Here is a 57671-nt window from a genome sequence, read left to right on the forward strand (position 1 = left end):
CGGCGGCGAGCCGAAGGTGTAGCGCACACCCAGGGTGATCGAGCTGTCCTTGTAGTCGCCGTCGAAGTAGCCGAGCGAGGTCGGGGCCGGACCGGCCGCGCCCACGTTCGTCGAGACCGAGCCCCAGGTGACGTTCTTGGCGGTCAGGTAGCGGCCCGTCAGGTCGAGCGACCAGTTCGGGGTGATGTCCCAGGCCAGGCCCAGCAGGCCTTGATAGGCGAACGCCTGATCGACGTCGTCGATGCTGAGGTTCTGGTAGGGCGCCGCGCCGGCCGGCACGCCGCTCAGTTGGCCGTAGACCTTGTTGTGCACCCAGGCCGTACCGACGCCGACGCCGACGAACGGACGCCAGGACGAGTCGGGCAGGAAGTCATAGATGACGTTAGCCATCAGGGTGGTGGCCTTCAGCTCGCCGTTCGGCTCGCCGCAGGTCGGGCTGGTCGTCGTGCGGAGCGGACCGGCGGTGCAGAGACCCAGCGGCTGCGGACGCGAACCGTCCTCGGAGCGGACGCCCTTGATGTCGCCGCCGCGATAGCCGTATTCGCCTTCGACGCGCCAGTTCGGCGACAGACGGTAACCGAGGCGCGCGAAGCCCGCCCAGTCCTTGTCGGTCGAGAAGGTCCAGTCGTAGGGACGGCCATCGGAGGCGTCCACCGACGAACTCGTTTCAACGCCCTCGGTCGAGTGGTAACCGACGTCGCCGGCCACGTACCATCCGCTCAACGCGCTTTGGGCGGAGGCGCCTGACGCCGCGCAAAGCGCGACGGCTGCGACGCCAGCCAGCAACCCGAATTTCATGTGAGAACCCTCTTTAAATTAGCCAGGACGCCCCCCGCGGGGCGGCTTCCACGACGACAAACGCGTGACCTCGCAAATCGGCTGTGGCGCCAGCGCCACAGTGAGCGAGTTTCGTCGATATCTCGACAGAACCTCCTCTGAAACGATCGGTCCACGGACGTCGTGATCGCCTCGCGCCGGTCTTCGCGCGAGCAGGGAAATGATCGCCCTGTTCGCAATCAGCGTCCAGATCAACCCAGGCGATTATTGGCAGAACGGTGGATGGTGAGCGCTGTTTGATCAGCGGGGAGGCGACCAGCGGCGCAGAATGCGCGTCGCTGGTCGCGGACCGGGCCGCGGATCGCCCCCACGACCCTGCGGCCAGGCCACCCTCTCCTCTTCACCGCTTGGAGGAAGCGGCGAAGGCTGTCGTCGTCCGGGCGCCGATCATCGCGGCCGCGGGCGAAATCTCGTCGGGTCCGTCTCGACGCCGCCGACCGCTTGTGGAGTGCGTGACGACGTCGAGCCGTCCCCCGGCAGCGTTGCGGCAGGGATCGAGGGATCGACGGGCCCGGCCAGAACGCAGGAGACGCTCGTCGCTTCCCTCGCCATGCGATGGAAGCGCTCGAGGGCGACGGCTAGCACCCGCTCCGGGGAATTGTCGCGTCCCAAACCTGGAACATTCCGCAACACGGCGCGCCGCGAAGGGCTGGACAGTACATGCGGTTGCGTTAACTACGACTTCGCGCGGGGGAAACAGTGCGCTCCCGGAAAGCTTTCAGAGCCCGATGTCAGAGCGCGTACGGCAGGGCCCGGATGAAAGCCCGCTCCTCGAATTCCCAATCGTCCTGCTGCTGGCCGCCGGCCATTTCATGGCCTTCGTCGACCGGGCCGTGCCCAGCGTCTACGCCCCCGCCCTCAAGGCCGGCTTCCAGCTGACCGACACCCAGCTGGGCGCGCTGCAAGGCCCCGCCTTCGTGGCGCTCTACACCGTCGCCACCCTGGTCACCGGCCATCGCGGCCACCGCCTGCCGCGCGGACTGCTGCTGGCGGGGTCCGCCGCCCTCTGGACCCTGGCCACCATGGCCATGGCCTTCGCCCAGACCTACGCCGCCCTGTTCGCCTCGCGCCTAGTGCTGGGCCTGGCCCAGGCGGTGTTCGCGCCGACGGCCCTGGCCGTGATCGTGGCCGGTGCCCCCGCCGCCCGGCTGTCGCGCTGGGTGTCGGTGTTCACCTCGGGATCGTCGATGGGACGCAGCGGAGCCCTGCTGGCCGGGGGCCTCGCCCTGGGCGCCTTTTCGGCGGGGATCTTCCAGGCCTTCGGTCACGCGCCGTGGCGCGCGGCCATCCTCCTGCTGACCCTGCCCAATCTGGTGCTGGTCGCCCTGCTGGTCTGGCGCGTGCGCGGCCGCGACGAGGCCGTCCCCCGGGGCCAGGGCCTGGCCCAGACCCTGGCCCATCTGGCCGCGCGGCCGGCGGGCCTTGGCCTGCATTTCCTGGCCGCCGGCGCGGTGATCCTGCTGGTGCAGGCCGCCGCGGCCTGGGCGCCGTCGATCGTCAACCGCGCCTGCGGCCTCACCCCGGCCGCCAGCGCCCTGCTGGCCGGCCTGGTGGTGCTGGTCGCCGCGCCGGCCGGACACCTGGGCGGCGGCTGGCTGCTGGACCAACGACGCAAGGCCGGCGGCGGACCGGCCCTGGTCGTGACCGGCGGCGCCCTGCTCGCCGTGCTCGGCGCCCTGCTGCTGAGCCGCGCCGGCTCGCCGGCGACAGCGGCGGCCGCCCTTTTTCTGATCACGGCCGGCGGCGGGGCTGCGGCCCTGGCGGCCCTGGCCGGCCTGCAGCCGCTGAGCCCGCCGCATCTGCGCCCGGCCATGAACGGCCTCTACCTGGCCTTCGTCACGGTGGCGGGCCTCGGTTTCGGCCCACTGCTGACCGGCCTGCTGAGCGACCGATTGTTCTCCGGACCGCACGGCCTGGCCATGGCCCTGGCGGCGGTGATGACGGCGGCGGGATCACTGGCCGGGCTCGCCGCGTTTCTCGGGGCGGAGCCCTGGCGGCGGCTGGCGCAAGAGACGAGCGAGATGGCGCGCGCCTAGATGTCAGCCTCAGTGACCGACAGCTTTCATTTCTCCAGCGACGAGCACCCGGCCGACGAGGCCTTCGCGCTCTATGCGACCCTCTATTCGCGCGGCTCCGACGTCAGCCGCGGCGAAGGCCCGTTCTTCGCTCAGGTGCGGGCCTGGCGGCTGGACAAGATCCTGCTGTTCGAGCGCCGGCTGTCGGGCGTGGTCCATGCCCGGCGCGAGCGGATCGCCGGCGACGGCTTCGACCACTTCGTCCTGACCCACGTGGTCGAGGGCGAGGTGCGGCTGGACGCGCCGGGGCCGCCCCGGACCCTGGGACCGGGCGAAGGCGTGCTGCTCGACACCCGCCGACCGATGCGCACCGACCACCGCGACGCCGTGATCCTGACCGCCAGCATCGCCCGCGACGTGATCGAGGCGGCGCTCGGCCCGGCCGGACGGCTGCACGGCCAGATCCTGATCCCGCCGGACAACCTGGTCCTGGCCGACTTCCTCTCGTCCCTGGCCCGGCGCGGCGACGGCCTGGCCCCGACCGCCCTGCCCGCCCTGGGCCGGGCCTTCATCGACATCCTGTCGTCGGTCGGCGGCGACGCGGCCCGCGCCGGCCGCGAAGACCAGCGCCGCGACCTGGCCCGCCGCGAGAGCGTGCGCCGCTTCGTCCTGCCCCGCCTGGCCGACAAGACCCTGTCGGTCGACGCCATCAGCGCCGGAGCCGGCATCTCGCGCTCGTCGCTCTACCGCCTGTTCGACAAGCAGGGCGGGGTGGCACGGTTCATCCAGCTGATCCGCCTGGACGCCCTGCGCGCCGTGCTCGACGCCCAGGGCCACGCGGCCCCGGGCGAGGACGAGCTGGCCGAGCGCCTCGGCTTCGGCGGCGTGGCGCAGATGGAGCGATTGTTCGCCGAGGTCTATGGCGCCGGCCTGCAGGCCTATCGCGAGGCCGTCGGCGACAAGCCCCGCAACGACCCCGACCTGGCCAAGCGGCGCTGGGAAGGCTGGCTGAACGAGCTGGACTAGACCTCGAGGGGCCTTACGGCGCCTTTGGCGGCCGCCCGACCAGAACGCCGCGACCGTGCGGGGCGATGTAGACGACGCCGTATTCCAGCAGGTCCCCGGCCACGCCCTGGATGTCGCCGAACTGGTGGGCGTCGTCGTTGATCCGCGTCCAGGACCCGCCCTCGTCGTCCGAGCGCCACAGGCCGCCGCGTCCATCGACCTTGCCGTAGAGATAGACCGCCGGGTAGCCGTCCTTCTCCTTGGGCGCGCCGAAGCTGACCGACCAGGCCGCGTCGACCTTGCGGGCCGGCTTGAACGGCGCGCCGGCGTCGCGCGAATGCAGCAGGCCCGACGGCAGGGCGATCCACAGGTCGCGCATCCGGGTCGGCACGACGGCCAGCTGGGCGCGGTCCCAGTGCTGGGTCGCCGGCAGGCCCGAGGCGATCGGCGTGAAGGTCAGGCCGCCGTCGACGCTGACCAGCACGCGGCCGCCGGCCCGGTCGTGCACGTAGAACACCCGCTCGACCACCTTGTCGGCGACCGGAACCAGGGTCTGGTCGCCGGCGGCGGGCCAGCCAACGGAAGCCGTCCAGGTCTTGCCGCCGTCCAGCGAGGCGTAGCCGACGTCCTTCTCGGGCGCCCACAGCAGGGCAGAGCCCTTGGCCGACACCGCGATCGCGCCCGGCCCGCGCCAGGGCTGGCCTTCGCCGGGGACCTTGTAGGGCTGGGCCGACATCGGCCGCCAGTCGGCGCCGCCGCTGGTGGAGTAGAAGGCGTTGGCCTTGCCGTTGGCGGTGCGGACGATGTAGCCGGGCTTCTGGCCGGCGTAGTCGACGCTCCAGTTGCTCTCGGTGTTGGGGCGGAAAAGGCCGTTGGCGGGCGGACGGGTGACGTCGTCCCAGGCCGCCCCCGCGGTGTCGCCCATGGCCGCCAGCAGGGTCGCCCCGCCGGTGGGCGAGACCAGCTGGGTGACCGCGCCCTCTTCCAGATTGTCGATCCGGGCGTCCAGCGCCACTGGGGCGTCGCCGCCGGCGGCGGTGAAGTTGCGGCTCATCCACAGGCCGCCGCCATGGCCGTAGATCAGCTCGTCGGCGTTGAACGGATTGACCCGCAGCGCCGAGATCCAGCCGCCCATCTTGCGCTCGGGATTGGTCTCGGCCAGCCACGGATAGGCCCCGGCCGAGAAGCCGGCCTGGCGGCTGAGCGCGCTCCACTTGGCCCCGCCGTCGCGCGAGACGAAGACGTCGTCGTTTGGCCACCAGCGGTCCAGGGTCGAGACCACCAGCGCGCCGTCCGGCCCGACATCGATCCCCGAAAAGCCGCCCTGGCGGGCCTCGCCCTTCAGGGGTGAGATGTCGCGCCACTTGCCCGAGGCCGGGTCGCGCTTCTGCACGCTGCCGCCCTTGGCGTGGCTGGGATTGACCGCGAAGGCGCTTCCGTCCCCTTCGGCGAAGGCGACGTAGAGCGTTCCGTCGGGAACGAACACGGCCCGCTGCGGCAGCTGGGCCGGCGCGCCCGCCACCGGCTGGAACGAGGCCCCGCGATCATGGCTGACGAACAGCCCGCCCTTGCCGTCGGCCCCGCCGACATAGAGGTCGCCGCTCTTCGGCTCGAAGATCACCAGATTGATCGCCCGCGCCGGCGAGGCGGCGACCTTGGCGAAGCTGACACCGCTGTCTGTGCTGCGCCAAAGCCCGTCCTGATTGGAGCCGAACCAGATGGTCTTCGGGTCGGTCGGATCGACCATCAGCCGCTCGCCCGCGCCGCGGCCGTCGGCGTTGCCGCCCACCCGGATCGGCAGCTCGGTCTTCTTCCAGGTGAGGCCACGGTCGTCGGAGCGCAACACGGCGCCCTTGCGCCCCCAGTCCTGCAGATAGAGGCCGCAGACCGCGTAGAGCTTGTTGGGATCGGCCGGATCGACCGCCAGGCTCAGCACGCCCATCAGGTCGGTGTCCTCGCGCGGCAGGTGGTCGAGCAGCGGGATCCAGCGCTTGGCCGCGTAGTCGTAGCGATAGGCGCCGCCGACGTCGGTGCGGGCGTAGAGCAGGCCCTTCTCGCGCGGGTGATAGACGAAGCCGTCGACATAGCCGCCCGCGCCATAGGGCACGCTGGCCCAGGCATAGGGCTGGTCGGCCGCGCGGGCCTGGGTCGCCGGACCGCCCACGGCCAGCATCAGGGCCAGGGCCGCGCCGCCCAGGGCCGGTCCCAGGACAGGCTTCATCCGATCGAAGAACATCTGGTTTCCCCCGCTGCGCTCTGGACGATCCTCAGGCCCGAGCCGGGGTCGTCCTTGATATTGTGAGCGCTACCATACCGAAGACGATTAATCCTACAATACGGGATTTCACGGTTATGGGGGATAAGGCGTCAGTCGGATCCCGCCTTGGCGGGGAGGCGCGGAGAGGGGCCGGCTTCAGGCCCGTTCGCGCATGCGCTTGAAGATGTCCGACAGCCGGTTGTCGCCCGGCTGCGTGCTGGCGGCGGCGGAAACCGGCGCGGGCTTTTCGGCGTAGGCCTGCAGGAAGCCGATGTCGCAGGCGACGACGTCTTCGTTGGCGGCGGCCGGCGGGCAGCCGAAAAAGCCTTCCAGCGCGCGGACCATGGCTTCGGCCTCGGCCTGCAGCGAGGGCCGCCCGGGCTCGGGTTCGAACTCGGCCTCGGTCTCCGCCGTCTCGAAGATCTGATACGGCAGATTGATCTGGTTGATCATCGAGAAGAGGCGGTTGACGTCGCCGGACATGTCGTGGCTCCACCGCAAGGCGGTTCGGGGTTCAAGGCCGTCTGGCCCGCCTTTCCTTCCCCGCCATTTCGGCGAGCAGGACGAGGGCGGACGAGTAGTACGTGCGATCCGGCGGCGTCCCCCGAAGCCTCTGGATCGACGGGTCGTTCAGCGCCAGGGCGGCGATGTCGACACCCCCGCTAGATAACGGAAAGTCGGCTTCATGACCGTCGGACATATTGACCCATGCCGGTGGCCGTTTTTGGGCTTGAATGTTGCCGCGCCAGTAGTCCGCGGTCTCCGCGGCCAGCGAATCCTGGCCGCCCCAGGCCAGGTAGAGCGGCGCCCGGATCGCGTCGAAACCGAACAGCGGCGGCTTGTCCGGGGCCGGCGCCAGGCTGCCGTCGGGACGCACCAGCAACCAGTCGGGCGGAACCTTCTTGGGCCCGAACCGGCCATCGCGCGCCAGGATCACGCCGTCGGCGATCAGGGTCCGCCACGGCGCCTCGGCCCCGTCGGCGGACGCGAAGTCCTGGAAGGCCGGCAGGATGAAATAGGACGGATTGACGATCACCCCGGCCGGGCCGCGAAAGCCCTCCAGCCCGGGCAACAGCACCGTGCGCCCGCCGACCTCGACCACCAGCCGCTCGGCGATGGCGTCGCGGAGGGCCTTGGACGCGACCAGATAGTCGTCGTCGCGCCAGCGCCGCCCGGCCCGCAGCAGCGCCCAGGCCGCCAACACGTCGCCGTCGGCGGCGTTGTTCTGGTCGGCGACGGGCGGCTTCGCGCGGGGGTCGTAGCGCCAGGCCAGCAGCGGCGCGTTCTTTTGGGCCAGATTGGTCCGGGTCCAGTTCCAGGCGCGGTCGAAGGTCTCGCGATCGCCGTGGCCCTCGGCCAGCAGCATCGTGTAGCCCTGGCTCTCGCTGTGGCTGACGCCGCCGTTCTCGGGATCAATCGTGCGGCCGTCGGGCTGCACGTAGGCGGCCTTGAAGGCGGCCCAGCCCTCGGCGGGCGGCCGGGCGCAGGCGCCCGAGGCTCCGGTCGCGGCGATCACCACCGCCATCAGCAGCCTAGACCCGGTGCTCGAACACCAGCGGCGAAGCCGAAGGATCGCGGCAGGTGGTGACGCCGCCGGGACTGCCCTGGGCGGCGAGCCAGGCGCCGTAGGCCCCCGCCAGAATCTCGGCCATGAGCGGCGGCCAGGCCCGCCTGTCGTCGTCGTCGAGCGCATTGGGACAGGCCCCATGGGTGATGAGGATATGATCGTCCGCCGCCGCCAGCCGGGTCCAGCCCCAGTCCATCCCGCCGAGCACGACGTTCAGCTGCGTCTCCAGCTCGTCGAGCGTCTCGACCGTCGGCAGGGCGAAGCGGCGGGCCATGCGCTCGCCCGTGGCCCGCAGGAAGCGCCGGGCGGCGGTCGGATCGGCGACGGCGGTCAGCTCCCCGGCCAGGGCCGCCAGGAACGGCGACCACTGCGGGCTGACGCGGCGGCGGTTCAGGTAGTCCAGATCTCTGGCCCGGGCGTCATCTCCGCTCATCGGCCGCCCTCCCCGCCCAGGGTCTGCTTCACGCCGACGCTGACGGCGGTCTCGTTGTAGACGCCGAAGGTGTTGAAATTGACGGCCCCGCCGATGCTGGCGCCGGGCCGGAACTGGTAGTCGGCCGACAACCCGCCCGATACGCCAAAGCCGCTGGCGCTCTCCGCCAGATAGCGCGGGAAGACGTCGCTGTCGGCCAAGGCCAGGGTGTTGAGCTCGGTCTGCAAGGCGACGTCCATCGGGAAATAGGCCGCCCCGGCCTGGTTGTAGGTCTGGTAGCCCGGCGCGATCGCGCCCTTGAACTTCCACGGCCCCTGGCGGCCGGTGACGCTGATCGGCGCGGTCAGGCTGGTGAACGACTTGGGGCTGAAATAGCCGCCGTGGCCCAGGCTGAAGAAGTTCTGGTTGTTGTCGAAACCCTGCTGATTGAGGTTGAAGCCGACCTGAACCTCGGTCTCGCCACGGCGATACGGACGGATGTAGCCGCCCAGATTGACATGGTAGCTGTCGTTGTCGGCCACGTGCTCGCCGTCGTAGTGCCCGTAGCTGGCGTCGCCATAGAGCCCCGAGGCGCCGTCGTCATAGGACAGGCTGACCCCGCCGCCGGTGCGCATGACGCGGCCCCAGCGCTGGCCGGTGACCGGATCGCGGGCGCCGGCATAGGCTACGACGCTGTCGGTGACCGGACGGCGCTCGATCCACAGCTTGCCCTGGCCGTTGGCGCCCAGGCGCGGCGAGAACACCACGCCGCCGGCGACGTCGATGTCGCCAAAGCCGATCGGGGTCGTGCCGATGTCGGCCGACAGCGGCCCAGCCGCCATCGCCAGGTTGACCGCCGCCCCCGAGGCGCTCTGCGGCGGGGCGGCCGCGTATACCGGCGCGAAGGCGCCGACGATGGCGCGAGCGTTGATGATCTGGTTGGCGCCGTAACGCTGCTCGGCCGAACCCGAGGGCGTGCCGCCGTCGATGCTGACCGGCGAGATCGAGGCGGTGAACCGCACCTCGCCCAGCGACGCCGAGGCCGCGGCCCTGGCCGACAGTTCGTGCAGCCGCCCCAAGCCCGCCTCGCCCGAGCGGGCGCGGATCTGGGCCGAGCCGGACACCTCGGCGGCGGTGCGAGCGGTGATCTCGGCGATCTGGCGGTCGATGTCGCCGACCACCGGGTCGCGCGCGGCCGGCGCCACGAACGGATTGCCCGGCGACGGCGCGACGGTGGTCGTGGGACGCGGCGAGGCGGCCTCGCCCGCGCGGCCGTTGCGGCCGGTGAACGGGAAGGCGACGCCGGCGAAGCCGCGTTCGGCGGTTGGCGTCGGCGCGGCCGGGGTCAGCACGCCGGCCAGCTGGTCGCCGCCGGACGCGATGTCGACGCCCGTGAGGGGCGCGGCGGCGGCCGAGGTCATCAGGTCGTAGCGGCCGGCCGCCACCGGCAGCACCGCCGCCCGCGCCGGAACGCCGCCGGCCGTGAACGGATTGGGGCCGAGACCGCCGCCCGGGGTCGCGTTCGAGCCGCCCGGCGCAAGCACGGCGTCGAGACCCGAGCCGAAGGTCGGCCGCCGCTCGCGCAGGGTGCGGGCCATGCGCAGGGCCTCCAGCGCCGCCTTCTCGTCGCCGGCCTGGCGCTCGACCCGGGCCGAGGCGAGATAGAGGTCGGCGTCGCGCGGGCTGGCGGCGATCGCCTGGGCCAGGGTGCGGCGGGCGCTCGCCACGTCGCCCTTGGCGGCCGAGGCTTCGGCCAGGCCGATCAGGGCCTCCTTGTCGCCGGGCTTGGCGCGCAGCAGGACGGCGAAGGCCTGGGCGGCCTCGTCGTACATCCGGCCGTCCTGGTAGACGCGGCCCAGCGGGGCCAGCAGGCGGGTGTTGCGCGGGGCCACCGCGAAGGCGGCCGACAGCACGTCGAAGGCGCTGGCCAGATCCCCGGCCTGGCGCAAGCGGTCGGCCCGCTCGGCCCCGAGGGTGGCGGTCAGGTCGGCGACCGCTCGAACCCCGTCCGGCGAAGCGCCGGAACGAGAGGAGGCCTGGCGGATGATGGCGGCGGCCTCGGCGTCGCGTCCGGCCTTGGCCAGCACCGCGACCATGCCGTCATAGCCGGCCGGCGCCTCGGTGACGCCCTCGACCAGGGTGCGCTGGGCCATGGCCAGGGCGGTCTGGCGGTCGCCCAGGTCGTAGAGCGCCGAGGCCAGGCGGCCCTGCGCCGCGACCGGCAGCGCCGGACGGGCGGCCAGGGCGCGCAACGAGGCGACGCCGCCGCCCTGTTTGGCCTGGTCGATGGCGGCGTCGATCTCGAGCCGGCCGCGCAGGGCCGTCATCTCCGGCGTCATCTTGCCGACGGGCGCGCGGTCGAGCAGGGCCAGGGCCTCGGACGGGCGGCCCTGCTGGTCGGCGAAGACGGCGGCGGCGTGGATCTGCTCGGGCTGGGTTCCGGCGCCGACCGGGGCCATCAGCCCCTCGGCGGCCTGGGCCTCGCCCTGGCCCGCCAGGAAGCGAGCGAAGTCGAGCCGCACCCACGGATCGGACGGCGCGGCGGCCAGGGCGCTCTCGAAGGCGGCGTTGGCGCCCGACAGGTCGCCATTGGCCCACAGCTGGCTGGCGCGCTCGTGGTCGATGCGGCCGCGCAGCACGTTCTGGCCGCTGGCGTCGGGTTGCAGGGCCGGCGAGGCGGCCGCCACCGCGTCGGCCTCGGCCGTGCGGCCCTGGTCGAGCAGCACCTGGACAAGACCCTGCTGGGCCTCGGCCTGGTTGGGCGCGGCCGCCAGCACGGCGCGATAGGCGCTCTCGGCTTCGGCCGCCTTGCCCTGGCGGCGCAGCGCCTCGGCCAGCAGGCCGCGCGCCAGCAGGCGGTCGGGATAGGTCTCGGCGGTCAGCGGCCGCAGCGTCTGCTCGGCCTTGATCACCTGGCCCTGGTCGAGGGCGGCCTGGGCGTCCTGGAGGCCTGCGTAGAAGCGGGCGCTGGTCAGGGCCTCCTTCCAGCGGCCGGCGCTGGCGGGGCTGGACCGGCTGGCCCGTCCCAAGAGATCGGCGGCCTCGCCGAACCGCTGGGCCTGGAGCCGCACGAGGCCAAGCCCGCCCAGGGCGTCGGCGTCGCCCGCGCGGCGGGCCAGGGCAGTCTGGAAGCGCCGTTCGGCCTCGGCGACGTCGCCGCCCTGCAAGGCCTCGAAGCCCTTGGCCCTATCGCCCGCCGAGGGATCGACAGCCGCAGCCGCCGGGGCCTTGGGCGCGGTGCGGGCCGCGGCCAGCTTGCGCGAGATCTCGGCGTCGTTGGGACGGGCCGCCAGATAGTCGCCGAACAGGTCGGCGTTGCGCGGGCTCTCGTCCATCCAGGTCAGGGCCTGGCGCCAGGCGCTGGCGGCCTTGCCGGCGACGGAACCGCCGCCGCCCGCCAGGCGGGCCAGCAGGGCCACGCCCTCGCGGCGGGTGCCCTCGCGATAGGTCAGGGCCTGGCCGAGCGCCAGCTGCACGTTCTGGTCGCCCGGCTTGCGGGCCGACAGCGCCCGCAGACCCGTCTGGGCCTGGGCGACACCGCCCGGCGCGCCGGCCAGGGTCTGATAGTATTCGAGAGCCACCGCGTCGGGCGGGGTCGAGCCGCCGAACGCCTGGCGGTAGGCCGCCGCGGCGGCCGCGTTCTCGCCCCGCTGGGCCAAACCCCGGGCCTTGGCCAGGTCGGCGCCGCCGGCTGAAGCCCCGCCCACAGGCGCCTTGGCCCCGCCGCCCGGCGCATCGAGGGCCGCCAGGCCCCGCTTGGCCGCCGCGTTGTTGGGATCGGCCGCCAGGGCGCGCTTGTAGGCGTCGGCCGCCAGGTCCTTGCGGCCCTTCTGGCTCCAGAAGTCGCCCTGGCGCACCAGGGCGCCGACCGCCGCGCTTCCACTCTGCGCCTGGGCGACGGAGGCCGTCCCGCCCGCCAGCAGGATGGCGGCCAGGGCGGCTTCCACGGACATGCGACGCAGGGACTTCACTTGGCGCTACCTTCGAGACGGCGTCGCGCGATAGCCTTCAGCGCGACGATGAGCGGGAACGACAGGGCCAGGCCGACACCGAAGATCGACAGCGCCAGCAGCAGCGGCCGCTGGCTGAGCCACCACATGCCGTAGACCCACCAGGGCAGGTCGCCGGTGTGGAACACCTTGCCGACCTGGAAGCTGGAGAAGCCCTCCTCGGTGACGATGGCCAGGTCGCCCTGGATGCGGGCGTTCTGGGCCGGGTCGTCGAGGCGGGCCACCACCGCCGGCAGGCGGGTCGGGTCGCTGGCCAGCACGGCCACCACCGCCCGGCCGCGATCGAAGGGCGAGCGGAAGCTGACCAGGCCCTCGAAGCCCTCGCCGGCCACCAGCAGGTCGTCGGCGTGGTCGCGGCCGGCCGAGGCCTCGCCGTCGGCCATCAGGAACAGCCGCTCGATCGGGGCGGCCAGCTTCAGCCGCAGCCGGTCGTCCTCGAAGCGCACCGGCGCGCCGGCGAACAAAGCCCCGAACCGGCGAACCATGTCGGGGCGGCCGATCAGCAGCACGTCGCGGCCCTTCAGCGAGGCCGCGTCGGCGTCGCGCGCGATCGCCACCCGGGTGACCGGCGCGCCGGTGACGTCGCCGAACCGGCCCATCAGCGCCAGATAGGCCTCGATGTCGGCCGCTCCGGGGTTGGCGTCGAGCACGACCGTGGTCTTGTCGAGGTCGGCGTTGCGGGTGAACGGGAAGCCGGCGCTGGCGAAGAAGGCCAGGTTCGGCAGGGCCGCGAAGTGGCGGCCGCCGCTGAGGTCGATCGAGGTGTCCGGATCGATCCCGCTGTGGACGTTGGTCGGCAGCTGGCCCTGGCAGGCCCCGGTCTTGTTGCTCTTGATGTCGAAATAGAACTGCAGCTGGCTGGCGCCGAACAGCAGGTAGGGCGGCAGGTCCAGGCTGTGCTCGTTGCGGGCGAAGCGGTTGAACAGGCCCCGCACCTCAGCGGTGCGGTCCTGGGCGCTGAGCCGGTAGGAGCGCAGGTACTGGCCGTTCAGCGACACGTCGAGGCGCGACTGCTCGCGGTCGAACCACGGCCCCTTCGGATAGCGGTAGCGCACGCGCAGCGGCGCGCCCTGCACCGGCCATAGGAAGAGATCGGGTGCGACGCGGAACGGCACGGACACTGGAGCCGGCGACAGGCCCGGCGCCTGCAGAAGCTGGGCGTCAACCAGCTCGCCCAGGCGGACGGGACGATCCATGCGCAGCCAGCGCGGGGCGTCATAGGCCACGCGCGGGGCGATCAGGGCGGTGTCGACCTGGGCCATGGCGCCGTTCAGCCCGCCCTGCGAGATGCTGAGCGCCAGGGCCGCGCGGCGGATCTCGGAAGTGTCGCGACCGATCACCAGCAGCAGGCGATGGTCGGGGGCCTGGGGGTTGGCGACCACGGCCAGGGTCGGACCGTTCACCCGCGGCAGGGTCAGGCCGCCGATCGTCTGGCCCGACTGGCCGAACACCACGCCCTCGCCCTGCGGCAGGGCGCCGATCAGGGTCGGGAAGGCGAAGCCGCGATAGCTGGCCCGCATGCCGAAATAGGAGGCCGCCGCCCCCGCCCCGCGCAGCACCGCGTCGGAGGGGGTCTCGGCGAACACGAACGGCAGCACCAGCTTGCCGCCGCCCTTGTCGAAGAACGGCCCGGGCAGCATCGCCAGGTCCGGGCTCGCCGGCAGGCGCGAGACCGTCAGCTCCAGGCGCGAGCGCTGATTGCTGAGCGTCATCCACAGCGACGAATGCTGCGGGTCCTCGCAGGCGCGGGTGTAGTGGCCGATGAAGCGGAGGTTCAGATTGTTGTCGCGCAGGAACAGGGCCGGATCGATCGGGATCGACCACTCGGTTCCGGCCGCCCGGTCGGGGGTCAGCATGACCGCGCCGGCCGGCTCGCCGTTCAGGGTCACGGCCAGCTGCGACAGGTCGCCCAGCAGCGACGGCGAATAGGCGCCCGAGACGACGAGACGGGCGGCGGTGACCACCTCGTCGCGGCGCAGGGTGAAGTCGACGCCGGCCTCGCCCTGCACGCCGCGCAGGCGCAGGGACTGGCCAAAGCCCAGGTCCTTGAGGGTCAGCACGCGGGTCGAACCGGCGGGAACCGCAGCGGCGGGCGCGGGATCCTGCGCCCTCGCCTGCCCGCTCCAGCCCAGGCCGCCGGCCAGCAGTAGGCCCGCGACGATCACCGCCGCCCGGCCGCCGTCGGGTCCGCCGCCCGTGCGCGAGCGCGGCGCCAGGGCCGCGGGCTTGGCCGCCCGCCACCAGAACAGGATGCTGGCGCTGGCCCGGACCAGGCCCGCCAGGGCGGCCAGGGGACGCACCGGCGCCCAGTGGGCGTTGGGCACCCAGGCGTCGGCGCGGCCGACGACGTTGCGCACCAGGTCGCGGCGTTCGGCGAAGCCGAGCGGCAGGAACTGCACTCTCAGGACCCCCTTGTCGAACATGATGGACCGCGCCTTGAACGGACGGGCGCGCTCGTCCTGCAGGAACTCGACCGAGTCGAGCTGGCGCTCGTCGCCCCAGAAGCCGTCGGGAATGATCGCCGACAGGCCGCCCATCGAGACCTCCAGGGTCTGGACCTCCAGCACCTCGCCGTTGGTCAGCCGCAGGCGGGCGGGCAGAGAGGCCTCGATGCGGACGTGCTGGCGCACCTGCCGGGTCTCGCGGCCGACGGCGATGGCGGTCAGCAGCACCAGCAGGCTGAACAGGGTCCAGAAGGCGTTGAGCACCAGGGTGCCGACCAGCACGAAGTCCGGCTCGGCCGTCGCCAGCCGCCACATGGCGAAGCAGAGGCCGGCGATCAGCAGGCCGGCGACCACGATGTGCGGCCACATCAGCGACCAGTCGAAATAGCCCTTCTCCAGCCGGCCGCCCTTGTCGGTGACGTTGAACTTGCCGTGCTTGGGCGCGAACAGGGTGACGATCGTCGGACCCAGCAGGTGGAAGGCCAGCAGGGTCTCGTAGATCTCGCCCCAGAACGCCATGCGCTCCTCGCCCTGCATGCGGTTGTTGGTGACGATCGAGTGCACCAGGTGCGGCAGGGCGTAGGCCAGGATCATCGGGGCCGAGGCGCTGATGATGTTGAACCCCAGCAGCAGGAAGACCAGCGGCGAGGTCAGGAACACGATGCGCGGCAGCGGAAACTGGAAATGCAGCATCGCATTCAGGTAACAGAGCCGCTGGGCGATGCTCAAACCCTTGCCGAACAAGGGATTGTCGATCCGGAAGATCTGGGTCATGCCGCGCGCCCAGCGGATGCGCTGGCCGATGTGCAGGGCCAGGCGCTCGGTCGCCAGACCCGCCGACAGCCGGATTTCCAGGAAGGCCGTGTTCCAGCCCCGGCGTTGCAGCTTCAGCGCGGTGTGGGCGTCCTCGGTTACGGTCTCGTGCGCGAAGCCGTGGGTCTCTTCCAGGGCCGCGCGGCGGATGATGGCGCAGGAGCCGCAGAAGAAGGCGGCGTTCCACAGGTCGTTGCCCGGCTGGACCACCCCGTAGAAGAGGTCGCCCTCGCCGGGGATGTCCTTCACCGTCTGGATGTTCCGCTGCACCGGATCGGGCGAATAGAAGTGGTGCGGCGTCTGCAGCAGGGCCAGGCGCGCGTCCTCCTGGAACCAGCCGACGGTCATCTGCAGGAAGGCGCGCGTGGGGATGTGGTCGCAGTCGAAGATGCAGACCAGCTCAGCCTCGGTCTGGCCCAGGGCGTGGTTGAGGTTGCCTGCCTTGGCCCCGAAGTTGTCGGGCCGGGTCATGTAGATCGCGCCGGCCTTCTCGGCGAAGGCCTTGAACTCGGGCCGGCGGCCGTCGTCCAGCAGGTACACCTTGAACCGGTCGCGCGGGTAATCCATGCCCAGCGCCGCCAGCACCGTGTCCTGCACGATCTCCAGGCTCTCGTTGTAGGTCGGGATATAGACATCGACCTTGGGCCAGGACGCCGGCGCGCCGGTGATCGGCCGCACCGGCCGCTGCAGCGGCCAGGCGGTCTGCAGATAGCCCAGCAGCAGGATCAGCCAGGCGTAGATCTCGGCCAGGTACAGGCCCGTGCCGAAGAAGGCCTCGCCGAGATTGCGGAAATGCAGGGTCTCGGTCGTGCGCCACCACAGATAGCGGGTGCTGACGATCACCGAGACGACGCACAGCGCAATGGTCAGGTGCTTGGACTGCGACAGGCGATTGGCCGCGATCACCCCGACGATGGTCGCCAGCGCGAACAGCGCCTGGTCCTTGAAGCTGAGCGGGATGACGATCGCGACGAGCGCCACCGCCAGGACGGCGGCGATCAGCAGCGCGACGCCCACGCGCGAGGCCAGCCGCGCCAGGAGCGACCGTGAAGCCGGCCCCGAAGCAGAAGGCGACGTCACAGCGTCCATCGGCCCAGCCCTCCGGTCGACGGCCCAGGCCCCGCTGCGGTCATCGTCGCTGGATCTCTCGTTCTAACAGTCAAGCTTTCACCAAGTCTTCGCCGCCGATGCTAGCGGCCGGCGCTTACGACCTACAAGCGTGGCTGTATGACTATTCTCGCGCCCGTTCCAGGCGCGCCGCCGCGACCAAAAGCCGCATTACTTCCTCAGAGCCGCCTCTCACGATTCAAAAACCATCATTTTACAAGCACCAAGGCGGCGTTACTGCGTGGAAGCTTGAACGCCGCGCATTGAAATACATTGCACGGCCAGATCGAATTTCATGACGTCGCCGCAGCGCGGTTCGAACCCCGGTCGCCGAGGCCGCCTCGACTCGGCAGCCAGACGCTCGTCCACCCCCTCAAATGTTCCAATGTTGGAACACGACGGTCACCGAGCGCGGTGCTAGCGGTCACGCTTGCAACAATGGCGCGCAAACGCGCCAGACGGGACCGTGATGCCGGATCGCGGTCCTTCGGGGGACTGAGACCACATGAAGAAGACCAACGACCGCCTGTCGCGGACGATGATGACGAGCGCCTCGATCGTGGCGCTGTGCGCGCTCGCGCCCAGCCTCGCCGGCGCCCAGGCCGTGCTGAACGGCGCCCCGGGCCAGGCCCTGACCGCCGGGACGATCACCACGACCAACGGCACGCTGTTCGACGGCGGAACTGGTGGAGGCGTCTCGGTCGCCGCCGGGACCAACGACGATGTCACGATCTCGAACGCCGTGGTGGTCGCCAACACCGGCGGCTGGTCCGGCGTGAACGTGTCGTCCACCGGGACCAGCCCGGGCCAACTGAGCGTCATCCTCGACGGGACCAACAGCCTTCAGGGCATGTCGAGCGCCGTCTGGGCCTACGCCCAGACCCAGGACGTGCTGCTCGACGCCAGCGCCGGCGGCGGAACCTATGTCGGCGCCGGATCCTTCGGAACCGGCCTGAACGCCAGCGCCTCGACCGGTTCGGTCACCATCCTGAATGGCGGCAACGTCATCACCAACACGTCCCAGGGCATCATCGGGTCGGCCTACGGAAGCGGCGACGTCACCATCGTCTCCAAGGGTGGAACGATCACCGGGACCGGAGGCGTCCAGGGCTCGTCGGCCGGCGGCGACGTCACGATCGGCGCTGACGGCGGCGTGACCACGGCGATCACCGCCTCGTCCACCGGCTCGGCCATCAACGCCATGACCTCGGGGACCGGCGAGGTCGCCGTCACCACCGCCGCCGGCGGCAAGCTGGAAGGCGGCGCCAACACCGTCTTCGCCGTGACCAGCGGGGCCGGCGACGTCCAGGTCACCCTCGGCGACACGATCGGCGCGACGACGCGCAGCGCCTATGCGGCGATCTACGCCCAGTCGACCGGCGGCGACGTCGGCGTCGATGCGACCGCAGCCATTCGCGGCGGCGCGGGCGCGATCTCGGCCAACACCTCGGGCGCGGGCGACATCACGATCTCGACCGCGGGCGTGAACAGCACGTCCAGCAACGCCGTCTTCTCCAGCACCACCGGCTCGGGCGACATCGCCTACACCCTGAACGGCCCCAACACGGTCACCGGCGCCACCGGCGTCTACCTGACCACCTCGGGCGTTGGCGCACTCAGCGTCACGGCGACCGACGCCGGCTCGTCGTTCATCGGCACGACCTACAACGGCGCCGACCTGCGCGGCGCGGGCGGCCAGATCGACGTCGACGTGGCCGGCTCGATCCAAGGCGACGGCGTCGGGGTCTATGTCGCCACCGGCGGCGCGGGCGCCATCACCGTCCATGCCGGCTCGGTCAGCGCCCGCACGGGCAACGCCGTCTCGGCCAACAACTCGACCGTCGGCGGCGCGGGCACGGTCAGCGTCGGCACGGCCGATCGCCGGCTGGGCTCGGCGACCAGCACCAACGCCACGGCGATCTTCGCCTCCAGCCAGGGCGACGTGAACGTCTACGCCACCGGCGTGACCGCCGGCACGCGCGGCATCGTCGCCGCCAGCCAGGGCACGGCGCCGAACGGCGACGTCGTGGTCGACGTCAGCGGCGCGATCAACGCCGGCTCCTACGGGATCATCGGCGTCAACTACGGCGAGGCGGTCGGCAACGACCTGACGATCCGCACCGCGGGCGCGATCACCGCCGGGACCGGCACGGCCATCAGCGCCGAGGCCGTCAACGGCGACATCTCGATCACCGCCGACGGCGCGCTGAGGTCGACCGGCAGCAACGGCGTCTGGGCCAAGGCTTACGAGAACGGCGCCATCGGCGTCGTCACCAACGGCGCGGTCGAAGGCGTCTGGGCGATCTACGCCAACGCCACGGCGGCCACGACCGGCGGCGCGATCGACATCACCGCCACCCAGACCGTCACCGGCAAGTACGAGGGCGTCGGCGCCGAAGCCACCGGCGACGGCAAGGTCACCCTCGACCTGGCCGACGTGATCGCCACCGAAGGCCACGGCGTCTTCGCGAGCGCCAAGCGCGACATCTCGATCTCGACCGGCGCGGTCACCGCCACCGGCGGCGGCGCGATCACCCTCGACGCCTTCAACGACGCGACCGGCGTCACCGGCGCGGCGGGCTATGCGATCAACGCCGTCTCCTCGCTCGGCGCGGTGGACGTGACCTCGACCGGAACCCTGACCGGCGGCGCGGCCGGCGGTCTCTATGTCCGCTCGGCGGCCGGCGACGGCGCCGGCGGCGTCACCCTCGACCTCGCCGACGTCACGGCCGGCGCAGGGCGCGCGATCGAGGTCAACTCGGCCAGCGGCCCGGTGACCGTCACCGCCGGCGCCATCACCGCCGCCACCGACGGCGTGCGGGTGCGCGGCTGGGGCGACGGCGCGACGGCCGGCGCCATCACCGTCGGCACGGCGAGCGACCGCATCGGGACGGTCAACGCCGCCGGCGGCACGGGCCTGTTCGCCACCGGCTCGGGCGACGTCAGCATCTACGCCACCAACGTCACCGCCGCCACGCGCGGCGTCCTGGCCTCCAGCCAGGGCTCCAACCCCGACGGCAAGGTGGTGATCGACGTCAACGGCACGGTCGTCGCGGGCGGCAGCTACGGCGTGCTGGGCCTCAACAACGGCGTGCTGGCGGCCAACACCGTGAGCATCACCACCGGCGCGGTCACCTCGACCGGCGGCTCGGCGATCAGCGCCCAGGCCAACGCCGGCGACATCACCGTCGTCGCCAACGGCGCCATCCAGGCCAACGCCTCGCAGGCCACCGGCTCGTGGGACGGCGTCTATGCCGAGGGCTATGACGACAACAACATCTCGATCACGACCCACGGCGCGGTCACCGGCTCGTACAACGGCATCGAGGCCTTCCTGCGCAGCGCCGTCGACCACGGCGCGATCGACATCACCGCCGACGCCGCCATCCGCGGCCAGACCGGCGTCGTCGCCATCTCGACGGGCAAGGGCGGTATCGACCTCGACCTGGCGGCCGTGACCGGCACGAACGGTCCGGGCGTCTTCGCCAGCGGCGCGGGCGCGGTGTCGGTCTCGACCGGCGCGGTCACCGCCACCAATGGCGGCGGCGTCTCGCAGAACGGCCTCAGCGACGTCACCGGCGTCAACCAGACCAGCGGCTACGGCGTCATCGCCCTGTCCAGCGGCGGCGCGATCGACGTCACGACCGCCGGGCTGCTCACCGGCGGCGCGGCCGGCGGGATCTTCGCCCAGACCACCGGCGGAACCGGCGCGATCACCGTGGCCACGGCCGACGTGACCGCCGCGAGCGGTCGCGCGATCGAGATCCAGAGCGCCGGCGGCGCGGTCAGCGTCACCACCGGCGCGATCACCGCCCAGACCGACGGCGTGCGGGTGCGCGGCGGCGCGGCCGCCGTGTCGCTGGGCTCGGCGACCCAGCGCATCGGCGCGGTGACTTCGGGCGGCACGGGCCTGTTCGCCACCGGCTCGGGCGACGTCAGCGTCTACGCCAGCATGATCGACGCCGGCACGCGCGGCGTCGTGGCCTCCAGCCAGGGCGCCAACCCCAACGGCAAGGTGCTGATCGACATCGGCGGCGACATCGACGCCGCCTCGATCTTCGGCATTGTCGGCCGCAACAACGGCGTCCTCAACGTCAACAGCCTGACCATCCGCTCGGCCGGGACCGTCACCTCGACGGGCGGCTCGGCGATCAGCGCCCAGACCGTCGGCGGCGACATCGTCATCGACGCCAATTCGGCGATCGCCAACAACGGGACGGGCGGCTCGACCTGGGACGGCGTCTACGCCGAAAGCGACCAGGCGGCCCTGATCTCGATCCTGACCCGCGGCGCGGTGTCGGGCGGCTACAACGGCGTCGAGGCGATCTCGGGCGTCGGCGGGGCCAACGGCGGCGTGATCGTCGAGACTCGCGGCGACGTGACGGGCGCCCAGGCGGCCATCCGCGCCCAGGTGCGCGGCGCCGGTAACGCCAGCGTCGCCACGGCCGCCGGAACCACGCTGAAGGGCGCGGTCGGCGTTTCGGCCGCGACGGTCGGCGCCGGCGACATCACCATCGCCAACAACGCCGCCATCGTCACGGCGGGCACGGGCATCCTGGCCACGACGGAGGCCGGCGACATCGCCGTGACCACCGGCGTGACCGGGACCATCTCGCCCGGCGCGGCCGTCGGCATCAACGCCAGCACCGCCACCGGCTCGATCACCATCAACCAGGCCGGCTCGCTCGGCGTGGCCGGCGACAACGGCTGGGTCGGCACGGGCATCCGCGCCGAGATCCTCGGCGGCTCGCAGGACCTGGTCATCAACTCCAGCGGCGGCATCTATGTCGCCCCGGGCTCGGGCCAGCAGAGCGCGGGCATCTACGCCGTCAACCACGGCACGGGCGCGGTCGTCGTCACGACCAGCGGGATCATCGACCCCGGCGCCTACGGCGTGGTCGTGGAAGGCGCGGGCGACGTCACCTACACCGCCGCCGGCGGCGTGGCCGAGGGCGACATCGGCGCCTCGGTGGTCTCGACCGGTTCGGGGACGGTGACGGTGACCACCGCCGCCGGGGCCGTCGTGCGCGGCTTCGACGGCGCGGGCTTCGTCGTCTCCTCGGCCGGCGGCGACGTCAGCGTCGTCAACGCCGGCTCGGTCAGCGGCTCGACCCAGGGCCTGGTAGTCTCGACCAGCGGCGCCGGCTCGACCAGCCTGACCACCACCGGGACGGTGAGCGGCGCCTCGGGCGTCGGCATCGCCGCGACCTCGGGCACGGGCGGGCTGGAGCTGAACATCGGCGGCAGCGTGATCTCGGCCAGCGGCCCGGCCATCCAGGCCGTCTCCACCGGCGGCGGCACGATCAACATCGCCTCGGGCGCGGTGATCGCCGGCAAGATCGACAGCGCCAATTCGGCGGTCATCACCCTCGACACCGCCAAGGGCGAGCACTCGACGCTCAACGTGGCGTCGGGCGCGACGATCCAGTCGGTCAGCGGCTCGGTCTACGACGTGGCCCTGCGCGCCACCGGCGGCTCGGTCGTGGTCAACAACAGCGGCACGATCGCCGGCCGGGTCGACTTCTCGGCCCTGACCGGCGCCGACAGCGGCCAACTGGTCAGCGCCGCCGGCACCAACTTCGAGACCGGCGGCGAGTCGATCTTCGCGGCCGGCGACGACGCCTTCGGCAACTCCGGCAAGCTGATCACCCTGGGCGCCCTGACCACCTTCGACTTCCGCGGCGGGACCAACGTCCTGACCAATAGCGGCACGGTCTATGTGGGCTTCAACCCCGTGGCCGTCGGCGGCTCGAGCTTCGTCCTCAAGAGCCTGACGCGGTTCGCCAACAGCGGCGTGCTGGAGATGGCCAACGGCGTCGTCGGCGACAGCATCGTGGCGACCGGGTCCAGCTATGTCGGCTCGGGCGCGGCCCTGCTGTCGATCGACGCCGCCATCAACGCCGGCGGCAAGGCCGACACGCTGACCGTGGGGACGTCTTCGGGCGTCACCAAGGTGCGGGTCGCCGACCGGGCCAGCGGCTTCGGCGCGCTGAACCTGACCGGGACCGCCGTCGTCGTCGGGACCACCCACGCCGGCGACTTCGTGCTCGACAGCGGCTCGTCCTGGTACAACGCCGCCATCTTCGGCGGGGCGATCGACAAGCCGGGCCTGTTCTTCAGCCAGCTGGCCAACGCCTCGACCGGAACCGTGCTGGTCAGCGCGCCCAAGACCCAGGCCTACCAGTTCGCCACCCTGGCGGCCCAGGCCCAGGGCCTGTGGCACGGCGCGGCCGACCGCGGCGCCCGCAACGCCGAGCTGCGCGACGCGCTGGACCCGGCGGCCAAGGCCGACGCGCCGTCCGCCAAGACCGGCTTCTGGTTCAAGGCCGACGCCGCCCGCGCCGAACGCCAGACCGGCCAGTCACTGACCGTGCTGTCGAACAGCTACGCCTACGACGCCTCCTACAAGCAGGACTCCACCAACGCGACGATCGGCTTCGACGCCGTCAACGCCGCGTCGGGCGGCGGCCTGGCCTGGGGCGCGGCGCTGGGCTACGCCCAGGCCAAGGCCCGCTTCGACCAGTACGACACCCTGACCAAGCTGCAGGGCCCGGTGCTGAGCGGCTACGCCAGCTGGCTGTCGGGCGGGACCTTCGTCTCGGCCACGGTCGCGGCCAGCCAGCTGAACGCCAAGCTGGCCGCCTCGCAGCTGGCCGGCTGGACCCAGCAGAAGGCCGACGTGACCTCGCTCGGCGGCGCGGTCGAGGCCGGCCTGCGCAGGCCGTTCTTCGGCGGCGCGGTGATCGAGCCGAGCCTCGGCGTGACCTATGTCGACACCAGCATCGACGACGTCTCGACCGCGGGTACGACCTTCCGCTTCGAGGACGCCAAGAGCGTGCGGGCCAGCCTCGGCGCCCGCATCACCGGCGTCCTGGCCCCCAGCGAGGCCTGGACGACCCGCTACGCGGTCTCGGTGCGGGTGGTCGATGAACTGAAGGGCAAGAACGACGTGACCCTGCTCAGCGCCGGCGCGCCGTTCAAGATCACCGACAAGGCCTTCGACGGCGCCTATGGCGAGTTCGGCTTCAACCTGTCGAGCCGCAGCAAGAGCGGCTGGACCGGCTTCGTGGACGCCAAGCTGCGCGCCAACGACGCCTACAGCGAAGCCGGCGCCTCGCTGGGCCTGCGCCTGCGCTACTGACGACGGAAGCGACGCGGCGTACGGACGCCGCGTCGCTGCCTTCAACGCAAGACCGGGCCGTCCCGAGCGACCCACAGAAAGCGCCGCCGAAACGCGGCGCTTTTTCTTTGCACGCGAGGTTCGGCGCTTCAGGCGCAATGGGTGCGGAGAATAGCGGCTTCATTCTCCGCACGATCCGCGGAGATCAGCACGACCCAAGCGCCGCGATCGAACGCGGCCGCGCGTCAGCGCGCTCGGCGCAAGTCTCTGATTTTAAAGAGAAGGGATGGTGGACGCGACAGGGATTGAACCTGTGACCCCTACGATGTCAACGTAGTGCTCTCCCGCTGAGCTACGCGTCCGCCGAAGCGATCCGAAGCGCCTCGAGGAGGCGTCCCGGCCGGGAAGGTGTGGGGGTATAGCGGCGGCTTGGCCGGGGCGCAAGCCGCCGAGGAAACTTTTTCGGAGAAGTTTCGCGGAAGGCTGTGGAGGCTTACGCCGCCATCATCTTTTCGACTTCGGAGACGAGGTCGCGCAGGTGGACGGGCTTGGACAGCACCTTGGCGCCGGCCGGGGCGCGGTCCTGGGCCGACAGGGCCACGGCGGCGAAACCGGTGATGAACATGATGCGCAGGTCCGGGTCGCGGGCCGCCGCCTGGCGCGCCACCTCGATGCCGTCCATGCCGGGCATGACAATGTCGGTCAGCAGCAGGTCCCACGGGTGGTCGAGGTGGCCGACCGCCTCTTCGCCGTCGGCGCAGGCGGTGACTTCGAAGCCGGCGCGTTCGAGCGCACGGGCAAGGAAGCCGCGCAGCGAGTCGTCGTCTTCGGCGAGGAGGATGCGGGCCATGTCGGTCAGTGTCCGTTGGATCTCGTCTCTGGAAAGCCGAATCTAGGCCCGGGACGGTAAATCGCCGGTGAACCGACGCGGACCGTCCACAGATACGACAGGGCGCGAGGACATTTGACCGCAAGCCCGGGGTTCTCGACTATGTGACGCATGAACGCATGGGACCCGATCACCCCGGACACCGCTTCGCCCCAGGCCGGCGCGACCGCCGATCCGGGGCGCGAGCCGGCGTACGAGGCCGTGCGGGCCGCGCCGGAGGGCCAGAGCGCCCCGACGCCCCTGGTGTTCGCCTCGCCCCATTCGGGAGCCCTGTACCCGCCGGAAATGATGGCCGCCGCCCGCCTGCCCGAGAACGTGCTGCGCGGCTCCGAGGACGCCTTCGTCGACCGGCTGATCGCCAGGGCCCCGACGCAAGGGATCTCGACCATCCGGGCGCGGCTGGCGCGGGCCTATATCGATCTCAACCGCGACCCGTGGGAGATGGACCCGGCGATGTTCGACGGCGACCTGCCGGAGTTCGCCCGCGGCCGCACCGCCCGGGTCGCCGCCGGCCTGGGGGCCATCGCCCGGGTGGCGGACGGGCGGCCGATCTACGCCCGCAAGCTGACCTTCGACGAGGCCAAGGCTCGGGTCGAGCGCGCCCACCGCCCCTATCACGACATGCTGACCCGCCTGCTGGCCCAGGCGCGGGCCGCCCACGGCCTGGCGGTGCTGATCGACTGGCATTCGATGCCGGCGGCGGCGGCGCGCGGTTCGCGGGCCCGAGGCGGCGGCCCTTGCGACATCGTGCTGGGCGACCGCTTCGGCGCGGCCTGCGCGCCCGAGCTGACCAAGCTGGTCGAGCAGGCGCTGGAGGAGATGGGATACAGGGTGGCCCGCAACGCCCCCTATGCCGGCGGCTACACCACCGAACACTACGGCCGCCCCGCCCGGCGCACCCACGCCCTGCAGATCGAGATCAACCGCTCGCTCTATATGAACGAGACGACCCGCGAGCCGACCGAAGACCTGGCGACGCTGACGGCGCATGTCGAGAAGCTGACGGCCCTGCTGGCCGGGGCCGACTGGTCGGGCCTGAAATAGCGCCCTCGCGGCCTGCAAAAACGGCCAATTACGGGTCAAACGCCCGCAAACCGCCGCAAAGGCTTGCAAAATCGCGCCTCGCCGGCTTCAGGCCAAAAAAAAGCCCGGCGGTAAGGCCGGGCTAGTTCATTAGGGAGGAAACGCCCAGGAAGGGCAGAAGCGGCAGCGCCGCCTCACACCTTCTTTATAGGGTGCGCTGCGAAATCGAGCAAGCGGAAAGTTGGACAACGTTGTCGAATTTTCTGCGACATCCGGTAGCAACCCTTTGCACAGCAAGGATCGGAGAACATCGATCTTCAAGCTTGACTATAAAATAGGCATTGCTGCGCTGCACAATTAGTTGCCCAAGAAACGACAACCGCCAGAAACCACCCCAAACCCGGTAGGAATAAGGGTTTGCGGCGTGACACCGGTAACCGCGACATAAGGCGCCGTTTGGGCGGGGTGGATAAACGCAGCGCAGTCGCGTAAAAGCCGCGCGCCTGACGCGCGCAGCGTCTCATCCGATTTTTCTCCGAAAGCCCGCCGTCCTCCCATGTCCATGCGAAATATCGCCATCATCGCGCACGTCGATCATGGCAAGACCACCCTCGTCGACCAGCTGCTGGCCCAGTCTGGCGTGTTCCGCGCCAACGAGGCGACGACCGAACGCGCCATGGACTCCAATGACCAGGAGCGCGAACGCGGCATCACCATCCTGGCCAAGTGCACCAGCGTCCTGTGGAACGGTGAAGCGGGCGAAACCCGCATCAACATCATCGACACCCCCGGACACGCCGACTTCGGCGGCGAGGTCGAACGGATCCTCGGCATGGTGGACGGCTGCGTCCTGCTGATCGACGCCGAAGAAGGCGTCATGCCGCAGACCAAGTTCGTGCTGACCAAGGCGCTGAAGATGGGCCTGAAGCCGATCCTCTGCATCAACAAGGTCGACCGCGCCCACGCCGATCCGGACCGCGTTCACAACGCCGCCTTCGACCTGTTCGCCGCCATCGGCGCCACGGACGAGCAGCTGGACTTCCCGCACATCTACGCCTCGGGCCGCGCCGGCTGGGCCACGCTGGACATGAACGTGCCCAGCGACAACCTCGGCCCGTTGTTCGACCTGATCGTCCGCCACGTGCCGGAACCCAAGCAGATCGCCAAGAAGGACGAGCCGTTCCAGATCCTGAACGTGCTGATCGAAAGCGATCCGTTCCTGGGCCGCCTGCTGACCGGCCGCATCGAGAGCGGCAAGGCCGTCCCCGGCATGGCCATCCACGCCCTCGACCGCAACGGCAAGGAAATCGAGCGCGGCCGCATCACCAAGGTGCTGGCCTTCCGCGGCCTGAAGCGTCAGCCCGTCGATGAAGGCGCGGAAGCGGGCGACATCGTCGCCATCGCCGGCATGTCCAAGGCCACCGTCGCCGACACCCTGTGCGCGATGGAAGTCACCGACGCCCTGCCGGCCCAGCCGATCGATCCGCCGACCATCTCGATGACCGTCTCGGTCAACGACAGCCCGCTGGCCGGTCGCGAAGGCGACAAGGTCCAGTCGCGCGTCATCCGCGACCGTCTGCTGAAGGAAGCCGAGAGCAACGTCGCCATCAAGGTGACCGAGACCAGCGAAGGCGACGCTTATGAAGTGTCGGGTCGCGGCGAACTGCAGCTGGGCGTCCTGATCGAGAACATGCGTCGCGAAGGCTTCGAGGTCTCGATCTCGCGTCCGCGCGTCGTGTTCCAGAACGATCCGGAAACCGGCAAGCGCCTGGAGCCGATGGAAGACGTCATGATCGACGTCGACGACGAGTTCTCGGGCATCGTCATCGAGAAGCTGTCGCTCCGTAAGGCCGAACTGCGCGACATGGGTCCGTCGGGCGCGGGCAAGACCCGCATCCAGCTGACCGCTCCCTCGCGTTCGCTGATCGGTTACCAGGGCGAGTTCCTGACCGACACCCGCGGCTCGGGCGTGCTGAACCGCGTGTTCAGCCACTACGAGGGCTACAAGGGCGCCATCGACCAGCAGCGCAAGGGCGTGCTGATCAGCAACTCGGACGGTGAAACCGCGGCCTACGCGCTGTGGAACCTGGAAGAGCGCGGCACCATGTTCGTCGGCGCCGGCGAGAAGACCTATCTCGGCATGATCATCGGCGAAAACGCTCGTCAGGATGACATGGACGTCAACCCGATGAAGGCCAAGCAGCTGACCAACGTCCGCGCCTCGGGCAAGGACGAGTCGATCCGCCTGACCCCGCCGCGCAAGATGACCCTCGAGCAGGCCATCGCCTACATCGAGGAAGACGAGCTGGTGGAAGTGACCCCGAAGAACATCCGCCTGCGCAAGCAGATCCTGAACCCGTCGTTCCGCAAGAAGCGCGTCAAGGAAGACTAGTCTTCCTGGCCCTTCGGGGACTTGGACATGAAGAGGCCGCCGACCCCAGGGTCGGCGGCCTTTTTGTTTGGCCGAAGACGTCCCCGCGGGCCGCGCGGCAGTCAAGAAAAAGGGCGGCGGACCAAAGTCCGCCGCCCCTGCCAAAACCGAAAGATCCGGCTAGGCCGTTACCAGGAACGCTCGACCGAGAAGAAGCCCTTGCGGCCCTTCAGGTCGTAGCCCCACACCTCGGAATTGCCGACGCGGTAGCTGCTCGAGATCGAGGGCGGCGCCTCGTCGAACACGTTCTGCACGCCGAAGGTCAGGGTCGTCTTGTCGTCGATCTTCTTGCGGAACGAGACGTCGTGATAGGCCATGAACTCGGTGTGGTACTTGCGATAGACGTACTTGTAGTAGACGCCGCCCGAGACGTAGTCGTAGTCCGTGGAGGTCGCGTACTTGCTGGTGCCCACCAGGTCGCCGGCCAGCTCGGCGTCCGAACCCTTGCCGATGAACGAGGTGGTCCAGTTGATGGTCCAGTCGTCGTGGCGGAAGGTCAGGTTCGCGCGACCCGAGAAGTCCGGGCCGTCATAGATATAGGTCGAACCGTTGTAGTCGTCCTCGTCGCTGTCGCCGAACAGCTTGGTCGTGTCCTGCAGCTGCCAGGTGAACTCGCTGTGGAACGACAGCTGGCCCAGGTCGAAGTTGTGACGGTAGTCGACGTTCAGGTCGATCGCCCGGTTCTTCTGCTCGGCCACGTTGACGTAGTTGTTGTGGACGACCAGGGCGCCGGTCGAGTCACGCGACACCAGCGAGCAGAACGAGCTCGTCAGGTTGACGGACTCGTAGCAGCGCTCGGCGATCTTGGCGGCGCCGAACTGGGTGATCTCGTTGTCGATGTCGATTTCCGAGTAGTCGACGGCCACCTGCAGGTTGATGAACTGCGGGGTCCAGATCACGCCGGCGATCTTGGATTCCGAGGTTTCGGCTTTCAGGTTGCCGTTGCCGCCGCCCGTGTAGATCAGGCTGCTGTAGCTGGCGCGGTTCTCGACGATGCCTTGAGCCGCGCAGTTGGCCTGGACGGTGCTGTTGACGCCGCTGGTGCCCCAGTTGATGCAGGGGTCGGCGACCGAGTAGCCGGTCTGGTTGGCCAGGTAGAGCTCGTACAGCGACGGGGCGCGGAACGACGTGCCGTCCGACAGACGCACGCGCCACGACGGGGTGATCTGCCAGTTCAGGCCGATCTTGTAGGTGTCGCTGTCGCCATAGGCGCCGACCTCGGTGTGACGGCCCGACATGGTCAGGTCGACGCGACGCAGGAACGGCAGGTCCTTCACGAGCGGCACTTCGACTTCGATGAAGGCTTCGGTCGTCTGGTCGTGACCGGCGGTGTGGCCGGCCTGGGTCAGACCCCAGTTGTTGCTCTTCAGCGAGGCGACGCCGGGGGTGTCGTCGAAGTCGTCCTTGCGGAAGCTGACGCCGACGGCGGCGCCGACCGTACCGGCCGGCAGGGTGAACAGGTCGCCCGTCGCCGAGGCTTCGGTCATCCACTGCTCATAGACGGTGTGGCCGACGTCGACGCCGAACAGGAACTTCTTTTCGGCCTCAGTGAAGTTGCCCGACAGCACACGCTGGCTGAACCACGGGATGCCGTTGGGCAGGGTGGAGCAGTCGCCGCCGGAGATCGTCACCAGCGCCTGCTGGCACAGGTCGTTGTCGGTCAGCGACGACGACGGCGACGAGGTGGTGGCGGCGATGGCGTCGCTGTTGATCGAGCTGATCGAGTAGGTGCCGTCCGACTTGCCGTACTGGGCGTAGGCGTCCCAGCTCCACGACTTCAGGAAGTCGAGCTTGCCGTCGGCCAGGAAGGCCAGGTCGCCGCGAACACCGCCCAGGGTGTGGTAGTAGTCGACCTTCTGGATCGAGTCATAGGCCACCGAGATGACCGGATAGGCCGTGCCGCCGGCCGTACCGAACGGGTTGTTCGCATTGTCGGTCGCGACGGTCGGGAACAGCTGGCGGGTGCTGTCCTGCTCGGAGTTGCGGCGGTTGTAGAGCACCTCGCCATAGGCTTCGACCCGATCGGAGATGTCGTAGCCGCCCTTGACGTACAGGCTGTAGCGTTCGACCGGGCTGATCACCGTGGCGCGCTTCCAGGCGGCCGAGTCGTAGTTGGTGTAGCGGTAGGTTTCCGGATAGTTGGCGCGGTTGACGCGGGCCAGGTCCGAATAGGCGCTGTTGTTGCCGGCGTAGCTGTAGTCGACGCCGTCGACCTTGTACTGCAGGTAACCCAGCTTGCTCGAATAGATGACGTTGTTGAGCTGGTTATAGCACTTCAGGCCGCCGTTGATCGCGTCGGTGTAGTCGAGGCGGGCGCCGGTGTCCGGATCGTAGTAGTTTTCGCTGGCGCAGCTCAGGTAGTCGCGGTCGCCGCGACGCAGGGCGTTCTGCTTGTAGTAGCTGCCCGTGACGTTGACGTAGCCGCGGCTGAAGGTCTTACCCCACAGCGCTTCAGCCGTGTACTGGTTGCCGCCGCCGCCGCTGCTGAACGGAGCGTTGCCGTACAGCTTGATCTTGCCGCCGTCGAAATCCTTCTTGGTGATGTAGTTCACGACGCCGGCCACGGCGTCCGAGCCGTAGATCGACGAGGCGCCGTCCTTGAGGATTTCCACGCGCTCGATGATGGCGTTCGGGATGGTGTTCAGGTCGGTCGGGCCGACCTGGCCGCGCACGCCCGACGGCGCGATGCGGTGGCCGTCCAGCAGCACCAGGGTGCGGTTGGCGCCCAGGCCGCGCAGCGAAATCGAGTTCACGCCCGGACCGCCGGTGGTGTTGTAGCCGGTCAGTTCGTTCCCGACCTGGAACGAGCCGCTGGCGACGGACGAGCCCTGGATGATGGCCGTGGTGTCGATCAGGCCTTCCAGCGACGATTGCTCGGCTGTGATCACCTGGATCGGCGAGGCGCTGGTGTAGGCGTTCTGCTTCAGGCGCGAGCCGGTGACGACCACCGCCTCGACCTCGTCTTCGGCGGGCGCCGGCGCGGCGGCCTTGGTCTTGTTTTGAGTCTGTGTCTGAGCCCAGGCGCCGACGGGCGCCAGGCCGAGGCCCGCGATCACCGACGAGGCCAACAGCAACTTACGGTCAAGCATTAAAAGTATGCCCCCATGGAGAGTTTGCATGGAAACTTCGCCCCTCGCGAAGCCTCCGCCATGGCAGGTGCTTTAAGATGCCGCGGACGATCGGGAAGCGACAACGCACCCCACGTCTGCGGAATTTCCCCAAAATCCCCGCCAAAGCCGCCGTTCACGGCAATATACAGCCACGAACGAACGAGAGGCGGACACTAGTCCGTCACAGTTCAGCCGCTATCTCTGCAGGGAAAAATATACCTCTTCATAGATATGCTTATCGTGCCGACGGCATCGACATCCGAAATCTATGGAATCCTATAGGTCATCACGGATTGCGGCGGCGACCAACGCACGCAAAGGTCGCGTCGCCACTCGCCGAAAGCGCTCGTCTTTTGGGCGCCGGACCGTCGGCGGGAATCGTCAGCGCGGCGTCACCCGCCAGATGACGTTCCCGACGTCGTCGGCGACCAGCAGCGCGCCCTTGGCGTCGAAGGCCACGCCGACCGGACGGCCCAGGGCCTCGCCCTCGTCGTTGAGGAAGCCGGTCAGCACGTCGCGCGGCGGGCCCGACGGCTTGCCGCCCGCGAAGGGCACGAAGATCACCTTGTAGCCGCTGTGCGGCCGGCGGTTCCACGAGCCGTGCTGGCCGATGAAGGCCCCGCCCCTGAACGGCGCCGGCAGGGCCGAGGCCGCATCGAAGGTCAGGCCCAGCGAGGCGGTGTGCGGCCCCAGCGCGTAGTCGGGAACGATGGCCCGAGCCACCAGGTCCGGCCGCTGCGGCGCGACCCGCTTGTCGACGTGGGCGCCGTAATAGCTGTAGGGCCAGCCATAGAAGCCGCCGTCCTTCACCGAGGTCAGGTAGTCGGGCACCAGATCGCTGCCGATCTCGTCGCGCTCGTTGACCACGGTCCACAGGGCGCCGGTAGAGCCTTCCCAGCCCATGCCGTTGGGATTGCGCAGGCCGCCGGCGAACAGGCGCTTGGCGCCGGTGGCCAGATCGATCTCCCAGATCGCCGCCCGCCCCTCCTCGGCCGCCATGCCGTTCTCGGCGACGTTGCTGTTGGAGCCGACCGTGGCGTAGAGCCGCTTGCCGTCGGGGCTGGCGATCAGGCTCTTGGTCCAGTGGTGATTGCGCGGCCCGGCCGGCAGGTCGGTGACCCGCACGCCCTTGGCCGTGATCGTGGTCTCGCCGCCCTTATAGGGGAAACGCAGCACCGCGTCGGTGTCGGCCACGTAGAAGGCGTCGCCAACGATGGCCATGCCGAACGGCGAGTTCAGTCCCGACAGGAAGGTCGCCCGCAGGTCGGCCACGCCGTCTCCGTCGGTGTCGCGCAGCAGGGTGATGCGGTTGGCGCTCTTGGTCGCCGCCCCCGCCCGCTTCATGACGACCGCCTCGATCTTGGCCTTCAGGCCCTTGCTGTCCTCGGGCTTGGGCGGGGCGTTGGTCTCGGCCACCAGCACGTCGCCGTTAGGCAGGACCTGGATCCAGCGCGGATGGTCCAGCTTGTCGGCGAAGGCCTTGACCGCGAGGCCTTCGGCCGGCTTCGGCGTCGCGCCTTCCGGCCACCCCTTGGCCGGCGCGATGTTCAGCGTCGGCAGCAGGGTCTTCTTCGGAGCCGGCAGCTGGGGATTGGGACCCGTGCCGGCGGCGACGTCGAGCCTGGCCCGCTCGCCGCAGGCCGCCACGCCCAGCAGGGCGAGGGCCGCGGCGGCGGCCAGGCCACGTTTCATGCCAAGGCGCGCCACCCTCAGGCGCGTCGGCGGAAGAAACCCAGCAGCGCCAGCAGCACCACCGCGCCGATCGTCGAGATCACCAGGCTGCCCAGCCATCCAGTCGCCCCCAGACCCACCATGCTCGCCAGGAAGGCGCCGATCAGCGAGCCTACCAGGCCGACCACCAGATTGGTCAGCAGCCCATGATCGCGCTTCATGATCTTCTCGGCCAGCCAGCCGGCGAAGACGCCGATGATGATCGCGCCGATGAAACCCACGCCGTTCATGCCGTCGTTCTCCTGTTCGCCCTTCGGGTGTCAGGAAAATGCGTAGGGTGCGGCAGAGGTTGCCTGCCGCCTGCGGCGCCCCCCCCCTCAGTCGCTCCGCGACAGCTTCCCCATAGGGGGAGCATCTTGGCGCCTCTAGATCCTCCCCCGCTGGGGGAGGTGGCCCGGAGGGCCGGAGGGGGCCGGCACGGCGGAAAGTCTTGGCGCCTCGACCTCGCCAAGCCATGGTCCCCGCCCACACCGCCCGAGCCTCCCATGGTCCATCCCGTCTTCGCCGACCTGCCCGTCACCATCTTCGAGGAGATGAGCGGCCTCGCCCGCGAGTTGGGGGCGATCAATCTGGGCCAGGGCTTTCCGGACGACCAGGGACCGATCGCCCTGCGGCGCAAGGCCGGCGAGGCGCTGATCGAGGGCTCCAACCAGTATCCGCCGATGCGCGGCCTGCCCCAACTGCGCCAGGCGGTGGCTGGCCACTACGCTCGCACCCAGGGCCTTGAGCTCGATCCCGACCGCGAGATCATCGTCACCTCGGGCGCGACCGAGGCCCTGGCGGCGGCCTTCCTGTCCCTGATCTCGCCCGGCGACGAGGTGGTGATGTTTCAGCCGCTCTATGACGCCTATCTGCCGATGGTGCGGCGGGCCGGCGGGGTCCCGCGCCTGGTGCGCCTGACGCCGCCGCACTGGCGGTTCGACCGGGCGATGCTGGAGGCCGTCTTCAGCGACAAGACCAGGCTCGTCGTGCTCAACAGCCCGCTGAACCCGGCCGGCGTCGTGACGCCCGACGAGGACCTGGCCGTGCTCGCCGAGTTCTGCGTGCGCTTCGACGTCACGGCCGTCTGCGACGAGGTCTGGGAGGCCGTGGTCTTCGACGGCCGCGCCCACCGGCCGCTGATGACCTTCCCCGGCATGCGCGAGCGGACGGTGAAGATCGGCTCGGCCGGCAAGATGTTCGGCATGACCGGCTGGAAGGTCGGCTTCCTGTGCGCCGCCCCGCCGCTCGCCAAGGCCCTGGCCGGCGCCCACCAGTTCCTGACCTTCACCACCCCGCCCAACCTGCAGGCCGCCGTCGCCTTCGGGCTGGAGGAACCGGGCGACTGGTTTATGGCCATGCCCGCCGGCCTGCAGCGCTCGCGCGACCGGCTGGCGGCGGGGCTGCGCGAGGCCGGCTTTTCGGTGCTCGACAGCGGCGGGACCTATTTCCTCAATGTCGACCTGACCGCCTCGGGCATCGACGAGCCCGACCGCGCCTTCGCGCTCAGAGCCGTGCGCGAACACGGCGTGGCGGCGATCCCGGTCTCGGCTTTCTACGCGGAAAACCCGGTCACCAACGTCCTGCGCCTGTGCTTCGCCAAGGCCGACGACGTGCTGGACGCGGCCGTGGAGCGGCTGGCGCGGGCGAAGTGAGCTGCCTCTTCGCCCCGCTGGACAACCTCGCATTGGCCTGACCAATATCCCCGCCAATGACGACGCCGGCATTACCAGCGTCGCGAGGACAGGGAGAGGCGGATGCGGCGGATCTTCGGATGGGCCTTGGCGGTCGCGGCCGCGTTCCTGGCGACGTCGGCGGCCTTCGCCGGCCCGACCCTGAACCGCGCCGACCTGCGCGCCGGCCAGGACCTTTCCGGAACCTGGAACTACTCGGTCGACCCCTATCGCGACGGCGTTTCCGGCTTTCATCGCGGCCCGCCCGGCGTCGGCCACCGGCGCTATGACGACAGCGACGTGGACCAGGCGACCCGCGCCGATCCCAAGGCGCTCTACGAATACGACATGCGCCGCTCGCCGACGGCGACCCTGCCCGCCTCGTGGCTGACCCACGCGCCGGAGATGCGCCACTACCAGGGCCTGGTCTGGTACCAGCGGCGGTTCGACAGCGTCGCCCTCAAGCCCGGCCAGCGGGCCTTCCTGCGCTTCGAGGCCGCCAACTACACGGCCAAGGTCTTCCTCAACGGCCAGGCGGTGGGGGAGCACGAGGGCGGCTTCACGCCGTTCTCGTTCGAGGTGACGGGCCTGCTGCGGGCTGGCGAAAACCAGGTGACGGTCGGCGTCGATTCCACCCCCTCGGCCGACGGCGCTCCGCCGCCGGTCACCGACTGGGAGAACTACGGCGGCATCACCCGGCCCGTGCGGCTGGTGATCACCCCGGCCACCTTCGTCGACGAGGCCTGGGTGCGGCTGACCCGCGACGGCAGGACGATCGCCGCCGACGTGAAGCTCGACGGCCCGGCCGCCGCAGGCCAAGCGGTCAGCGTCAGGGTCGCGGGCCTGACCTTGAGCGGCAAGGCCGGCGCCGACGGCGTCGCCAAGCTGTCGGCTCCCGCGCCCAAGACCCTCAAGCGCTGGGCCCCCGGCGCGCCGGCGCTCTACGACGTCCGGGTCGAGGCCGGCGACGACGTGCTGACCGACCGCGTCGGTTTCCGCACCATCGAGGTGCGCGGCGGCGAGATCCTGCTGAACGGCAAGCCGGTGTTCCTGCGCGGCATCTGCCTGCACGAAGAGGAGCTGGGCGAGAACCCGGCCCGCACCATCACCGAGGCCAACGCCCGCGCCCTGCTGGGCGAGGCTCGCGACGGCCTGCACGCCAATTTCGTGCGCCTGGCCCACTATCCGCACTCGGAGGTCACCACCCGCGTCGCCGACGAGATGGGCCTGCTGGTCTGGAGCGAGATCCCGATCTACTGGCTGGTGGCCTTCGACAATCCCCGCACCCTGAAGCTGGCGCGCGACATGCTGGCCGACTCGATCCGCCGCGATCGCAACCGCGCCTCGATCGTGCTGTGGAGCGTGGCCAACGAGACCCCGGTCAGCGACGCCCGCAACGCGTTTTTGGGAACCCTGACCGACGACGTCCGCGCCCTGGACGACACCCGCCTGGTCACCGCCGCCCTGCTGGCCGCCCGCAAGACGGTTGCCAGCCCTGATGGACAGCACGCCGAGCAGTGGATCGACGATCCCCTCGCGGCCAAGCTCGACGTGCTGGCGGTCAACACCTATGCCGGCTGGTACGGCGACGACCCGCTCGACGCGGTCTCGAAGATCACCTGGCGGGCCACCGACAAGCCGATGGTGTTCTCCGAGTTCGGCGCCGACGCCCTCGCCGGGTTCAGCGACCCGGTGCTGATGCGCAAGTTCTCGGAAGACTTCCAGGCCCGCTACTACGTCCAGACCCTGGCCATGGCCGCCAACGCCCCGTCCTTGCGCGGCATGTCGCCCTGGATCCTCAAGGACTTCCGCTCGCCCCGCCGCCAGCACCCGGTCTACCAGCAGGGCTGGAACCGCAAGGGCCTGATCTCGCCCACCGGCCGGCGCAAGGCCGCCTTCAAGGTGCTGGCCGACTACTACGAGACGCTGGCGGGGGACGGGCGCTAGCCCCTACAGCGTCGCCGCCAAGGCCGCCATCTGGTCGGCGGCGATCCCCCAGCCTTCGTGGAAGCCCATCTGCTCGTGGGTCGCCTTGTCTTCCGCGCTCCAGTGGCGGGCCGTGGCGGTGTAACGGGTCTTGCCGTCGCCGAGGTCCTCGAACCGCACGATGCCGACCATGAACGGCTTTTCCGACGGGACCCAGGCGCTGGTGAAGGCGTCGGTGAAGACGATCAGCTCGTTCTCGACCACCTCCAGATAGACGCCGGGATTGGGCATCTCCTCGCCGTTGGGGCCGCTCATGACGAAGTAGCTGTTCCCGCCGCTGCGGACATCCATCTGCGCGTGCGACACGCGCCAGGGCGGCGGGCAGAACCACTTGGGCAGCAGTTCGGGCGTGGTCCAGCACTTGAAGAGCTTGTCGGCCGGGACGTCGATGATCCGGGTCAGGGTCAACTCGTGAGCGGCGGCGGGCGGCGTGAAGGCCATGGCGGGTCTCCGTCTTGCTGGAAGGACTGTTCGGCCCAAGGACGCGGCCGGTCCAGCCGTCCCGACATCGCACGCCGCATTTTTCGATCGCGGTTGACCGGGCCGCGCGCGGCGGTCACTGTGCAGACAATTCAAACAAACGTTTTAGGGAGCGCGTCGTGAGCCTCTTCGACCTTTCCGGCAAGGTGGCGATCATCACCGGATCCTCGCGCGGCATCGGCAAGGCCATCGCCGAGCAGATGGCCCAGCACGGCGCCAAGGTGGTGATCTCGTCGCGCAAGGCCGGCCCCTGCGAGGAGGTCGCCGCCGCTCTCAACGCCCAGCACGGCGAGGGCACGGCCATCGCCGTTCCGGCCAACATCGCCTCGAAAGAGGACCTGCAAAGGCTGGTCGATGAGACCCGCGCCGCCTTCGGCCGCGTCGACATCTGCGTCTGCAACGCCGCCAGCAATCCCTATTACGGCCCCCTGGCCGGCATCGCCGACGACCAGTTCCGCAAGATCCTCGACAACAACATCATCAGCAATCACTGGCTGATCTCGATGGTCGCGCCGGAGATGCGCGAGCGGAAGGACGGGGCGATCATCATCGTCAGCTCGATCGGCGGCCTGCGCGGCAACGCCGTCATCGGGGCCTACAACATCTCGAAAGCCGCCGACTTCCAGCTGGCCCGCAACCTCGCCCACGAGTTCGGCCCCGACAATGTGCGGGTCAACTGCATCGCGCCCGGCCTGATCAAGACCGATTTCGCCAAGGCCCTGTGGGACGATCCCAAGACCCTGGAGCGCTCGACCGCCGGCGTGCCGCTGCGGCGGATCGGCGAGCCCGACGAGATCGCCGGGGCGGCCGTCTACCTGGCCTCGAAGGCGGGAAGTTTCATGACCGGTCAAGCCATGGTGGTGGACGGCGGGGCGACCATCTGAGCCTGGCTCCACCTGCGCGCGATAACGGCGGTCTTTAAGTGCGGCCTAGGGACGCGCCGGCCCGAAATTAACCTCGGGCACGGAAACTTGACGCTAGGACAGAGCGGTTGTTCGAGGACCGCCGCCCCGTGAAGCGCATCCTGCCCCTGCTGCTCGCGCTCGTCGCCCTGGCCGGCGTCGCGCCCGCGCGCGCCGCGACGGCCCCGGCCTCGGAGCAGGCGCGCAAGCTCGAGCAGCTCTATCGCGAGATCGGCGTGCAGCGGGCTGGTCCCGCCCCGCAGGACAACGAGGACGTCGAGCGCGCCGGCCGCCGGGCCCTGCGCCAGCGCGGCGACACCCGCCTCTACGCCCTGTGGCGCGTGCTCTACGCCTACAAGAGCAACCACGTTCAGAAGGCCTTCGACGACTGGGAAGCGACGGTGCGCGCCACCGCCCGGGTCGACGACGATCCCGAGCTGGCGGCGCTGGCCGACCTGATGCAGGCCGCCTACGACCTCGACGCGCGCGGACCGACGGGCATGGACGACGCCCGCTGGGCGCGCTTCCTGGGCGGCTCCGGCCGCGAGATCGGCCTGATGGCCGGCGTTGAGCGCATCCGCACCCTGGCGCGCAGCGGTCGCTGGACCGAGGCCAGCCATTTCGCCGGCCAGCTGTTCGAGGACCTGGGCGAGCGCGGCTCGATCGCCCGGCCGCTGCTGGCCGAGGCCCACCAGGTGCACTCGTACACGCTGTCGGAAATCGGCGACAAGGACGGCGCCCTCGACCACATGGCCGAGGCCGCGCGCCTGGACGAGCGCGACGCCTTCTACATGCGCAAGATCGAGCGGCTGTACGACATCGCCTACACCGCCGCCGAGCTGGGCGAGATCCCGGCGGCCGAGCGCTTCGCCGAGGTGCACCACCGCATGAGCGTGGGGGCCGGCGACCCCGACCTGCTGACCTGGGACCAGAACCTCTGCGCGGTGATCGCCGACGCCCGCGACGACCCCCAAGGCGTGCTGCGCTGCCTGCGCGACGCCGGCGCGGTGCTGGTCGCGCCGCAGGACCGGGTGGCCGTCTCGATGCTGCGCCTGCGGGCCAAGGCCCTGGCCCAGACGGGACGGGCCGAAGCCGCCCGCCGCGACCTGACGCTGCTGGACACCGCTCCCCCCCGCGCCGCCCGCCCCGATCCGGTCGGCCGCATGCTGGTCGAGGCGTTCATCGCCAACGCCGAGGGGCGCGGCAAGGACGCCTTCTCCCTGCTCGACCGCTGGCGCGTGGCCCATTCGCGCGAGACCAACGCCGCCCAGGCCGCCACCGCCTCGCAGATCTCCTCGGCGCTCGAGGCCGAGCTGCAGTCCAAGCGCACCGAGAGCGAGCGCCTGACCGCCGAGGTCGAGCTGACCCGCCGCCTGGCCCAGGCCACCGGCGTGATCGCCGCCCTGATGGCCGCGCTGGTGGTCGGCGGCGTCACCTGGGCGCTCTACATGCGCCGGGCCCAGGCCAATCTGAAGGACGCCCGCGGCCGGGCCGAGGCGGCCAGCGAGGCCAAGTCCTCGTTCCTGGCGGTGATGAGCCACGAGCTGCGCACGCCGCTGAACGGCATGCTGGGCATGGCCCAGGCCTTGCGCGGCGAGACCCTGGGCGCGGGCCAGCGCGAGCAGGTCGACCTGCTGATCGATTCCGGCGAGACCCTGCTGGTGCTGCTCAACGACATTCTCGACCTGTCGAAGATCGAGGCCGGCAAGCTGGAGATCGCCCCCACGGCCGGCGACCTGGCCCAGGCGGTCGGCCGGCTGGTCAACGGCTTCCAGCCGACGGCGCGCGAAAAGGGCCTCAGCCTCACCTTCGACGTGGTCGGCGATCCGCCGCCGTGCCTGATGTTCGACGTCGTGCGGGTGCGCCAGTGCGTGGCCAACCTGGTGTCGAACGCCCTGAAGTTCACCAGCGAGGGCAAGGTCGCCGTGACCCTGTCCTGCGCGCCCGAACCCAACAGCGGCCGCCAGTCGGTGCGGCTGACGGTCAGCGACACCGGCATCGGCATGACGCCCGCGACGCTGAACAAGCTGTTCGGCGCCTTCACCCAGGCCGACGCCTCGACCACCCGCAACTACGGCGGCTCGGGCCTGGGCCTCAACATCACCCGCCGCCTGGCCGAGATGATGGGCGGCTCGGTGACCGTGCGCAGCCGCGAGGGCGAGGGCTCGCTCTTCACCCTGCGCTTCCTGGCCGACGTCGCCGTCGGCGAGGCGGCCGAGGCGCCGGCGGCCGAACCCGCAGCCCTGGAGCTGGACGCCCTGGCCTCGCTGGGCGGACGCCGGGTGCTGGTGGTCGACGACCATCCGGTCAACCGCCGGGTCATCCGCCTGTTCCTGGAGCCGTTCGGCTGCGAACTGGTCGAGGTCGAGAACGGCCAGGAGGCGCTGGACGCCGTCGCCGCCCATCCGTTCGACATCGTGCTGATGGACGTCAACATGCCGGTGATGGACGGGCTGGAAGCCACCCGCCGCCTGCGCGCCGACCCGCGCTGGGTGCGCCTGCCGATCGTCGCCCTGACCGCCGACGTGATGCAGACCCAGATCCGCACCTGCCTGGAGGCCGGCATGGACGCCCACGTCGCCAAGCCGATCGACATGCGCAACCTGCTGTCGGTGCTGGCCCAGGTCGTGGTGGCCGCCCAGGCCCCGGGCGTGACGCGGGCGCGGGCGGCCGAGCGGGTCTAGCGCCCTTCTCCCCTTGCGGGAGAAGGTGGCGGCCGAAGGCCGTCGGATGAGGGGTCTCTCAAAAATCGACGCCCGCACCCAGCCGATCCGTCCGTCGCGGCGGAGAGATCTATCGACCCCTCACCCGACCCGCTTCGCGGGCCACCCTCTCCCGCAAGGGGAGAGGGATTTTCTAGTCGATCTCGAAGGTGTCCGGGCCGGAGGGCTGCGGGGCCGGCTGGGGCTTGGGGGGCGGCGGGGTCACGGCCGCGCGGCCGTCGCTGGCCAGCAGGGCCGAGACGCGCTTGAGCAGGTCGGCGGCGGTGAACGGCTTGACGATGTAGCCGTTGGCCCCGTCGTTGAGCGCCTGCTTGACGGTTTCGATGTCGCCCCGGGCGGTCATCATCATCACCGGGGTGCGCAGGCGGCGCAGGCGGCGGATGACGCGCAGGGCCTCCAGCCCGTTCATCCCCGGCATCTGGATGTCGAGCAGCACCAGGTCCGACTTGGCGTGGCCCAGGGTCTCCAGCCCGACCGCGCCGTTGGGCGCGCCCGAAACGCGATGACCGGCCTGGCTCAGCACCAGGTCGACGAACTCGCGGACCAGCGGATCATCGTCGATCACCAGGATGGAGTGGGGCATCGGCGGGCTTTCGGGGAACGCGTCGGGTACTCGACCAACTATAGCGCGCACGCCCGGCGCCTCGCACCCCCGCGCGCCGATTTCCGGCGGGGCGCGCTCTATTGTCGCGCTCGGCGACGCGGGCGGTTCAACCCATCGGTTCCGCGCGGCGGCTTGGCGAGGGGCGCGGAAACGGGCATGACCGCCTGCCCGGCCCGCAAGGCCGCCGAAGAGACCGTCGATGTCCGTCGCCGCCGACCGCACCGTCCTGCTGGACCGCGCCTTGCTGCCGCGTTTTGGCCTGCTGTGCCTGGGCATCTGGCTGAACGCCGCCGACACCCTGGTCACCGCCACCATCATGCCCAGCGTCGCCCGCGAGGTCGGCGGCCACCAGTATTTCGGCTGGTCGGTGGCGGCCTATCTGATGGGCTCGATCGTCGCCGGCGCCTGCAGCGGCAAGTTCTCGCAAGGCCTGGGCCTGCGCCGGGCCACCGCCTTCGCCGGCGTGGTCTACGCCGCCGGCTGCGCCATGAGCGCCCTGGCCCCCGAGTTCGTCACCTTCGTCGTCGGACGGCTGATCCAGGGACTGGGCGCGGGGGCCGTGGTGGCCCTTTGCTACGTCGCCATCACCGCCCTGTTCCCCGAGAAGCTGTGGCCGCGCGTCTACGGCGCCGTGGCCGGCGTCTGGGGCGGGGCGACCCTCCTGGGACCGCTGCTGGGCGGGGTCTTCGCCGCCGCCGGTTTCTGGCGGGGCGCGTTCTGGGCCTTCGTCATCCAGGGCGTGATTTTCGTCGTCGCCGTGCTGGTCATGCTGCCGGGCGAGAAGCGGGCCGAGAGCCGCACGCGCATCCCCAGCCGCCAGCTCGCCCTGCTGGTCGTCGGGGTCAGCCTGATCGGCGCGGCCGGGGTCGTCGCCTCGCCGGCCACCGCCGGGATCTGCGCGGTGCTGGGCGTCGCGGCCATGGCCGCCATGCTGGCCGTCAACCGCCTCTCGCCCGACCGGCTGCTGCCGCGCTCGGCCGCCGACCTTTCCACCGCCACCGGCCTTGGCCTGCTGGTCATGTTCGCCTGCGAGGCCGCCGCCATCGGTTTCACGGTCTACGGCCCGGCCTTCATCCAGGCCCGCCACGGCGCCTCGCCGCTGGTGGCCGGCTACGTCACCGGCGGCATCGCCGCCGGCTGGACGGTCTGCGCCATGCTGGTCGCGCGCCTGAAGCCCGAGCACGAGCCCCTGGCCATCCGCGCCGGCGCGCTGGTGATCCTCGCCGGCGTCGCGGCCTCGGCCCTGGCGGTGTCACGCGGCGGGCTGTGGAGCACGGGCCTGGCGCTACTGGCCGTCGGCTGCGGTTTTGGCCTCTGCTGGGCGTTCCTGGCCCGGCGCACCATCGCCGGCGCTCCGACGCAGGAGCAGGCCCTGGCCTCGTCGGCCGTGCCCACGGTGCAGCTGATCGGCGGCGCGACCGGCTCGGCCGCCGCCGGGGCCATGGCCAACCTGCTGGGCTTCGGTCACGGCATCGACCCCGCCGCCGCCTTCGCCCACGGTCCGTGGCTGTTCGGGGCCTTCGTGCCGCTGGCGCTGGTCGGCTTCGCGGCGGCCTGGCGACTGGCGCGGGACTGACCCGCCTTCAGCGGTCGCTGGAGCTGCTGAGGGCGATCAGGGCCAGGGCGGGATTCTGGGCGACCGCCAGCATCGACACGGCGGCCAGGGCGCTGTCGTCGCGGCCGTCGGCCTCGGTGGCCGCGCCAGGGATCGGCGTGACGATGGACTCGGGCGGCGCGCCCGGCGCGGGGCCGATCTCCAAGTCGGGACGGTAGCGGAAGATCTCGGCGCGGACGGCGTCGACGCCCAGCGCCAGGGGCGCCAGATCGATCTCGACATCGGCTCCCACCGCGCGGTCCGCGGCGTCCAGGCTCGGCAGGTCGTTGGGACCGAGCCGCAAGCCGAGCTTGCCGGAGCGATGGCGGACGCGCGGGCGCACGGCCTGCAGCACCGACCAGGGAACGGTGCAGCCGAGCTCACGCGCATAGAGGCCGTCCGCGTCGATCCGCAGCTCCACCCAGTCCTCCAGCGGCTTGCGCCTCCAGGCCAGCCAGCCGAAGCCGCCACAGAGCGCCAGGGCGTAGACCACGCCCCAGGCGTCGCCGTACCACCAGGACTGTCCAGCCAGCAGCAGGCCGATGGCGAGGCCGCCGAGCGGCGCGCGACGTTTCCAGCGGGCCTGGAACAGGGTCTTGCGGCTGGCGCGCCATACGCCGAGTTCGGGCTGATCGGGGGCGTCCTCGCGCCGGCCGGCCAGCCAGAATGCGACGGCCGCCAGGCCGCCGGCCACGAACAGCGGCGGTCCGACCTCGGGCGAGCCGCCCCAGACGCCCAGCAGCAGGCCGCACCAGATCGCCGTGGTCGTCATTTCGCGCGCGATCTCGCCGGTGGGCAGGCTCGTCCGCACGCCGTTCGCGACCTTGCGCAACGGCGTCATGTCCGCCGAACCTCTATCGGACGGGACGTCTGGATCATGGGGCGGCGCCTGCTTCATCACCCTAAGGTAGCGTGGCCGTGGCGGCGATCAATCGCGCTCAAGCCTCCGCCAGCGCCGTCGCCTCGACCAGGCGCACGACGTCGCCCATGATCTCGGTGATCCGGAAATCCTTGGGCGTGTAGATTCGCGCCACGCCCATCTGCTTGAGGATCAGGGCGTCGGCCTCGGGGATGATGCCGCCGGCGACGACGGGGATGTGGTCGAGACCCTGCGCCCGCATCAGCCGCACGACTTCCTGCACCAGATCCAGGTGCGAGCCCGACAGGATCGACAGGCCCACGACGTGCGCCCGGCTTTCCTTGGCGCGGCGGACGATCTCCTCGGGCGTCGAGCGGATGCCGTCGTAGACCACCTCCATGCCGCAGGCCCGGGCCCGGGTGGCGATCTGCTCGGCGCCGTTGGAGTGACCGTCCAGGCCCGGCTTGCCGACGAGGTAGGTGAGCGTGCGGCCCAGCACCTGCGACACCCGCTCGACTTCCTTCTTCACCGCCTCGACATCCTCGGCCTCGCCGGTGGAGACGACGATCGCCACACCCGTCGGGCCGCGATATTCGCCAAACACTTCGCGCAGCGCGCCGGCCCATTCACCGGTGGTGACCCCGGCCTTGGCGGCGGTGATCGAGGGCTCCATGATGTTTCGGCCATCAAGCGCGGCGGCCTTCAGATCGGCCAGGGCGGCCAGGGCGGCGGTCGCGTCGCGATCCGCGCGCCAGGCCTGGATGCGGGCGACGACCTCGGCTTCGAGCTTGGGATCGATGGTCTCGATATTTCCCTCGCCGGCCGACAGGGGCGAGGGCTCGCTGTCGGTCCAGCGGTTGACGCCGACCACGGTGAGGTCGCCGGTCTCGACCGCCCGCACCCGCTTGGCGTTGGAGGAAACCAGCTCGGCCTTCATGTAGTCGATGGCGCTAGCGGCGCCGCCCATCTCGTCGATCAGGGCCAACTGCTCCAGCGCCCCCTTCGACAGCTCGGCGACCTTGGCCTCGACCACGTGGGAGCCGGCGAACAGGTCTTCGTATTCCAAGAGGTCGGTCTCGTAGGCCAGGACCTGTTGCAGCCGCAGCGACCACTGCTGGTCCCATGGGCGCGGCAGGCCCAGGGCCTCGTTCCAGGCCGGCAGCTGCAGGGCCCGGCAGCGGGCGTCCTTGCTGAGGGTGACGGCCAGGGCCTCGATGAGAATGCGGTAGACGTTGTTCTCGGGCTGCGGCTCGGTCAGGCCCAGGCTGTTGACCTGCACCCCGTACCGGAAGCGCCGGGCCTTCTTGTCCTGCACGCCGTAGCGCTCCAGCAGGATCTCATCCCACAGCTTGGTGAAGCTGCGCATCTTGCACAGCTCGGTGACGAACCGCACCCCGGCGTTGACGAAGAAGCTGATCCGCGAGGCGACGATCTCGAAGTCTTCCTCGGGCACCTGGCCGCCGGCCCGGACGGTGTCGAGCACGCTGATCGCCGTGGCCAGGGCGAAGGCCAGCTCCTGCTCCGGCGTCGCCCCGGCCTCCTGCAGGTGGTAGCTGCAGACGTTCATCGGGTTCCATTTCGGAACCTCGCGATAGCACCAGGCGATCATGTCGCCGATCAGCCGCAGGCTCGGCCCCGGCGGGAAGATGTAGGTCCCGCGCGACAGGTATTCCTTGATCAGGTCGTTCTGGGTGGTGCCTTGCAGCAGGCCCCGATCCGCCCCCTGCTCGTCGGCCAGGGCGACATACATCGCCAGCAGCCAGGCGGCCGGAGCATTGATGGTCATGGAGGTGTTCATCTTCTCCAGCGGGATCTCGCTGAAGAGGGCGCGCATGTCGCCCAGATGGCTGATGGGCACCCCGACCTTGCCGACTTCGCCGCGCGAGAGGATGTGGTCGGGGTCGTAGCCGGTCTGGGTGGGCAGGTCGAAGGCCACCGACAGGCCGGTCTGGCCGCGCGCTAGGTTCGAGCGATAGAGCGCGTTGGATTTCTCGGCCGTCGAGTGGCCGGCATAGGTGCGGAAGATCCACGGCGGATCGGGCGCGTGCTGATAGGCCTTGTCCGACATCCTGCGCTCCCGGCGATCTTTTATGATTATCGCCGGATGATGCGCCGGTGTTGGGTGCGGTGCAATATGAGGCTTCGCAGGTGCGCAATGCTCCTTCTCCCCTTGCGGGAGAAGGTGTCATCCGAAGGATGACGGATGAGGGGTCTCTCAGACTTTTGACGCCGCACCCAGCCTGTCCGCTGTCGCAGCGGCCAGGCCTATCGACCCCTCACCCGACCCGCTTCGCGGGCCACCCTCTCCCGCAAGGGGAGAGGGATCATTCCTTGGTGAAGCTCTCGGGAACTTCCGGGTTCTGCCCCGCCTTGCCCCACAGCACGATCTCATTGCCCCACGGATCCCGGAAGGCGTGGTTGTAGCCGTTGAACTCGGCCCAGTAGTGGTCGCGCCAGAGCAGGGTCGCACCGAGCTTCTCGGCGGTCCCCAGGATGCGGTCGGCGCTGTCGTCGTCGCCGATCAGGATCCAGATGCGGGGCTTGCGGCCGTCGGTGGACAGGGCGCGGGGCTCGACTCCGGTGGCTTCCGGATGCGGGCGGGCGTTGGCGGCGTCGAAGATACCCAAATGCAGGTTGCCGATCTGGCTGTCGCTGCCGTCGGGGTTCTTGAACTGACCGCCCGGGACCATGCGGTGATAGATCCCCTGCGGCCGGGCGTCGTTCTGCCAGCCGAACACCTCAGCGTAGAATTCGCCGGCCTTGGCGGGATCGTCGCTGGCCAGGTCGACGAAGATCAGGGTGTTGGTCACGGGCGGAAGTCCTTGGTTGCGGTGATGGGGCCGCCCTCGTGCTTCGACAGGCTCAGCATGAGGGCTACTGTTGAAGCGGCATTCCGGACCTCACCCTGAGCTTGTCGAAGGGCGGGGTCCGGTTGCTCAATCGAAGCCGATCGAGAGCGACACCTCGCGCCAGGCGTCGATGTCGGCCTTCAGGCCGTCGATCGCGTAGCCGGCGTAGTGCAGGGCGTCTTCGCCCAGCAGCAGGTGCAGGGGCGGCTCGGGCGCATCGACGATCGCCAGCACCGCCAGGGCGGCCTTCTTCGGGTCGCCGGGCTCGGAGCCGGCGTGGTCGGCCATGATCCGCTCGGCGTCGCGCGCCAGGCCGTCATAGTCGGCGAGCTTGCCGGCCACGATCGTCTTGGAGCCCTTGGCGAAGCTGGTGCGCAGGCCGCCGGGGGCGACGTTCGTGACCTTGATCCCCAGCTCGGCGACCTCCGCCGCCAGGGTCTGGGTCAGGCCTTCCAGGGCCCACTTGCTGGCGCAGTAGACGCCGGTGCCGGCCCAGACCGCCAGGCCCGAGACGGAAGTGATGTTGACGATCCGCCCCGCCCGCCGCGCCCGCATGGCCGGCAGCACGGCCTTGAGCACGGACAGCGGCCCGAAGACGTTGGTTTCGAACTGGGCGCGGACCTCTTCCAGCGAGGCCTCCTCGACCGCGCCGACCAGGCCGTAGCCGGCGTTGTTGACCAGCACGTCGATCTGGCCGGTCAGAGTCTCGGCGGCCTTCACGGCGTTCCCGACGGCGACCGGGTCAGTGACATCCATGACCAGGCCGTGGGCGCGGTCGGGCGCCAGGGCCTCGAAGGCGGCGACGTCGGCTTTCCTGCGCACCGTGCCGGCCACGACGTCGCCGCGCGCCAGCGCCGCCGCGGCGATCTCGCGCCCGAGCCCGCCGGATACGCCGGTGATCAGCCAGGTCTGGGTCATGTTCGCATTTCCTATCGCTCGTCATCCCGGCCGTAGCGCAGCGGAGAGCCGGGACCCAGGGGCGACCGCAGTGCGCGGGCCCCTGGGTCCCGGATAAGCCCTTCGGGCTTTCCGGGATGACGGCCTTAATTGAACTTAGAAGGGCTTATCGCCCTTCACCCACAGGCGGTGCATGGTCCGGAAGTACTTCTGGTCGTCGTACAGGGTGCCGGTGTGCAGGGTGCAGCGGTTGTCCCACATCAGGATGTCGCCGGGCCGCCACTTGTGGGCGTGGACGAAGCGGTCCTGGGTCATGAACTCCACCAGCTCGTCCAGCAGCGCCAGACCCTCGGGGCCAGGCTTGCCGATCACTTCGGTCACCGTGCCGGTCGAGGGCCACAGGGCCTTGCGACCGTCCGAGGGGTGGGTGCGGATCAGCGGGTGCTCGACGTCGGGATTGGCCGCCTCCATCTCGGGCGACAGGATCATCTGCTCGCCGAAGGTGCGGGTGGCCATGAAGTGCTTGTAGCTGTGGTGCAGCTGGAGCGGCAGCAGCTCGGCCTGCTTTTCGGGGCTCAGTGCGTTCCAGGCGGCGCAGCCGTCGGCTAGCAGGGTGTCGCTGCCCTCCTCCGGCGCTTCCACGCAATAGAGCATGGTCAGCATCACCGGCTCGGGCTTGTAGCTGTAGTCGGTGTGCCAGCCGACGCCATCGTTGTGGGCCCCGATCGGCTGGCCGTCGACGACGCGGTTGGAGAGGATGAAGATCTTCGGATAGCCCGGCAGGGTGAAGCGGGTCTGGGTGTGGTCTTCCGGATCGCCGAACCGGCCGATGAAGGCCATCAGGTCGTCCGGCGTCATGGTCTGGTCGCGCACCAGCACCGCCCCGTGGGCGTGGAAGGCGGCGACCACGCCGTCCAGCTCGGCGTCCGAGGCGGTCGGCAGGTCGATGTTCAGGATCTCCGCGCCGAAGTCGTCTTGCGCGCCCTTCTTGAGGGGCTTGGTGGCCAGGGCGGGCGGTGCTTCGGCGAGCATGGGATCGACCTTCGGGTGACTGTATGGCGGCAAGCCTAGGCGGCTGAAAAACCACGGTCTTGCCTCAGAGCGCCCTCTCTCTTTCCCCCGTCTCGTGCGCGTATGGTCAAAAGCCCGCCTCCTGTACGCCCCGGCGACAGCAGCGCCCGTTCGGCGGGCGACGGCGCGGCGCGCCCATGCGGCTGACCAAGTTTTCGTGCGCGCTGGAGCAAGACCGGGGCGGGTAGCGGCGCCAGCCTTGGGTCGTCTTCTTCCTTTCAGCGAGCGCCCGGCCGTGACCCTGTTCAGCGACGCCTTCTTCGACGGGCTGTCCAGCTCCACCCAAGAGGTGGGCGCGGCCGAGACCCTGCCGCCGGCCTGCTACACCGACACCGCGTTCTACGACTTCGAGAAGGCCGCCCTGTTCGACCGCGAGTGGCTGTGCGTGGGCCGGGTGGACCAGGTGCAGGAGCCCGGCGACTTCTTCACCACCGAGATCGTCGGAGAGCCGATCCTGGTCACCCGCAACCGGGCCGGCGAGATCAAGGCGATGTCGTCGGTGTGCCAGCACCGCGCCATGCTGGTGGCCGAGGGCAAGGGCAACGCCCGCGGCTTCGTCTGCCCCTATCACCACTGGGTCTATTCGCTGAACGGCGACCTGGTGAACGCCCCGGCCATGGACCGCACCTGCGGCTTCGACAAGAAGAAGGTCAGCCTGCCGACCTTCAAGGTCGAGATCTGGCTGGGCTTCATCTTCGTCAATTTCGACGCCGAGGCCGCGCCCCTGGCTCCGCGCCTTCAAGCCGTCGAAGCCGCCATCGCCAATTTCGACCTCGAGACCGCCGAAGCGCTCGAACCCATGACCGGCCAGTTCGCCTGGAACTGGAAGGTGATGTTCGAGAACAACAACGACGGCTACCACGCCAGCAAGCTGCATCGCGGCGTGCTGCACGACTTCATCCCCAGCGAGCTGGCCAGCTTCCCCGAAGCGAAACCCGAAGACGCCGGCTTCCTGCGCTACAACGGCACCCTGCACCCCGACGCCAGCTTCAACCCGACCCAGAAGGCGGTGCTGCCGATCTTCCCCAAGCTGTCGGACGAGGACCGGGGCCGGGCGACCTTCGCCAACATCCCGCCGACCCTGTCGCTCGTGATGACCAGCGACATGGTCATCTACCTGATCCTGCGGCCGACGGGTCCGGAGACCATGGCCCAGGACACCGGCATCCTGGTCGCCCCCGGCGCGCGCGACAGCTACGGCTTCAAGGAGCGGCTGGAGATGATCATGACCTCGGCGGGCCAGATCATCGCCCAGGACATGCATGTCGACGAACTGGTCCAGAAGGGCCTGCGCTCGCGCTTCGCCATCCGTGGCCGCTATTCCTGGCAGGAGGGCGCGCAGGTGCAGTTCAACCGCTGGCTCGCCCCACGCTACCAGGCGCAATGGGCGCGGCTGAAAGGCGGCGAGGCGCCCGCCGCTCCGGTGGAGGCCGCCTGAGATGACCTCGCGCCTTCCCGTCGTCTTCTTCGGTCACGGCAGCCCGATGATCGCGCTTGAGACCAACGACACGACCAAGACCTGGCGCGCCATGGCCGCCGAGATCGAAGCCCGCCACGGCAAGCCCAAGGCCATCCTCTGCGTCTCGGCCCACTGGATCACCAAGGGCGTCGGCGTCACGGCCATGAGCAACCCGCGCACCATCCACGACTTCGGCGCCTCGTTCCCGCGTGCCCTGTTCGAGGTGCAGTACCCGGCGCCGGGTTCGCCTGACCTTGCGGCCCGTGTGCGCGACCTGCTGGCCCCTGAGATCCCGGTCGTGCTGGACGAGCGCCAGTGGGGCTTCGACCACGGGACCTGGTCGGTACTGTGCAAGGCCTATCCCGAAGCCGACGTGCCGGTGATCCAGCTGTCGATGGACGGGACCAAGCCGCCAGCCTGGCACTACGAGATGGGCAAGCGCCTGGCCTCGCTGCGGGATGAAGGCGTGCTGATCGTCGGCACCGGCAACATCGTCCACAACCTGCCGGCCATGGACTGGGGCGACCGGCACTGCCCGCCCTATGACTGGTCGCAGCGCTTCAACGAGGCGATCAAGACGGCCATCGCCGACGACCAGCCGCTGACCGCCGTCGAGTTCGAAAAGCTCGGCGAGGACGCCCGCCGTTCGGTGCCGACGCCCGACCACTACTGGCCGCTGCTCTACGTGCTGGGCGCGCGCCTGCCCGGCGATGTCGCCCGCTTTTCCCCCGACCACATCGAGCACGGCTCGCTGAGCATGACCAGCGTCACGCTGGCCGCGGCCTAAACGGAGATCCCGATGCCCTTCATCTGCGAACCCGGCCAGGTCCGTCCCGACGTCGCGCCCGGCGCCCTGCACCACCTCAAGGCCACGCCCGAGACCATCCACTGGGGCTATTTCGATCCGTCGATCAAGCCGGCCCTGCGCATCAAGAGCGGCGACCTGATCCAGGCCGAGGCTGTCACCCATCACGCCGGCGACGCTCCCGACCTGATGATGGACGAGGCGATCACCCGCATCTTCACCGAGGTGCCCGAGGACGACCGCAACCCCGGCGTCCATATCATGACCGGCCCGATCTACATTGAGGACGCCAAGCCCGGCGACGTGCTGGAGGTGCGCTACCTGCGCATGGTCCCGCGCAACAATTACGGCTCCAACCTCGCGGCCAACTGGGGCTATCTCTACAAGGAGTTCGGCGAGAAGGAGCGGGTGACGATCTACGAGCTCGACGCCGACTACAACACCGCCAGCGCCCTCTACGCCTACGACTTCCCGGGCAAGTACCTGACCCCCGGCACGATTACCAACTGCCCCGAATGCGACCGCCAGAGCGCCCTGCCGGGCGTGCGCATCCCGGCCCGTCCGCACCTGGGCACCGCCGGCGTCGCGCCGGCCGTCGACGGCCGCGTCAGCACCATCCCACCCGGCCTGCACGGCGGCAACATCGACAACTGGCGGATCGGGGCCGGGGCGACGATGTATTATCCCGTCCAGGTGGAGGGCGGGCTGTTCTCCATCGGAGATCCCCATGTCAGCCAGGGCGATGGCGAACTTTCAGGCACCGCGATCGAAAGTTCGCTCAACGTCCTGATGCAGATCGTCCTTCGCAAGGATTTCGAGACCCCGGGGCCTTTGCTGGAGACCCCCAAGTGGTGGATCGTCCACGGGTTCGACGAGGATCTCAACGTGGCCATGCGCCAAGCCTCCCTCAACATGCTGAGCCTGCTGTCCGATCACGTCGGCCTGACCAAGAACGACGCCTATTCGCTGATGAGCGTGGCCTCCGATTTCGGCGTCACCCAGGTGGTCGACGGCAAGCAGGGCTGCCACGTGCGCATTCCGCGCGACATCTTCCCGAAGAGAACCTGAGGCCTTGCGCGCCTGGTCGTTCAGCACCGACAGCTACCCCCGCGCCGAGCGGGCCGACGCCTGGCGCGAGGCCATGTCGCGCCTGGGCCTGCCAGTCGAGAGCCTGTCGGAGCTGGAGCCGGCCTCGACCTCGGTGGTCTGCCTGACCAGCCCGCTGGGCATCGAGTTTGCTTTGGTCAACGCCGGGGCCCAGACAATCTCCGGCCGGCTCACCAACCAGCCGGCGGCGGTGTGGATGGCGGTGCTGCTCGACGGCCAGGCGGCGGTGGTCAGCGACGACCTGGGCGAAGACCTGGCGGTCGGCGACATCGCCTTCGGTCCCACTGGCCAGGCGGCCGCCCTGCGGCTGGCCACGCGCTGCCGGCTGATGTTCGTCCGCGCCCCGCGCGTGGCCCTGAACCACCGCCTGGTCGCGCCGCGCGCGCTTCGCGTGGGTCGCCTTCGGGGGGAAGGCGGCGTCAAGCACATCCTGTCGGGCCTGCTGCGCTCGACCGCCGATGCGCTGGAGGACCTGACCGTCGACCAGTTGCGGCCCGTCGAACTGGCCCTGGCCGAGTTCCTGGGCCTGTGCTTGCTGGAGGCCGGCGAAGAGCGCGGCGCGGCCTGGCCGACCGACGCCCGCAGCGCCCACCTGCAGCGCCTGCGCCAGACCATCGAGACCCTGCTGCCCGACCCGAACCTGACCATCCGCCGGGTGGCCGACGAGGAGGGCGTCTCGCCGCGCTACGTGCAGAAGCTGTTCGAGGGCGTGGAGGAGACCTTCAGCCACTATCTGCGCACCCGCCGGCTGGAGCGCTGCCGCAACGACCTGGCCAGCCCGCAGTTCGCCCGGCTGTCGATCTCGGAGATCTGCTTCCGCTGGGGCTTCAACGGCAGCGCCCACTTCAGCCGCGCCTTCCGCGACCAGTACGGCTGCTCGCCCCGGGATTTCCGCCGCAGCGTGCGCGACGAGGAGCGGGTCGCGGCCTGAGGTCCGGCGACGCTCGCACGGCCTATGGCGCCCTGGCGGCCGGCCTTGCTATGCTCTGTCGATGAGAGGTCGGAAGCCTCTTCGCGAAACCCATCCCAGTGGGTTGTCAGGGTGTTCTGGGAGGGGCGCATGGATTCCGAGAACGGCACGACCATCGACGACCTTCCCGACGACCTGACCGCCAAGGCGTCGACACCTCGGGACGCCGCCCTGCCCGAGCTGCTGGCCGATGTCGCCAAGGTCGCCAAGATCGAGGTGGTGCCCCAGATCCTGGAAGTGGTCTGCCGGACCACGGGCATGGGCTTCGCCGCGGTGGCCCGGGTCACCAAGGACCGCTGGATGGCCTGCGCCGTGCGCGACGAGATCGGCTTTGGCCTGCTGCCCGGCGGCGAACTCGAGGTCGCCACCACCATCTGCGACGAGATCCGCGACAACCAGATGGCCGTGGTCATCGACCACGTGGCCGAGGATCCGGTCTGGCGCGACCACCACACGCCGCTGAAATACGGCCTGCAGAGCTACATCTCGACGCCGATCCACCACAACGGCCAGTTCTTCGGCACCTTGTGCGCCATCGATCCCCGCCCGGCCAATCTGCGGGGCACCCAGGCCCTGGCGACCTTCGAGCTGTTCGCCAAGCTGATCGGCAGCCACCTGGACGCCCAGGACCGCCTTGCCGAAAGCCAGGTCGCCCTGGCCACCTCGCAGCGGGCCTCGGAGCTGCGCGACCAGTTCATCGCCGTGCTCGGCCACGACCTGCGCAATCCCCTGGCGGCGATCAACGGCGGAACCCGGCTGCTGCGCAAGGAGCCAACGCGCGAGAAGGCCGAGTTCATCCTCCGCCAGATGGATCAGAGCGTCGCGCGGATGGCGGGGCTGATCGACGACGTCATGGATTTCGCCCGCGTGCGTCTGGGCGGCGGCTTCGGGCTCGAGGCCCGCGCCGTCCCGCCAGAGGCGCTGAACCAGTCGCTGGAACAGCTGGTCGCCGAACTGCGCAGCGCCCAGCCGCATCGGCGGATCGAGTCCGAGATCTCCGTGAGCCAGACGGTCGTCTGCGACCAGGCCCGGATCGCGCAGATGCTGTCCAACCTTTTGGGCAACGCCCTGACCCACGGCGACCCGGCCAAGCCGGTGAGGGTCGAGGCCGTCACCCGCGACGGCCTGTTCGTGCTGGCGGTGGTCAATGGCGGCCCGGCCATCCCGCCGGAGACGATGGCCAAGCTGTTCCAGCCGTTCACGCGCGGGTCGGCCGAGATGCAGCAGGGACTGGGCCTTGGCCTCTACATCGCCTCGGAGATCGCCCGCTCCCACGGCGGCGCCCTGGCGCTGGAGTCCGACGACCAGGAAACCCGCTTCTCGTTCTCTAAGCGGCTTTAGGGAGCGCGCGCCTATGAAGACCTTGCTGGCGATCGTCATGAGCCTGGGCTTGGGTCTTGTCGGCGGTGTCTCCGCCGCCTGCGCCGCGCAGTGGCCGAACGGCGCCAAGGCGGCCGTGGCCCTAACCTATGACGACGCCCTGGTCTCGCAGCTCGACAACGCCGTGCCGGCCCTGGACGCGGCCGGCTTCAAGGGCAGCTTCTTCCTGTCCGGCGTCAAGGCGGCCGACCTTCCGCGCTGGCGAGCCGCCGCCGCCGAAGGCCACGAACTGGCCAACCACACGATCTTCCACGCCTGCCCGGCGGCCAACTTCCCGGCCGATCCGCGCTATGTCGCCGAGGCCTATACGCCCGCCAGCCTGCTCAAGGAGATCGAGCAGCAGAACGTCCTGCTGACCGCCATCGACGGCAAGACCCGCCACGGCTTCGCCACGCCCTGCGGGGCCAGCAAGGCCGGCGGCGTCGACTATCTGGAGGCGCTGCGGGCCTCGGGCCTGGTGACCTACGCCCGGGGCGTGGTGACGACGCCGGAAGACCTGGCCGGCGCCAGGATCGACCCGATGCACGTCCCCTCGCGCGGCTTTCCGGAGAGCGTGACCGGCGCCCAGCTGATCGACTTCGCCAAGAGCGCCGCGGCCGGCGGCGGGGTGGCGGTGTTCCTGTTCCACGGCGTGGGCGGCGACTACCTGCAGGTCTCCAACCCGGCGCACCAGGAACTGCTGGCCTGGCTGAAGGCCCATCCCGACCAGGTGTGGGTGGCGCCGTTGCAGGAAGTCATGGACTGGGCCGCGGCCCACCCGTGAGCCTCTAGGGCCGATCGACATTCACCGGTTTGGGCTCATTTTTCACCGAGCCTCCCCGCGAAGGCGGGGATCCAAGCCGAGGTTGCGGTCGATCCACGGTCACGCCTCATCCTGAAATCCAGCTTGGGTCCCCGCCTTCGCGGGGATGCGCGGATTTGAAGGTCGCGAACAGCCGAATGTCGATCCGCCTCTAAGCCTGCGGGCACTTGGCGCCCGTATCGATCCAGGCCTGCACCAGCTCGCCCAGCTGGGCCTGCGTTCCCGGCGCGGGCTTGCGGCCCTCGCCTGGGGTCCAGCTCCAGCCGACCAGGTGGTCGTGGGCCACGTGCTGCTGCAGCTGGGCCAGGGTCTTGCCGCCGTTGCGGGCGGGATCCTTCAGCTGGGCGCAGATCGCCCCTAGCGACTTGCCCTGCCAGGCCATCTTCGCCGGCGCCACGGCCCATTTCGGATCGCCCGGCATGCTCTTGATGTGCTCGCCGAAGGTCGCGACGTTGGCCGGGCCATGACACGACCGGCACGGCAGGCCGTCCGGCCCATGACCGGCCTCGCCGGCCACCATCGGCGGGTCGTGCGGATGCAAATCATCGCCCTGGGTCGGGACGCGGGTGGCCGGATGGCAGTTCAGGCAGCGCGGGCTCTGGATCACCTTGCCGGCCTCGGCGAAGAGGGCCAGCGAGCGGGCGGCCGGGTCCTTGATCGACTGGAAGTCGGCGGCGGTCTTCAGAACGACGGGGGACGGGGGCGGCGGCTCGCCCTGCGCCAGGGCCCCGACCGCCAAGGCCCCGCCCGCGAGGGCAAGGCCGGCGATCAGCAGCAGGGCGGCGGGGCGGGGCATCGGCATCTCCGTCTCCCCCAACCCTGCAACGGCCGGGATCAGGCGCCGGTTGCCTCGTTCAGGAAGCGCTCGATCCAGACGGCGATGCGGCGGCTGTCGTTGGGCGCGGCCAGCGAGGCCACCGCCGCGTCGGCCTCGGTTTCCGAGAACCGCGTGCCCCGCCGGCTCTCGATCAGCGCCCTGGCGTAGGCGACGTCGAATTCCGGGTGGAACTGCATCGACATGGCCTTGTCGCCATAGGCGAGCACGCCGAACGGGGTGAAGGCGCTGCCGGCCAGCACCCGCCCGCCGGGAGCCAGGGCCACGACCTGGTCCTGGTGCGAGCCCGGCGCGCTGACGCTGGAGCCGTCATCCATCCAGCCGGCCGCGTGCGACACCGCATAGCTCTGCAGGCCGATGCCCCAGCCGCGCTCGGACTTCACGGCGCTGCCGCCGAAGGCCTCGGCCATCACCTGGTGGCCGAAACAGACCCCGACGATCGGCGCCCTGTCGCGGGCGTTGGCCAGGAAACCCTTCAGCGGCGTGATCCACGGCAGATCGTCATAGACGCCCGCCGAGCTGCCGGTGACCAGCCAGGCGTCGCAGGCGTCGACCGCATTGGGCAGCTCGCCGGCCTGGACGTCGAAGGTCGTGTAGTCGTGCCCGGGCCCCAGCAGGCGCTGGAACATGCCGCCATAGCGGCCGTGGTCGGGGATCAGGCTTTCGGGCGGCTCGCCCGTCTCCAGGATACCAATACGCATCGTCTTCCCGTCGGATCTTCCCGTTATCGCGTCGCCCCGGGCTTCCACAGCACGTCCCGCGCGCCGTCGGAATTGGCGCGTCGGGCGGCGACGAACAAGAGGTCCGACAGGCGATTGAGATATTTCAGCGCCGGCTGGCCGACGATCTCGCCTTCCGTCGCGGCCAGGGCCACGCAGGTGCGCTCGGCCCGGCGGCAGACGGTGCGGGCCACGTGCAGGGCGGCCGACAGCGGCGAACCGGCCGGCAGCACGAACGAGGTCAGGGGCGAGAGACGTTCGTTGATCAGGTCGATCTCGGCCTCCAGACGCTCGACCTGGGCCTCGACCACACGCAGCGGCTCCCATTCGGGCTTTTCGTTCTGCTCGGGGGTGGCCAGATCCGCGCCGAGGTCGAAGAGGTCGTTCTGGATCCGCTCCAGCATGGCGTCGAGCTCGGGATCCTCGCTCGCGTGCTGGCGGGCGACGCCGATGAAGGCGTTGGTCTCGTCGACCCCGCCATAGGCCTCGACCCGCAGGGAAGCCTTGCTGACCGGCTCGCCCGTCGACAGCCGCGTCGAGCCCTTGTCGCCCGTGCGGGTATAGATGCGGTTCAGGACGACCATCCCGTTACCCTCTGAAACAAAGCTGCAAAATCAGCAGACTAGTAAAGCTAACGGTGGCTCCACCAGAAGGCGGCCACCAGCACCAGCACGGCGACGAACTGCAGCACCACGCGCAGCCGCATCAGCCGGTTGGAATAGGACCGGCCGAAGTCGCCGCCGCGGAACAGGGCGTAGATCCCGACGCACAACGTCGCCAGCACGGCGAACAGGGCGACGGGGATCAGGATCTGAAACAGGTTGGCCATGGCTCAACCTAGGCCGGAGCCCCCGGGAACGCCAGCACCGCCCAACTCACCCCAAAGTTCACAGAACACGTTCGGCGAGTGTGTTCGTTGAGTGCATTTGTCGCATCGACGGATGATGAGCGCTACCATAGAACGAAAACCAGCCAAGGTTCATCGATTTTGGCTATATTTGTGGGTTGAAATCCCTTGCGCACAAGGGTAGACGGCCCCACCTGAATTCACAGTGCGCGTTCGTTGAACATGATCGACACCCAGCCGCGGATCGTTCAGCGCAGTTTGTTTCCGCGGTCGGTCTGGAGAGAAGACGACATGTCGCAGAGCGCCCGGCTCACCGCGGCTCCCTCCGAACGGGAAGAAGCCCTGGCGGAAGTCCGCCA

At 70.1% G+C, this 57671-nt stretch carries 39 protein-coding genes, 1 tRNA gene and 1 pseudogene (1 of these 41 running past the window's edge); 18 read left to right on the forward strand and 23 right to left on the reverse strand.

Going from position 1 to position 57671, the window contains the following annotated elements; all coding sequences use genetic code 11:
* On the reverse strand, window positions 1-798 hold a 798-nt coding region (locus AC2YHT_RS11390), incomplete at its 3' end, for an outer membrane protein (protein ID WP_487289803.1).
* Window positions 799-1565: 767 nt separating this feature from the next.
* Between AC2YHT_RS11390 and AC2YHT_RS11395 the strand changes: the two genes are divergently transcribed.
* Window positions 1566-2873, forward strand: coding sequence for an MFS transporter (locus tag AC2YHT_RS11395; protein WP_487289805.1), 1308 nt, complete (start codon window positions 1566-1568; stop codon window positions 2871-2873).
* Window positions 2874-3878: an AraC-like ligand-binding domain-containing protein gene (locus AC2YHT_RS11400; protein ID WP_487289807.1), complete on the forward strand. Its 1005-nt coding sequence runs from the start codon at window positions 2874-2876 to the stop codon at window positions 3876-3878. It begins immediately after the preceding gene.
* Between the two features lie 13 nt (window positions 3879-3891).
* On the opposite strand, the gene AC2YHT_RS11405 is transcribed toward AC2YHT_RS11400, so the two are convergent.
* The 6 genes from AC2YHT_RS11405 to bcsA all read right to left on the reverse strand — a co-directional run bounded on the left by AC2YHT_RS11405 (window position 3892) and on the right by bcsA (window position 16449).
* On the reverse strand, window positions 3892-6093 hold the full coding sequence (locus tag AC2YHT_RS11405) for a WD40/YVTN/BNR-like repeat-containing protein (RefSeq protein ID WP_487289809.1): 2202 nt from the start codon (window positions 6091-6093) through the stop codon (window positions 3892-3894).
* Window positions 6094-6270: 177 nt separating this feature from the next.
* The gene (locus tag AC2YHT_RS11410) at window positions 6271-6597 is read right to left on the reverse strand and encodes a hypothetical protein (protein ID WP_487289811.1); all 327 of its coding nucleotides are present in this window, start codon (window positions 6595-6597) and stop codon (window positions 6271-6273) included.
* Window positions 6598-6628: 31 nt separating this feature from the next.
* The gene (locus AC2YHT_RS11415; RefSeq protein ID WP_487289812.1) at window positions 6629-7639 is read right to left on the reverse strand and encodes a family 8 glycosyl hydrolase; all 1011 of its coding nucleotides are present in this window, start codon (window positions 7637-7639) and stop codon (window positions 6629-6631) included.
* Between the two features lie 7 nt (window positions 7640-7646).
* Window positions 7647-8114 (reverse strand): cellulose biosynthesis protein BcsD, encoded by a 468-nt coding sequence (gene bcsD / locus AC2YHT_RS11420; RefSeq protein WP_487289814.1) that lies wholly within the window; start codon window positions 8112-8114, stop codon window positions 7647-7649.
* A complete protein-coding gene (locus tag AC2YHT_RS11425) occupies window positions 8111-12046 on the reverse strand; it encodes a cellulose synthase subunit BcsC-related outer membrane protein (protein WP_487289817.1) in 3936 nt (1311 codons plus the stop codon). Before AC2YHT_RS11425 ends, bcsD begins: the two co-directional genes overlap by 4 nt.
* Before the next feature lie 14 nt (window positions 12047-12060).
* Entirely contained in the window at window positions 12061-16449 is a 4389-nt protein-coding gene (gene bcsA, locus AC2YHT_RS11430) for a UDP-forming cellulose synthase catalytic subunit (protein WP_487289818.1), read from the reverse strand.
* A gap of 523 nt (window positions 16450-16972) precedes the next feature.
* On the opposite strand from bcsA, the gene AC2YHT_RS11435 reads away from it, so the two are divergent.
* On the forward strand, window positions 16973-23608 hold the full coding sequence (locus AC2YHT_RS11435) for a hypothetical protein (RefSeq protein WP_487289820.1): 6636 nt from the start codon (window positions 16973-16975) through the stop codon (window positions 23606-23608).
* A gap of 266 nt (window positions 23609-23874) precedes the next feature.
* Here AC2YHT_RS11435 and AC2YHT_RS11440 read toward each other — a convergent pair.
* Window positions 23875-23949, reverse strand: a tRNA-Val gene (locus AC2YHT_RS11440).
* A gap of 131 nt (window positions 23950-24080) precedes the next feature.
* Window positions 24081-24437 carry a cell cycle two-component system response regulator CpdR gene (gene cpdR, locus AC2YHT_RS11445; RefSeq protein ID WP_110119269.1) on the reverse strand — a complete coding sequence of 119 codons (357 nt, stop codon included), beginning with the start codon at window positions 24435-24437 and terminating at the stop codon, window positions 24081-24083.
* Window positions 24438-24587: 150 nt separating this feature from the next.
* Between cpdR and AC2YHT_RS11450 the strand changes: the two genes are divergently transcribed.
* Together AC2YHT_RS11450 and typA are read left to right on the forward strand one after the other, a co-directional pair.
* Window positions 24588-25520, forward strand: coding sequence for an N-formylglutamate amidohydrolase (locus tag AC2YHT_RS11450; protein WP_487289822.1), 933 nt, complete (start codon window positions 24588-24590; stop codon window positions 25518-25520).
* Between the two features lie 535 nt (window positions 25521-26055).
* Window positions 26056-27891: a translational GTPase TypA gene (gene typA / locus AC2YHT_RS11455; RefSeq protein ID WP_487289824.1), complete on the forward strand. Its 1836-nt coding sequence runs from the start codon at window positions 26056-26058 to the stop codon at window positions 27889-27891.
* Window positions 27892-28058: 167 nt separating this feature from the next.
* Here the strand turns inward: typA and AC2YHT_RS11460 are convergent, their stop codons facing one another.
* The 3 genes from AC2YHT_RS11460 to AC2YHT_RS11470 all read right to left on the reverse strand — a co-directional run bounded on the left by AC2YHT_RS11460 (window position 28059) and on the right by AC2YHT_RS11470 (window position 33001).
* Window positions 28059-31019 (reverse strand): TonB-dependent receptor plug domain-containing protein, encoded by a 2961-nt coding sequence (locus AC2YHT_RS11460; protein ID WP_487289825.1) that lies wholly within the window; start codon window positions 31017-31019, stop codon window positions 28059-28061.
* Between the two features lie 402 nt (window positions 31020-31421).
* On the reverse strand, window positions 31422-32732 hold the full coding sequence (locus AC2YHT_RS11465; protein WP_487289827.1) for a PQQ-dependent sugar dehydrogenase: 1311 nt from the start codon (window positions 32730-32732) through the stop codon (window positions 31422-31424).
* A 17-nt stretch (window positions 32733-32749) separates the two neighbouring features.
* Window positions 32750-33001, reverse strand: a complete 252-nt coding sequence (locus AC2YHT_RS11470) for a GlsB/YeaQ/YmgE family stress response membrane protein (protein WP_487289828.1) — start codon at window positions 32999-33001, stop codon at window positions 32750-32752.
* Between the two features lie 255 nt (window positions 33002-33256).
* Between AC2YHT_RS11470 and AC2YHT_RS11475 the strand changes: the two genes are divergently transcribed.
* Both AC2YHT_RS11475 and AC2YHT_RS11480 read left to right on the forward strand, forming a co-directional pair.
* Window positions 33257-34405: an aminotransferase gene (locus AC2YHT_RS11475; protein ID WP_487289830.1), complete on the forward strand. Its 1149-nt coding sequence runs from the start codon at window positions 33257-33259 to the stop codon at window positions 34403-34405.
* A gap of 102 nt (window positions 34406-34507) precedes the next feature.
* Window positions 34508-36370, forward strand: a complete 1863-nt coding sequence (locus AC2YHT_RS11480) for a glycoside hydrolase family 2 protein (RefSeq protein ID WP_487289832.1) — start codon at window positions 34508-34510, stop codon at window positions 36368-36370.
* A gap of 3 nt (window positions 36371-36373) precedes the next feature.
* Here the strand turns inward: AC2YHT_RS11480 and AC2YHT_RS11485 are convergent, their stop codons facing one another.
* Window positions 36374-36850 carry an SRPBCC family protein gene (locus AC2YHT_RS11485; protein ID WP_487289834.1) on the reverse strand — a complete coding sequence of 159 codons (477 nt, stop codon included), beginning with the start codon at window positions 36848-36850 and terminating at the stop codon, window positions 36374-36376.
* Window positions 36851-37008: 158 nt separating this feature from the next.
* Here AC2YHT_RS11485 and AC2YHT_RS11490 point away from each other — a divergent pair, with 158 nt between their 5' ends.
* On the forward strand, window positions 37009-37773 hold the full coding sequence (locus AC2YHT_RS11490) for an SDR family oxidoreductase (RefSeq protein WP_487289835.1): 765 nt from the start codon (window positions 37009-37011) through the stop codon (window positions 37771-37773).
* A gap of 128 nt (window positions 37774-37901) precedes the next feature.
* Window positions 37902-40475 carry a hybrid sensor histidine kinase/response regulator gene (locus AC2YHT_RS11495; RefSeq protein WP_487289837.1) on the forward strand — a complete coding sequence of 858 codons (2574 nt, stop codon included), beginning with the start codon at window positions 37902-37904 and terminating at the stop codon, window positions 40473-40475.
* A gap of 172 nt (window positions 40476-40647) precedes the next feature.
* Here AC2YHT_RS11495 and AC2YHT_RS11500 read toward each other — a convergent pair whose 3' ends face one another.
* Window positions 40648-41097: a response regulator transcription factor gene (locus AC2YHT_RS11500; protein WP_487289838.1), complete on the reverse strand. Its 450-nt coding sequence runs from the start codon at window positions 41095-41097 to the stop codon at window positions 40648-40650.
* Between the two features lie 220 nt (window positions 41098-41317).
* Here AC2YHT_RS11500 and AC2YHT_RS11505 point away from each other — a divergent pair, with 220 nt between their 5' ends.
* Window positions 41318-42694, forward strand: coding sequence for an MFS transporter (locus AC2YHT_RS11505; RefSeq protein ID WP_487289840.1), 1377 nt, complete (start codon window positions 41318-41320; stop codon window positions 42692-42694).
* A 7-nt stretch (window positions 42695-42701) separates the two neighbouring features.
* Here AC2YHT_RS11505 and AC2YHT_RS11510 read toward each other — a convergent pair whose 3' ends face one another.
* The 4 genes from AC2YHT_RS11510 to AC2YHT_RS11525 form a co-directional block, all read right to left on the reverse strand.
* Window positions 42702-43553, reverse strand: a complete 852-nt coding sequence (locus AC2YHT_RS11510; RefSeq protein WP_487289842.1) for a hypothetical protein — start codon at window positions 43551-43553, stop codon at window positions 42702-42704.
* A 97-nt stretch (window positions 43554-43650) separates the two neighbouring features.
* Complete coding sequence (locus AC2YHT_RS11515) at window positions 43651-45639, reverse strand: methylmalonyl-CoA mutase family protein (protein WP_487289844.1); 1989 nt, start codon at window positions 45637-45639, stop codon at window positions 43651-43653.
* Between the two features lie 256 nt (window positions 45640-45895).
* Complete coding sequence (locus AC2YHT_RS11520) at window positions 45896-46381, reverse strand: VOC family protein (RefSeq protein WP_487289846.1); 486 nt, start codon at window positions 46379-46381, stop codon at window positions 45896-45898.
* A gap of 126 nt (window positions 46382-46507) precedes the next feature.
* A complete protein-coding gene (locus AC2YHT_RS11525; protein WP_487289848.1) occupies window positions 46508-47338 on the reverse strand; it encodes an oxidoreductase in 831 nt (276 codons plus the stop codon).
* Here AC2YHT_RS11525 and AC2YHT_RS11530 point away from each other — a divergent pair.
* A pseudogene (locus AC2YHT_RS11530) lies at window positions 47337-47432 on the forward strand (hypothetical protein); the annotation flags it as partial. The gene AC2YHT_RS11525 and the pseudogene AC2YHT_RS11530 overlap by 2 nt on opposite strands.
* A 41-nt stretch (window positions 47433-47473) precedes the next feature.
* On the opposite strand, the gene AC2YHT_RS11535 reads toward AC2YHT_RS11530, so the two are convergent.
* The gene (locus AC2YHT_RS11535) at window positions 47474-48349 is read right to left on the reverse strand and encodes a TauD/TfdA dioxygenase family protein (RefSeq protein ID WP_487289850.1); all 876 of its coding nucleotides are present in this window, start codon (window positions 48347-48349) and stop codon (window positions 47474-47476) included.
* Window positions 48350-48623: 274 nt separating this feature from the next.
* On the opposite strand from AC2YHT_RS11535, the gene AC2YHT_RS11540 reads away from it, so the two are divergent.
* The 6 genes from AC2YHT_RS11540 to AC2YHT_RS11565 all read left to right on the forward strand — a co-directional run bounded on the left by AC2YHT_RS11540 (window position 48624) and on the right by AC2YHT_RS11565 (window position 54872).
* A complete protein-coding gene (locus AC2YHT_RS11540; RefSeq protein ID WP_487289852.1) occupies window positions 48624-49826 on the forward strand; it encodes an aromatic ring-hydroxylating oxygenase subunit alpha in 1203 nt (400 codons plus the stop codon).
* A 1-nt stretch (window position 49827) separates the two neighbouring features.
* A complete protein-coding gene (ygiD, locus tag AC2YHT_RS11545; RefSeq protein ID WP_487289854.1) occupies window positions 49828-50634 on the forward strand; it encodes a 4,5-DOPA-extradiol-dioxygenase in 807 nt (268 codons plus the stop codon).
* Window positions 50635-50646: 12 nt separating this feature from the next.
* Window positions 50647-51720 (forward strand): acetamidase/formamidase family protein, encoded by a 1074-nt coding sequence (locus tag AC2YHT_RS11550; RefSeq protein ID WP_487289856.1) that lies wholly within the window; start codon window positions 50647-50649, stop codon window positions 51718-51720.
* Between the two features lie 4 nt (window positions 51721-51724).
* Entirely contained in the window at window positions 51725-52690 is a 966-nt protein-coding gene (locus AC2YHT_RS11555; protein ID WP_487289858.1) for a helix-turn-helix domain-containing protein, read from the forward strand.
* A gap of 129 nt (window positions 52691-52819) precedes the next feature.
* Window positions 52820-54070, forward strand: a complete 1251-nt coding sequence (locus tag AC2YHT_RS11560) for a GAF domain-containing sensor histidine kinase (RefSeq protein ID WP_487289860.1) — start codon at window positions 52820-52822, stop codon at window positions 54068-54070.
* Between the two features lie 13 nt (window positions 54071-54083).
* Window positions 54084-54872: a polysaccharide deacetylase family protein gene (locus tag AC2YHT_RS11565; protein WP_487289862.1), complete on the forward strand. Its 789-nt coding sequence runs from the start codon at window positions 54084-54086 to the stop codon at window positions 54870-54872.
* Between the two features lie 190 nt (window positions 54873-55062).
* On the opposite strand, the gene AC2YHT_RS11570 is transcribed toward AC2YHT_RS11565, so the two are convergent.
* Genes AC2YHT_RS11570 through AC2YHT_RS11585 form a run of 4 tightly spaced genes read right to left on the reverse strand, consistent with a single transcriptional unit; the run spans window position 55063 to window position 57294 of the window.
* Window positions 55063-55707, reverse strand: a complete 645-nt coding sequence (locus AC2YHT_RS11570) for an Isoquinoline 1-oxidoreductase subunit (RefSeq protein WP_487289864.1) — start codon at window positions 55705-55707, stop codon at window positions 55063-55065.
* 38 nt (window positions 55708-55745) lie between these two features.
* Window positions 55746-56447, reverse strand: a complete 702-nt coding sequence (locus AC2YHT_RS11575) for a type 1 glutamine amidotransferase (RefSeq protein WP_487289866.1) — start codon at window positions 56445-56447, stop codon at window positions 55746-55748.
* A gap of 23 nt (window positions 56448-56470) precedes the next feature.
* Window positions 56471-57049, reverse strand: a complete 579-nt coding sequence (locus tag AC2YHT_RS11580; protein WP_487289868.1) for a cob(I)yrinic acid a,c-diamide adenosyltransferase — start codon at window positions 57047-57049, stop codon at window positions 56471-56473.
* Window positions 57050-57096: 47 nt separating this feature from the next.
* Window positions 57097-57294 (reverse strand): twin transmembrane helix small protein, encoded by a 198-nt coding sequence (locus AC2YHT_RS11585; RefSeq protein WP_487289870.1) that lies wholly within the window; start codon window positions 57292-57294, stop codon window positions 57097-57099.
* Window positions 57295-57603: 309 nt separating this feature from the next.
* Between AC2YHT_RS11585 and AC2YHT_RS11590 the strand changes: the two genes are divergently transcribed.
* A protein-coding gene (locus AC2YHT_RS11590; RefSeq protein WP_110119254.1) for a CC0731 family SpdR-regulated protein crosses the window boundary here: on the forward strand, window positions 57604-57671 show its beginning. Its footprint extends 151 nt past the window's final position; 68 of the gene's 219 nt are visible here — the first part of the coding sequence; its start codon is at window positions 57604-57606; the stop codon falls past the right edge of the window.

The organism is Caulobacter sp. SRI_008 (assembly GCF_057586355.1).

Excerpts from the sequence above, each read along its gene's own strand:
- AC2YHT_RS11395 (WP_487289805.1), top strand. The coding sequence starts at position 1,566 with ATGTCAGAGCGCGTACGGCAGGGCCCGGATGAAAGCCCGCTCCTCGAA.
- AC2YHT_RS11400 (WP_487289807.1), top strand. The coding sequence starts at position 2,874 with ATGTCAGCCTCAGTGACCGACAGCTTTCATTTCTCCAGCGACGAGCAC.
- AC2YHT_RS11405 (WP_487289809.1), bottom strand. The coding sequence starts at position 6,093 with ATGTTCTTCGATCGGATGAAGCCTGTCCTGGGACCGGCCCTGGGCGGC.
- AC2YHT_RS11410 (WP_487289811.1), bottom strand. The coding sequence starts at position 6,597 with ATGTCCGGCGACGTCAACCGCCTCTTCTCGATGATCAACCAGATCAAT.
- AC2YHT_RS11415 (WP_487289812.1), bottom strand. The coding sequence starts at position 7,639 with ATGGCGGTGGTGATCGCCGCGACCGGAGCCTCGGGCGCCTGCGCCCGG.
- bcsD (WP_487289814.1), bottom strand. The coding sequence starts at position 8,114 with ATGAGCGGAGATGACGCCCGGGCCAGAGATCTGGACTACCTGAACCGC.
- AC2YHT_RS11425 (WP_487289817.1), bottom strand. The coding sequence starts at position 12,046 with ATGTCCGTGGAAGCCGCCCTGGCCGCCATCCTGCTGGCGGGCGGGACG.
- bcsA (WP_487289818.1), bottom strand. The coding sequence starts at position 16,449 with ATGGACGCTGTGACGTCGCCTTCTGCTTCGGGGCCGGCTTCACGGTCG.
- AC2YHT_RS11435 (WP_487289820.1), top strand. The coding sequence starts at position 16,973 with ATGAAGAAGACCAACGACCGCCTGTCGCGGACGATGATGACGAGCGCC.
- cpdR (WP_110119269.1), bottom strand. The coding sequence starts at position 24,437 with ATGGCCCGCATCCTCCTCGCCGAAGACGACGACTCGCTGCGCGGCTTC.
- AC2YHT_RS11450 (WP_487289822.1), top strand. The coding sequence starts at position 24,588 with ATGAACGCATGGGACCCGATCACCCCGGACACCGCTTCGCCCCAGGCC.
- typA (WP_487289824.1), top strand. The coding sequence starts at position 26,056 with ATGTCCATGCGAAATATCGCCATCATCGCGCACGTCGATCATGGCAAG.
- AC2YHT_RS11460 (WP_487289825.1), bottom strand. The coding sequence starts at position 31,019 with ATGCTTGACCGTAAGTTGCTGTTGGCCTCGTCGGTGATCGCGGGCCTC.
- AC2YHT_RS11465 (WP_487289827.1), bottom strand. The coding sequence starts at position 32,732 with ATGAAACGTGGCCTGGCCGCCGCCGCGGCCCTCGCCCTGCTGGGCGTG.
- AC2YHT_RS11470 (WP_487289828.1), bottom strand. The coding sequence starts at position 33,001 with ATGAACGGCGTGGGTTTCATCGGCGCGATCATCATCGGCGTCTTCGCC.
- AC2YHT_RS11475 (WP_487289830.1), top strand. The coding sequence starts at position 33,257 with ATGGTCCATCCCGTCTTCGCCGACCTGCCCGTCACCATCTTCGAGGAG.
- AC2YHT_RS11480 (WP_487289832.1), top strand. The coding sequence starts at position 34,508 with ATGCGGCGGATCTTCGGATGGGCCTTGGCGGTCGCGGCCGCGTTCCTG.
- AC2YHT_RS11485 (WP_487289834.1), bottom strand. The coding sequence starts at position 36,850 with ATGGCCTTCACGCCGCCCGCCGCCGCTCACGAGTTGACCCTGACCCGG.
- AC2YHT_RS11500 (WP_487289838.1), bottom strand. The coding sequence starts at position 41,097 with ATGCCCCACTCCATCCTGGTGATCGACGATGATCCGCTGGTCCGCGAG.
- AC2YHT_RS11505 (WP_487289840.1), top strand. The coding sequence starts at position 41,318 with ATGTCCGTCGCCGCCGACCGCACCGTCCTGCTGGACCGCGCCTTGCTG.
- AC2YHT_RS11510 (WP_487289842.1), bottom strand. The coding sequence starts at position 43,553 with ATGACGCCGTTGCGCAAGGTCGCGAACGGCGTGCGGACGAGCCTGCCC.
- AC2YHT_RS11515 (WP_487289844.1), bottom strand. The coding sequence starts at position 45,639 with ATGTCGGACAAGGCCTATCAGCACGCGCCCGATCCGCCGTGGATCTTC.
- AC2YHT_RS11525 (WP_487289848.1), bottom strand. The coding sequence starts at position 47,338 with ATGACCCAGACCTGGCTGATCACCGGCGTATCCGGCGGGCTCGGGCGC.
- AC2YHT_RS11535 (WP_487289850.1), bottom strand. The coding sequence starts at position 48,349 with ATGCTCGCCGAAGCACCGCCCGCCCTGGCCACCAAGCCCCTCAAGAAG.
- ygiD (WP_487289854.1), top strand. The coding sequence starts at position 49,828 with ATGACCTCGCGCCTTCCCGTCGTCTTCTTCGGTCACGGCAGCCCGATG.
- AC2YHT_RS11550 (WP_487289856.1), top strand. The coding sequence starts at position 50,647 with ATGCCCTTCATCTGCGAACCCGGCCAGGTCCGTCCCGACGTCGCGCCC.
- AC2YHT_RS11560 (WP_487289860.1), top strand. The coding sequence starts at position 52,820 with ATGGATTCCGAGAACGGCACGACCATCGACGACCTTCCCGACGACCTG.
- AC2YHT_RS11565 (WP_487289862.1), top strand. The coding sequence starts at position 54,084 with ATGAAGACCTTGCTGGCGATCGTCATGAGCCTGGGCTTGGGTCTTGTC.
- AC2YHT_RS11570 (WP_487289864.1), bottom strand. The coding sequence starts at position 55,707 with ATGCCCCGCCCCGCCGCCCTGCTGCTGATCGCCGGCCTTGCCCTCGCG.
- AC2YHT_RS11575 (WP_487289866.1), bottom strand. The coding sequence starts at position 56,447 with ATGCGTATTGGTATCCTGGAGACGGGCGAGCCGCCCGAAAGCCTGATC.
- AC2YHT_RS11580 (WP_487289868.1), bottom strand. The coding sequence starts at position 57,049 with ATGGTCGTCCTGAACCGCATCTATACCCGCACGGGCGACAAGGGCTCG.
- AC2YHT_RS11585 (WP_487289870.1), bottom strand. The coding sequence starts at position 57,294 with ATGGCCAACCTGTTTCAGATCCTGATCCCCGTCGCCCTGTTCGCCGTG.